Source organism: Mesorhizobium sp. M2A.F.Ca.ET.043.05.1.1, assembly GCF_003952445.1.
Lineage (GTDB): Bacteria > Pseudomonadota > Alphaproteobacteria > Rhizobiales > Rhizobiaceae > Mesorhizobium.
This window is the reverse complement of the sequence record NZ_CP034446.1, coordinates 620425-678095: the sequence shown is the minus strand read 5'-3', so window position 1 is coordinate 678095 and position 57671 is coordinate 620425. Positions and strand designations below refer to the sequence as shown.

Sequence of the window (57671 nt, the reverse complement as noted above, 5' to 3'; positions counted from 1 at the left end):
TGAGGCCGGAATATTTGACGTTCCAGCTGAGCTTCTTGCTTGTCGTGTCAAAGGTCAGTGTGGCAGTCCCCTTGCCCTTGGTGGTGACGGGCGGGCTCTGCTGGCCGCCATCGAGCGTCGCCTTGAACTTCATCGTCTCGGCCATGGCAGGCGATGCGATTAGGAAGGCGGTCGAAACGGCCAAGGCCGAAAGCATCGGCATGGATAGGATGCGCATGAAGAACCTCCGTTGATTGCAGCATCCTCCACGGCTCCCCGACGTGCGGATGCGCCACTCAACGGTTGGGTCGCCGGATGTATCCCGGCACACGATTATTTTACCGCGGGCAAGAAAAAGGGGCGGTCGCCCGCCCCTTTCAAAACCGGTGGTAGAGACGCGAGCTTATTTGATCGCCTTGTCGGTGATCGCGGTCGTGTAGGCGCCGCTCGCCTCCTTGCTGATGATCTTCTGGTCCAGCAGCGCCTTGGCGGTGCGCTCGTAAGCGGCCGGTATCAGCTTGCCGTCGGCATTGTCGACCAGCTTGGCCACTTCCTTCATCATGAACTTCTGGTGGTTCTCGTCCTGGCCGCCGGCGTCGACGACGATTTCGGCCGCCTCGTCGGTGTTCTCGGTGGCGTATTTCCAGCCCTTCATCGAGGCGCGCACGAAGCGAACCATCTTGTCCTCGAAGGCCGGGTCCTTGAGCTTGTCCTCGAGCGTGTAAAGCCCGTCTTCCAGAAGGTCGTTGCCCATGGCCGAGTAGTTGAAGACGATCAGGTCTTCCGGCTTGTAGCCGGCATCCAGCACCTGGCCATATTCGTTGTACGTCATGACCGAGATGCAGTCGGCCTGCTTCTGGATCAGCGGCTGCACGTCAAAGCTCTGCTTGAGCACGGTGACGCCGTCCGGGCCGCCGTCGGTCTTGAGACCGATCTTGTTCATCCAGGCGTAGAACGGATATTCGTTGCCGAAGAACCAGACGCCGAGCGTGTGGCCCTTGAAGTCGGCTTCCGTCTTGATCGGCCCGGCCTTCGGGCAGACCAGTTCCATGCCGGCCTTCTTGAACGGCTGGGCGATGTTGACGAGCCCCACGCCCTTGTCGCGGGCCGCGAGCGCGCCGCCCATCCAGTCGACGATGACATCGGCGCCGCCGCCGGCGATCACCTGCTCGGGCGCGATGTCCGGGCCGCCCGGCTTGATGTCGACGTCGAGGCCTTCGGCGTCATAGAAGCCCTTGGCCTTGGCGACATAATAGCCGGCGAACTGGGCCTGCGTGACCCATTTCAATTGCAGTGTCACCTTGTCGGCGGCCATCGCCTGGAACGCGGCCAGCGACATCGCGCCGGCCAACGCGGAAATCAGCAGTCTTTTCATGTTTTTACCCTCTGAAGTTAGTGCCCAAACCCACCGCCCCTATCCACCTCGGACAGAGGGATGCCAAAACGTGACGGCTCTCTCGATGAGAGCGACCACGCCATAAAAGACCGAACCCGCAAGTGCTGCAACTGCGATTTCGGCCCACACCATGTCGATGTTCATCCGCCCGACTTCCGTCGAGATGCGGAATCCCATGCCGACCACTGGCGTACCGAAGAACTCCGCGACGATTGCGCCAATCAGCGCCAGCGTCGAGTTGATCTTCAGCGCATTGAAGATGAACGGCATTGCCGCCGGCAGCCTGAGCTTGAGCAGCGTCGGCCAATAACCCGACGCATAAGTGCGCATCAGGTCGCGCTCCATATGCCCGGAAGCGGCCAGCCCCGCGACCGTGTTCACCAGCATCGGGAAGAAGGTCATGATGATGACGACCGCGGCCTTGGACGGCCAGTCGAAGCCGAACCACATGACCATGATCGGCGCCACGCCGATGATCGGCAGCGCCGACACCATATTGCCAATTGGCAAGAGCCCGCGCCGCAGGAACGGCACGCGGTCGGCGAGGATGGCGACGGCGAAGCCGGCGAGATTGCCGACGACATAGCCGATCAGCACCGCCTTGAAGATCGTCTGCCGCACATCCGAGCCCAGGATCGGCAGCGAGTTGGCGATGCGCGCGCCGATGGCGCTTGGCGGCGGCAAGAGGATGAAGGGGATGCCCGCGCCGCGCGTCACCGCTTCCCAGATAATCAGGATCCAGGCGCCGAAGATCGCCGGAATGATCAGGCGCAATGCGGTCGACATCAGGCGTGAATTTGCGCGCAGCTCCGACAAAATCGCAACACAGCGCCAGGCGAGCAACCAGGCCCCGGCGAGCACAAGGTAGTAAGCAGGCCCCGCCGTACCTTCGTGACCGCGAATGCTGCCCAGCAGCAGAACCGCAGCGCCGTGGGCGCAGATAAAAAGCATCGCTGCCTCCCACAGCTTAGGGAGGCGACCTGCGATCCAAACCGGAAGGGCAACCAATGCGATCGCAAATGCCCCTGAAGAGCTGCCATAAGGCCAGGCGAGGCCCGGTACGCCTATGTTGAAAACGAAAATCACAATCGGATAGAAAACCAGCACGAAGGCCAGGTTTGCCTGCCAACTGTACTTGACGGCGCTCATGCCGGCCTCCCGCCCATGGCGCGGTCGACCAGGCGCCCGGCGATGCCGACGACCATCACCAGCAGCGCCGCGACGATGGAGCCTGCAACCAGCGCCGACCAGATATCGATGGTCTGGCTGTAATAGGCGCCCGCCAGCAGCTTGGCGCCGATGCCGGCGACAGCGCCCGTCGGCAGCTCGCCGACGATGGCGCCGACCAGGCTTGCCGCCACAGCCACCTTCATCGAGGTGAACAGGAACGGCACCGAGGCCGGCACGCGCAGTTTCCAGAAGGTCTGCGAGGCGCTGGCATTGTAGGTATGCATCAGGTCGAGATGCATGAGCTCGGGCGAGCGCAGGCCCTTCACCATGCCCACCGCGACCGGGAAGAACGACAGATAGGTCGAGATCAGCGCCTTGGGGATCAGGCCGGTGATGCCGATCGCCGCCAGCACCACGATGATCATCGGCGCCACCGCCAGGATCGGTATGGTTTGCGAGGCGATAATCCACGGCATCAGGCTGCGGTCGAGCGTCGCCACATGCACGATGCCGACCGCAATCACGATGCCGAGCGCCGTGCCGAAGGCAAAGCCGAGCAGCGTCGAGGACAATGTCACCCAGGCGTTGTAGACCAGGCTGCGGTTCGAGGTGACGGACCGCAGAAACGTGTTCTCGAAGAAATTCACCGCCACCTGATGCGGCGCCGGCAGCGTCGGCTTCGGCTGCGACAGCGTCTTGCCGATGAACTCGACCGCGCCGGGCGTCTCATTGCCTCGTTGATCGAGATCGCGCTGGAACGGCGCGTTGAGAATCACGGCAAAGACGTACCAGAGCACCACCACGCCGGCGAGGATGGTGGTGACGGGGATGATTTTCGAGCGGAAGCTATCCATGGCGTTGCCCTCGCGGGCCGTGCGCCTTCGTCATCCTAGGGTCTGCGCTCCGCTTCGCGTCGCTCCGCCCTAGGATGACGAAGGCGCGGGGGGCTGTCCCCTCACCCGGCCGCTGCGCGGCCACCCTCTCCCCGTGGGGAGAGGAGGAAACTCATCCGCCTCAATCATCATAGCTGTGCCCAGCCCTCAGCCCATCGCGCACCCGCGCGGCGATCGCCAGAAACTCCGGCGTCTCGCGGATGTCGAGCGGGCGCTCTCTCGGCAGCGTCGATTCGATGATGTCGGTGACGCGGCCCGGCCGCGGCGACATCACCACGATGCGTGTCGACAGATATACCGCCTCGGGGATCGAGTGCGTGACGAAGCAGATCGTCTTGTTAGTCCGCGCCCAGAGGTCGAGCAGCTGCTCGTTCAGATGGTCGCGCACGATCTCGTCCAGCGCGCCGAACGGCTCGTCCATCAACAAAAGGTCCGCGTCGAAGGCGAGCGCGCGCGCGATCGAGGCGCGCTGCTGCATGCCGCCGGAAAGCTGCCAGGGATATTTCTTCTCGAAGCCAGAAAGATTGACCAGCGCCAGCGTACGCTTGATGCGCTCCGCTTGCTCGGCTTGGGAAAGGCCGATGATCTCCAGCGGCAATCCCACATTGCGCTCGATCGTGCGCCACGGGAACAGGGCCGCCGCCTGGAAGACATAGCCATAGGCGCGCTTCTCGCGCGCCTGCTCAGGCGTCATGCCGTTGACGGAGATCGTTCCGGAGGTCGCCCTTTCCAGGTCGGCGATGACGCGCAGCAAAGTCGTCTTGCCGCAACCTGACGGGCCGATGAAGGAGACGAACTCGCCCTTGCCGATGGTCAGATCGACATTGGACAGCGCCTGCACCGGACCGTCATTGGTCTGGAAGGTGAGGCCGAGCTTGCTTGCCGAAACGACGGTTGGCGGCTGTTCGCTCATTGGCTGCAGCCTGCCTTTCGCAGCCGCTGCCGCGCCGTCCGCAATCCGGTTGATTTTATGATAGCGTTGCTTTCCACTCGTCCTGTCCCGCCCGATCGACGCAGCCCGGAGCCTTGCCGATGTCGCCTAAACCCACCTGTCATCTCGTTCGCCCCGAAAGCACCTATCAGGGCAAGCAGGGGCTGAGCTATTTCGCCGGCATCGCCGCCGAGACCGTCGGCTCCTCCGGCATCTGCATGCATCTTCTCACCATGCCGCCCGGCGCCCGCGCCAAGGCGCATATGCATGAAAGCCACGAGACGGCCATCTACGTGCTCTCGGGCGAAGTCCACACCTGGTACGGCGACCGGCTCGAGCACCACATCGTCGTCAAGGCCGGCGACCTCTTCTACATTCCGGCCGGCGTGCCGCATCTGCCCGCCAATCTGAGCGGGGCGCCGTCCTCGGCGGTGATCGCCCGCACCGATCCCAACGAGCAGGAAAGCGTCGTCCTGCTGCCGGAACTGGATGGCCTGGTTGCCTGAAGCCGAAGGGACCACTCTCGCCGTCATTTGCACCGGGAGACATCGCCCATCACATTCCCGTCCTCGTCGGCCACAACCAGCTTCTTCGCATTCTTCGCGCTGCGCTTGATGGTGAACTTGGTCGGCGCCTGTCCTTCTTCGCCCTCCGCCTCGCATTTTGCCGTCACCACCAGCGATCCGTCGGCCTGGGGCTGCTTGTCGCTGAAGGTGCAGGCGCTGGCCGCCGTGATCAATTCCTTGTCGGTCAAAAGCAGCATCTTGTCGGCGGCGACCTCCTGACCGTTCCGGTTGATGCAGCCATATTTGTCGCCATAAGGTTTTGAGAGATCGATGCTGGCCGCCGACGCGTGGCCGGCCGAAAGCACAAAGGCTGCGCCTAAAAATAGTCCCCCGAACCGCATCTCACACCCCCGTGGCTGGAATGCCGGTGCGCTCCACCTTGCGTGGCGCGGAAATCTCCTTCCAGGTCGACAGCGCCCGGTTGACCGCAGCGTTCGGCTCACGCGCCACGAACTCGCCATGCCCGGCCTTGGCCTTCACGTCCGCTTCCTCGATCGAAAGCTCGCCGCGCGAGAAAACGAAGCGCGGCAGGCCGGTCACCTCAAAACCTTCGAAGACGTTGTAGTCGATCACCGACTGCTGCTTCTTGGCCGAGATCGTCTTCTTGCGCTTCGGGTCCCACACGACGATGTCGGCATCGGCACCTTCGACGATCGCGCCCTTCTTCGGATACATGTTGAGGATCTTGGCGATGTTGGTCGAGGTCACCGCGACGAATTCGTTCATCGTCAGGCGGCCGGTGTTGACGCCGGTCGTCCACAGCACCGGCAGCCGATCCTCGAGCCCGCCGGTGCCGTTCGGGATCTTGGTGAAGTCGCCGACGCCATTGCGCTTCTGCTTGGTGGTGAAGGAGCAGTGGTCGGTCGCAACCACCTGCAGCGAGCCGGCCTGCAGGCCCGCCCACAGCGAATCCTGGTGCCACTTGCTGCGGAAGGGCGGGCTCATCACGCGGCGCGCCGCATGGTCCCAGTCCTTGTTGAAATATTCGGTCTCGTCGAGCGTCAGGTGCTGGATCAGCGGTTCGCCGAACACCCGCATGCCCTTCTGTCGCGCGCGGCGGATCGCCTCGTGGCTCTGCTCGCACGAGACATGCACGACATAGAGCGGCACGCCGGCCATGTCGGCAATCATGATGGCGCGGTTTGTCGCCTCGCCTTCCACCTCAGGCGGACGCGAATAGGCATGCCCCTCAGGCCCGTTGTTGCCGGCGGCTAAAAGCTTTTGCGACAGTGCTGCGACCACGTCGCCATTCTCGGCATGGACGAGCGGCAGCGCACCGAGATCGGCGCAGCGCTGGAACGACGCATACATCTCGTCGTCATCCACCATCAGCGCGCCCTTGTAGGCCATGAAGTGCTTGAACGAGGTGATGCCCCGGTCGACAACGGTCGCCATCTCGTCGAACACCTGCCTGCCCCACCAGGTGATCGCCATGTGGAAGGAATAGTCGCAGGCCGCTTTCGAGGTCTTGTTGTCCCACATCTGCAGCGCCTCAAGCAGTGACTGCTGCGGCGCCGGCAGGCAGAAATCGACCACCATCGTCGTGCCGCCGGAGAGTGCCGCGCGCGTGCCGGATTCGAAATCGTCGGCTGAATAGGTGCCCATGAAGGGCATTTCGAGATGGGTGTGCGGATCGATGCCGCCCGGCATGACATAGCAGCCGGTGGCGTCGAACTCATGATCGCCATGCAGGTTGGAGCCGATGGCGACGATCTTGCCGTGCTGCATCAGCACGTCGGCCTTCCACGTGCGGTCGGCCGTCACGATGGTGCCGTTTCGGATGACTTTGGTCATATCTGTTCCCCTGTTCTTTCGCGCTTCTTTGCGAGCGGCGTTGCGAGGTGATTGGTCTAGTTGATCATTCGAAGATTCCCGCCGTCTCCACCACCGCGTGGAACAGCACGTCGGCGCCGGCCGCAGCCCATTCCTTGGAGATTTCCTCGGCCTCGTTGTGGCTGAGACCGCCCACGCAAGGGCACATGACCATGGTCGCGGGCGCGACCTTGGCCGCCCAGCAGGCGTCGTGGCCGGCGCCGGAAATGATGTTCATGTGGCTGTAGCCCAGCTTTTCGGCGGCGGTGCGCACGCGGCCGACCAGCGTCGGATCGAAGGTTATCGGATCGAAATGGCCGACAGCCTCGACCGAACATTTGACGCCGAGCGCCTCGCAGATCTTGGGCGCTTCCTTCTCGATGCGGGCGCGCATGCCATCGAGCTTCGCCTGGTCCGGCGAGCGGATATCGACGGTGAAGACGACGGTGCCCGGCAAAACGTTGCGCGAATTGGGTGTAAACTTGACCTGTCCGACGCCGCCGACGGCGCCCGGCTGGTTCTCAATGGCCACCGTCTGCACCATCTCCAGGATACGGGCCATGGCAAGGCCGGCATTGACGCGCATATTCATCGGCGTCGAGCCGGTATGCGCCTCCTTGCCGGTCAGCGTGAACTCCAGCCACCACAGGCCCTGGCAGTGGGTCACCACGCCGATCTGCTTGTTCTCGGCCTCCAGGATCGGTCCCTGCTCGATGTGGTACTCGAAATAGGCGTGCATCTTGCGCGCCCCGACCTTCTCGTCACCGACCCAGCCGATCCGCTTCAGCTCGTCGCCAAAGGTCAGGCCGTCGAGATCCTTGCGGGCATAGGCGTAGTCCTGTGTATGCACCCCGGCGAACACGCCAGAGGCAAGCATGGCCGGGGCGAAGCGCGCCCCTTCCTCATTCGTCCAGTTGGTGACGACGATCGGGTGCTTCGTCTTGATGCCGAGATCGTTGAGCGAACGCACGACCTCGAGGCCCGAGAGCACGCCGAGCACACCGTCATACTTGCCGCCGGTCGGCTGGGTGTCGAGATGGGAGCCGACATAGACCGGCAGCGCGTCCGGATCGGTGCCGGCCCGCGTCATGAACATGGTGCCCATCTGGTCGACGCCCATCGAAAGGCCGGCCTCGTCGCACCAGGACTTGAAAAGCGCGCGGCCCTCCTTGTCGGAATCGGTGAGCGTCTGGCGATTGTTGCCCCCGGCGATGCCGGGGCCAATCTTCGCCATCTCCATGAGGGAATCCCACAAACGGTCTGAATTGATTCGCAGATTTTCGCCGGGTGCGGCCATTTGCGGTTCCCATTTTCACCAGGGGTCTTGTCGCCCCTTGAGTGGTTTGCATCCTGACCGTATGGTCAGCTTTCAGACTACACAAGCTGACCAAGCGGTCAACGAGAATCTTGGGCCAGAATCTTGGAGAACACATGACCGAATCCACCCGTCCGATGCGGCGCCAGGACATAAGGCGGGAGAATGAAAAAGCCATTCTGATCGCCGCCGAAAAGGTGTTCGCGGAAGCCGGGTTCGGCGGCGCCACGATGCAGCTGATCGCCGATCTGGCCGGGCTGCCCAAGGCAAATCTCCACTATTATTTCGCCACCAAGGAAGAACTCTACCAGTCCGTCGTCCAGAACATCTTCGAGATCTGGCTGCAGGCGGCCAATTGCTTCGATGTCGCGCGCGGGCCGATAGACGGCATCAGCGCCTATATCGACGCCAAGATGGAAATATCGCGCCGCCACCCCGATGGCTCGAAGGTCTGGGCCTCGGAAGTTATGCACGGCGCGCCGGTGCTTCAGGACTATATGGAATCGACCTTGCGCGAATGGACCGACGGCCGTGTCGAGATCATCAAGCGCTGGATCGACGAGGGCAAGATGGACCCGGTCGACCCGCGCCATCTGCTCTACATGCTCTGGGCCACCACCCAGCATTACGCGGATTTCGGCCACCAGATCGAAACGCTGAACGGCGGCAAGCCGCTCTCCGACCGGCAATGGCGGGAAGCCAAGGAAAACATCAAGCGGGTGATCCTGACCGGCATCGGCGCGCAGCCTGCCTGAATCGCACCGCTGTCGAGGCCGGCGCATCTCCACCGACCTCGCCCAGCCCGCTTCACGGACACCCTCCCCTCGACGGGAAGGATGTCCGCGCCGGTTTATCAGTCGATCGACCTCAGCACATCACGGACATGGTCGATCAGCTCGTTGATCTGTCCCTTGGTGATGATCAGAGGCGGCGACAGCGCGATGATGTCGCCGGTGGTGCGGATCAGCGCGCCGCGCTCGAAGGCCTTGACGAAGGCCGAGAACGCACGCTTGGTCGGGCTGCCGGCGATCGGCGCCAGTTCGATCGCGCCAATCAGGCCGATATTGCGGATGTCGATGACATGCGGCTCGCCCTTGAGCGAATGCAGCGCGTCTTCCCAGTACGGCGCCAGTTCCTCGCCGCGCGTCAAAAGGCCCTCTTCCTTGTAGGTGTCCAGCGTGCCGAGCGCCGCGGCGCAGGCGATCGGATTGCCCGAATAGGTATAGCCGTGGAAGAACTCGATCATATGTTCCGGGCCGGTCATGAAGGCGTCGTGGATCTCCTTCTTGACGAACACCGCGCCCATCGGGATGACGCCGTTGGAAACGCCCTTGGCCGTCGTCATGATATCCGGCGTGACGCCGAAATAGTCGGCCGCGAACGGCGCGCCGAGGCGGCCGAAACCGGTGATCACTTCATCGAAAATCAACAATATGCCGTGCTTCGTGCAAATTTCCCGAAGCTTCTGCAGATAGCCCTTCGGCGGCAGGATGACGCCGGTGGAGCCGGCGACCGGCTCGACAATGACGGCCGCGATGGTCGAGGCGTCATGCAGCGCGATCAGCCGCTCGAGATCGTTCGCGAGCTCCGCGCCATGCTCCGGCACGCCCTTCGAGAAGGCGTTCTTCTCCGGCAGGTGCGTGTGCGGCAGATGGTCGACGCCGCCGAGCAGCGTGCCGAACATCTTGCGGTTCGAGACGATGCCGCCGACCGAGATGCCGCCGAAATTGACGCCGTGATAGCCGCGCTCGCGGCCGATCAGACGGGTGCGCGAGCCCTCGCCCCTGACACGGTGATAAGCGATCGCCATCTTCAGCGCGGTCTCGACCGATTCCGAACCGGAATTGGTGAAGAAGACATGGTCCATGCCCTTCGGCGCGATATCGACCAGCCGGTTCGCCAGCTCGAAGACAATGGGATGGCCCATCTGGAAGGCCGGCGCATAGTCGAGCTCGGCCGCCTGATGCTGGATCGCCTCGGTGATCTTCGGCCGGCAGTGGCCGGCGTTCACGCACCACAGGCCAGCGGTGCCGTCGAGCACCTTGCGGCCGTCGCTGGTCGTGTAGTGCATGTCCTTGGCGGACACGAACATGCGCGGCGCCTGCTTGAACTGCCGGTTTGCCGTGAACGGCATCCAGAATGCGCTGAGATCGTTCGGCGTGACTTTCAGCCGGTTGGACATGACCAGGACTTCCCCTTGTAACCTGTTTCGGTGCGGCCAACGCTTGGTCTTTGCTGCGTTTTCATGCTACGCAAATTTTTGACCGGTTGGACAAACGTTAGCGCCGCCTGTCGGCGGTCAAAGGATTACTAGCGGAAATGCCGCATAAAAAGCGCGCTCCACAGCCCAAGGAAAAACTGGTCCAGAGAATTGGTCCAGATGGTCGGCGCGGCACCGCGCAAGGATGACGGACACGATGGAAGGCTCCGCTCCCCGCCGCACCCGCATCCAGCAGGAAAAGCGCGAGCTCATCCTCGAAGCAGCGCTCGAAGTCTTCTCTGCGAACGGGTTTCGCGGTTCGACCATCGACCAGATCGCTGAAGCCGCCGGCATGTCGAAGCCGAACCTTCTCTATTACTTCCGCCGCAAGGAAGACATTCACGAGACATTGATGCAGCGCCTGCTCGACACCTGGCTGGCGCCTTTGCGCGAGCTGGACGACGTCGGCGACCCGCTGACGGAACTCAGGAGCTATATCCGCAGGAAGCTGGAGATGGCGCGCGACTTCCCGCGTGAAAGCCGGCTCTTCGCCAACGAGATCCTGCAGGGTGCGCCACGCATCAAGCCGATGCTGGAGGGCGAGTTGAAGACGCTGGTCGACGAGAAAGCCGCCGTCATCAAGGGCTGGATGCGCGCCGGCAAGATCGCCCGCACCGATCCCTGGCACCTGATCTTCTCGATCTGGGCGACGACGCAGCATTATGCCGATTTCGATGTCCAGGTCCGCGCCGTGCTCGGCGCCGACCGCGGCGGCGACGGCCGCTTCGAGGACGCGGCGCGGTTTCTGGAGCAGTTGTTCCTGGATGGGCTGAAGCCGAAGGGCTGACCCGGCGGTGATGGCTCACGCGCTGCGCCGCTCGGCCGTCTGTGCCTCCAGCAGCTTCTTCAACTTGGCGACCGAGTTCTGCTCCGCCAGCGGCGTGTAGACGATCAGCCTCATATCAGAGCCATCGTCGATCGACAGGCTCATATGCTCGAATGTCATCGCGCCGGCGATCGGGTGGCGCAGGTGCTTCAAGCCGGAAAGCCTGTGCACGACATCGCGTTGCGGCCACCATTCGCGGAATTCGGGACTTGAGCGCATCATCAGCGCGATCAGCCGCTCGAAATCCGGATCGCCGGTGTATTTCGCGCTCTCGGCGCGGAAGGCGGCGAGCGTTGCGCGCGCCAGCTGCTCCCAGTCCACCAAAAGGTGCCGCCGGTGCGGATCGGTGAAGACGCCGTGGAGGATGTTGCGGGCATCGCCCTCCAGCTGGCCGTAATCGCCGAAGATGGCGACCGCTGCGTCGTTCCAGGCCAGCACGTCCCAGCGCGGGCCGACGACATAGGCGGGTTGCAGCACCAGGCTCTGCAGCATGTGCAGCAAGGGTCCTTCGACCTTTGTCTGCACGATACGCCGCCGCTCCGGCTGTTGGCGGCCGGCGAGCGTGAACAGATGCCGCTGCTCGGCACCGTCGAGCCGCAGCGCCTGGCAAAGCGCTGACAGCACCTCGACCGAGGGCCGCACGTCCCTGCCCTGCTCCAGCCAGGTGTACCAGGTCGTGCCGACGCCGGCGATCATCGCCACTTCTTCGCGCCTTAAGCCCGGCGTGCGCCGCCGCGCGCCGCAAGCGATGCCGGCGGCATCCGGCGAAAGCCGTTCGCGCCGCGAACGCAGGAAAGCGCCGAGCTCGCGCCGGCGATGATCTTCGGGGGAATGGGTCGCGATATCCATCTGCCTATTATAGCAGTACTGATACCAGGATAAAGTTTGAACTGTTTGAGACGCGCGCCCTGTCCCATCTTTTCGTTCAGAGCAGCGCAAGGAGGCTCTGGACATGGAACTCAAGGACAAAACCATTCTCGTCACCGGCTCGACCGACGGCGTCGGCCGCGTGGTCGCCGAAAGGCTCGGCGCCGCGGGCGCACGCGTGCTGGTGCATGGCCGCGACGCAGGCCGCGGCAAGGCGACGGTCGCCGCGATCGAGGCCAAAGGCGGCAAGGCGGAATTCCTCGCCGCCGACCTCGCTTCGCTTGCCGAAGTACGCCGCCTCGCCGAAGCCGTGCGCGCCAGGACCGACCGGCTCGACATCCTGATCAACAATGCCGGCGTCGGCACCGGCGGCCAGGGCGCCAAGCGGCAGGTCAGCGCCGACGGCTACGAGCTGCGCTTCGCCGTCAACTATCTCGCCGGCTTCCTGCTGACGTCGGAGCTCTTACCGCTCATCAAGGCAAGCGCGCCGGCGCGCATCGTCAACGTCGCCTCGGCCGGCCAGCAGGCGATCGATTTCGACGACGTCATGCTGACGCATGGCTATAGCGGCGTGCGCGCCTACTGCCAGAGCAAGCTGGCGCAGATCCTATTCACCATCGATCTGGCTCAGCAGCTCGAGGGCACCGGCATCACCGTCAACGCCTTGCATCCGGCAAGCTACATGGACACCACGATGGTCCGGCAGGCGGGCGTCACGCCATGGAGCTCGGTCGAGACCGGCGCCGACGCCATCCTCAACCTTGCGACCTCGCCGGCGCTCGAAGGGCGCAGCGGCCGCTATTTCGACGGCCAGCGGGAATCGCGCGCCGATGCGCAGGCCTATGACGAAAAGGCCCGCCGCCAATTGCGGGCCTTGAGCCTCGAATTGACCGGACAATCTTCTGCAACATCCAAGGAACAACACCCATGAGCGAGACCATCGAACATTGCGTCATCATAGGCGGCTCATCCGGCATCGGCCTCGCGACGGCCAAAAAGCTGGTTAGCCCCGCCATGAAAGTCACGATCACCGGCCGCAACGAGGAAAAACTCAAGGCTGCGTGGAAGAGCCTGGGCGGCTCAGCCGACAAGGCTGCGTTCGATGCCGGCAATCCTGATGAGGCGCAGCGGTTTTTCAAGGACCTAGGGCCGTTCGATCACCTGGTTCTCGCCGCCAGCGGCGGCAAGGGACTGGGACCGTTCGCGACGCTCGACCTCGCCGATATCGCCAGCGGCGTCGACGAGAAGGTCCGGCCGCAACTGTCCTGTCTACAGGCAGCCCTGCCGACCCTGAACAAGACCGGATCGGTCACCTTCATCTCGGCTGTCTCGGCACAAATCGCGGCGCCCGGCGTCGCCGGCATCGGCGCCATCAACGGCATGCTCTTGACCGTCGCGCCGATCCTCGCCATCGAGCTGAAGCCGCTGCGCGTCAACGTCGTGGCCCCCGGCGTCATCGACACCCCCTGGTGGGATTTCCTGCCGGACGATCAGCGGCAGGCGGTGTTTGCCGAATATGCCGGCAAGACGCCGGTCGGCCGCATCGGCCGCGCCGAGGATGTCGCCGAGGCGATTGCCTTCCTGGTCTCCAACAGCTTCATGACCGGTCAGGTGCTGACCTGCGACGGCGGCTTGAGGTTCGCCGCCTAGAGGAGGCGCGCGGACTCCCATCCGCGCGCCCTAGGATCAGGCCGCCTTGGCGGCCGGCATCGGATGGATGGCGTGGAAGGGAATGCACAACCGGTTCCACGTGTTGATCATGCCGAGCGCCACCGAGAGCTTGACCATTTCCTCTTCCGAGAAATGCTCGAGCGTGCGGGCGTAGAGCTCGTCCGACACACCATTGTCGGCGATCAGCGTCACGGCCTCGGTCCATGCGAGAGCGGCACGCTCGCGTTCGGAAAACAGCGGCGATTCCTTCCAGGCGGCGACGAGATAGAGCCGGGTTTCGGTCTCCCCGTCGCGCCGCGCCTCGCGGCTGTGCATCTCGACGCAGTATGAGCAGCCATTGATCTGCGAAGCCCTGAGCTTGATCAGGTGCAGCAGGCTCACTTCCAGCCCGCATTCGTCGACGGCCTTGTTGAGCGCCGACACCGCCTTCATGATCTCGGGGGCCTTGGCAAAGAACTGCAATCTCTGTTTCATCGTCTTTCCTTCCAGTTTTTTGGGCGGGTTAGGGGTTTAAGTCTGCTTGGATGAAGCGGATTTCTGCGGCCGCTGGTGGCGCTCGACGAAAGCGCAGCTCGCGGCATAGGATCGCGGGTCGCCTTCGGCGGCGTACTCCGCCACGATGTCGGACAGCTTCACGTCGGCAAGCGCCGCCCGATAGGCGCGCTCGGCCCTGAGCATCGCGGCGTTGATGCCGCAGGGCTTCACATAGGCCGAGGCGTCGATCTTGACCGGGCCGCGCTGGCGAATTTCGCCGCAGCGGAACGCAGGCTCCCTGCCCTCGACCGCCAGCACGATATCGAGCAGCGTGATACGTTCCGCCGCCCGCGCCAGCCGGTAGCCGCCCGCCGGCCCGGGAACCGACTCAAGAATGCGCGCCGCCGTGAGCTGGTTGAGATGCTTCAGCAGATAGCTCGGCGACAGCCCAAAACACTCCGCCAGCGCCGCACCCGGCATGGTGCTGTTGCCGTCCACGCTGGCCAGCGTCGCCGCGCAGTGGATGGCCGCTTCGACGCCATCGCCCAGTTTCATGATACCGATCTCCAATTCATGGATATATTTTATCGTGGATAATTCTTATCTGCAATATGAAAATGCAAATTGCCCGCCCATTCGCAATAACAGAGTGAGAGGATGGGCGCTTCGCAGGACCTGGGTTCCTCGCACCCCGCAAGGCGGGGGAGAGGTGGCCCGGCGAAGCCGGGACGGAGAGGGGGACACCTTCTGCGAGGCCAAAACCGGACAAGGACGGGGCGCAGGAAAAAAGGCAATCAGGAGCCCGCGGCGGTGTCCAACCGCCGCAAGGCCCCTCTCCGTCCCGGCTTCGCCGGGCCACCTCTCCCCACTGGCGTGGGGCGAGGAACCCGAGCTTATTCCGCCGCTACCTTGGCCATCGGATTGTTCGGATGCGTCGTCCAGTTGGCGTAGATCGGCGACACCGGCTTGCCGGTGCGTTGGTCCACGACGCCGGCCGCCAGCGGCTCCATGGTGATGCAGCCCTCGACCGGGCAGACATTGACGCACAGATTGCAGCCGACGCATTCAGCCTCGATAACCTCGAAATGCCTCACGCCGTCCACCATGCTGGTGATCGCCTGGTGCGAGGTGTCCTCGCAGGCGATGTGGCAGCGGCCGCATTTGATGCAGGCGTCCTGGTCGATATGCGCCTTGGCGACATAGTTGAGGTTGAGATACTGCCAGTCGGTGACATTGGGCGTGGCGCGGCCGATGATGTCGGAGAGCGAGGCGTGGCCCTTCTCATCCATCCAGTTCTCCAGGCCGGCGATCATCTCCTGCACGATCTTGAAGCCGTAGGTCATCGCCGCCGTGCAGACCTGCACATTGCCGGCGCCGAGCGCCATGAACTCGGCGGCGTCGCGCCAGGTGGTGATGCCGCCGATGCCCGAGATCGGCAGGCCGCGGGTTTCGGGATCGCGCGCGATCTCGGCCACCATGTTCATGGCGATCGGCTTCACCGCCGGGCCGCAATAGCCGCCATGCGAGCCCTTGCCGTCGATGGTCGGCTGCGGCGCGAAACTGTCGAGATCGACGCCGGTGATCGAGTTGATCGTGTTGATCAGCGACACCGCGTCGGTGCCCCCGGCATGCGCCGCCCGAGCGGGCTTGCGGATGTCGGTGATGTTGGGCGTCAGCTTGGTGATGACGGGCATGCGCGTGTACTGCTTGCACCAGCGCACCACCATCTCGATATATTCCGGCACCTGGCCGACCGCCGAGCCCATGCCGCGCTCGCTCATGCCGTGCGGGCAGCCGAAATTGAGCTCGATGCCGTCGGCGCCGGTCTCCTCGACCAGCGGCAGGATCGCCTTCCAGCTTTCCTCGACGCAAGGCACCATGATCGAGGCGATCAGCGCCCGGTCCGGCCAATTCATCTTCACCTGCTTCATCTCGCGCAGATTGGTCTGCAGGTCGCGGTCGGTGATCAGCTCGATATTGTTTAAGCCCAGCAGCCGGCGGTCGGCGCCCCAGATCGCGCCGTAGCGCGGACCGTTGACATTGACGACCGGCGGACCCTCTTCGCCCAGCGTCTTCCACACCACGCCGCCCCAGCCCGCCTTGAAGGCGCGCTCGACATTATAGGCCTTGTCGGTCGGCGGCGCCGAGGCCAGCCAGAACGGATTGGGCGACTTGATGCCGATGAAATTGTTGCGGATGTCTGCCATGCTCATGCCCTCCCATTAGAGGTCAGTGCCCGGTGGATGCTCTCGGCCGCGTCGCGCCCTTGCGCCACGGCCGAGACGGTCAAATCGTCGCCGCCGAAGATGCAATCGCCGCCCGCCCAGACTTTCGCCAGCGAGGTGCGGCCTTCGGCATCGACCTTGATGCGGCCGCCTTCGAGCTCGATCGCCTCTGCGCTGCCGTTGAGATGCGCCGGCACAAAACTCTGGCCGATCGCCTTGAACACCTGGTCGGCGACGAGCGTGAGCCGTTCACCGGTGCCGGCGAGCTTGTCGCCGCTCATAGCGGTGTATTCGAGCTCGATCGCCGACACTTTGCCGTTCTCGGCAATGACGCGCTTGGGCTGCAGCCAGTGGCGGATGGTGACGCCGTTGGCGGCGGCCAGATCCTGCTCGAACTCCGAAGCGTTCATATGCTCCTGGCCGCGCCGGTAGCAGATCGTCACCTCTTCGGCGCCGAGCAGCTTCGACTGCACCGCGGCATCGACCGCCGTCATGCCGCCGCCGATGACGACGACGCGCCGGCCGACCGGCAGGCTGGAGAGGTCGCTTGCCTGGCGCAGTTCGGCGATGAACTCGACCGCATTGGTAACGCCGTCGGCGTCTTCGCCCTCGGCACGTAGCGCATTGACGCCGCCGAGCCCCATGCCGAGGAACACCGCATCATAGTTGCGCATCAGGTCGGCCAGTTGGAAGTCGCGGCCGAGCGCCTTGCCGTTCTGGATGTCGATGCCGCCGATCGCGGTGACATAGTCGACCTCGGCCTGGGCGAAATCGTCGACGCTCTTATAGGCGGCGATGCCATATTCGTTGAGGCCGCCGGCCTTCGGCCGCGCCTCCAGGATCGTCACCTCATGGCCATGGCGGGCAAGCCGATGCGCCGCCGCTAGCCCGGCCGGACCGGCGCCGACCACGGCGATGCTTTTCCCGGTCGGCTCGGCGCGCTTGTAGAACTGCTTGCCCTCGCTCATCGCGACATCGGTGGCGTAACGCTGCAGCCGGCCGATCTGCACCGGCTTGCCTTCGGCCACCTCGCGCACGCAGACCTCTTCGCACAGCGTCTCGGTCGGGCAGACGCGGGCGCACATGCCGCCAAGGATGTTCTGGTCGAAAATGGTCTTGGCCGAGCCCAGCGGATTGCCGGTCGCGATCTGGCGAATGAACAGCGGGATGTCGATCGACGTCGGGCATGCATTCATGCAGGGCGCGTCGTAGCAGAAATAGCAGCGGTCGGATTCGACCAGCGCTTCGTGGTGATCGAGCGGCGGGTGCAGGTCGGAAAAATTGTCGGCATATTGCTCGGAAGACAGCCGGCCGCCGGCAATGCCTTCGATGAAATGACCAGTCGCCATTCCAGTTCCCCTTGTTGTCGTTTTGGGGAAGGCTAGCACGTTTTATTTTTTTATCAATTGGTCAATTTTCGGCCAAGCCGCTGAAATGGTTGAGTAAAAACATGATAAATGAAGTCATGTTATAGCCGCCTCAGTGATCTCTGCCGCGTCAGGATTTATCACCCTGTGGCCATGGATCGACCGGATTTCCTCGGCCACCAATTCCTGCAGCCGCCACAGATTGCGGTCATGGATGCCGAAGGTCTCGAGATGGCTGACGGTGTTGTAGAGATATTCAGCACCCGAGCCGACATGGCCGCACGCCCGCGCCAGCACCCAGGCCACCTTCTCCAGCGGCTGCCCGAGCGACGTCCCCCTGCCCGCCACGCCGACCCAGAAGCCCAGCGCCCGCACCCGACCTTGCGCCGTCCGCACCGGGACCCATCTGACGGAGGCGACGCTCTCGTGGTCGTCGATCTCGCGTCGCAGCAGCCTCTCGATCTGGGCAGGCTTTTCGCCATCCGGCAGGCGGTAGATGACGCCGTCGCAGCGCCCACCGCGTTCAAGCGCCATCATCAGCCCCGGCTGCTCGGCGCTGCCTCGCCAGCGCACGAGATCCAGGCAGAAGGAGCGATGCCAGCCATGCGCCGAGGCGCGCTGCTGCTCGATCGACTCGAAGGCTGGTTTCCAGATCAGCGACCCATAGGCGAACACCCAAAGCGGACCCTCATCGGCTTCGCCGGCAAGACGCCTGCCAAGCGCGCCGAAATCGTCGTCGCTGAGCTGCGTCCACTCCCCGCTCGGACCGGGATCGATCTCCTCGCGATGGCAAAGAGCCACAAGCTCGGGCGTGAGCGACATCTGGCGCATGGAGAACGCGAACCCCTCTTTGACGGCAGCAAAGTCGAAAAGCGCTGGCTATGCAAGATCAGGGAGCAGAGCGCCTTGCCGTCCGGGATTTTCGGCCCATGTCGGATTTCTGTCGCCAGGATCGTCCTAAGGTGTGTTGAGATTCAGGTCAGGCCGCGACGAAAACGGCGGTTTTCGAGAACCGGAGCGGAGCGTACTTAAGTACGTGAGCACCGGAAGCGCAGGAAACCGCCGTTTGCAGGCCGGCATCACCTGAATCTCAACACACCTTAGGATGGATCGAACAACGATCGCTGCCTGAACCGGTGAGGAGACCGACCATGCCGAAATCCCCGCAACCTTTCTTCTGGTACGAACTGATGACCACCGACCTCGACGCCGCCGAGGCCTTTTACACCGCCGTTGTCGGCTGGAAGGCCGAGCCCTTCGACAACGCCCCCGGCATGCCCCGCTACATCGTGGTGAATTCCGCCGAGCGCGGCGTCGGCGGATTGATGACCATGCCGGAAGAACCCGCCAAGAGAGGCATGCCGCCAACCTGGCTGGGCTACATCTACACCAAGGATGTCGACGCCTCCACCCAGGCGCTCAAGGACGCCGGCGGCGCCGTCCACCGCGCGCCCGACGACATTCCGGGCGTCGGCCGCTTCGCCGTCGTCGCCGACCCGCAAGGCGCGGCCTTCATGTTCCTGCAGCCCAATCAGCCTGACCAGCCGCCGGTGCCGGCAACCACGCTTGGCCATGTAGGCTGGCATGAGCTCTACACCTCGGACTGGAAAGCCGCCTTCGATTTCTATTCCAGCCAGTTCGGTTGGACGAGCGCCGGCGAGTTCGACATGGGCGAGATGGGCATCTACAAAACCTTCGGCGCCGGCCCAGAATCCGGCGGCGGCATGATGAACAAGCCGCCGCAGATCCCGGTCTCCGTCTGGCAGTTCTATTTCAACGTCGACGCCATCGACGACGCCGCCAAGCGCGTCACCGACAATGGCGGCAAGGTCATCATGGGGCCGATGGACGTGCCGAGCGGCCAATGGATCATCCAGTGCCAGGACCCGCAAGGCGCGCATTTCGCCTTGCTGGCTCCGGTGAGGTAGAATTTTCTCTCCCTCGGAGCGGGCAATCGCATAAGGCGCTCCCCCTCTCCGTCTCGGCTTCGCCGAGCCACCTCTCCCCCATTTCGTGGGGGCGAGGAACCCCAGCTTTCAAGGCCGCGACATCCGCGGTTAGCGTTTCCTCGCCCCATGAAATGGGGGAGCGGTGTCCGCGCAGCGGACGGAGAGGGGGGCAGCGCTGCCGTCTGCGATTGCGCTTCCCTCTTGGGAGAGGTGCGATCAACCCTCCGCAATTGCTGCGAAGGACAGGCAAGACTTATCCGGCTGGCGCCACTCTCTTAAATTAGTCACTCCGGCGTCAGCACCGCCAGCTTCAGATCGGCCTTCTTCGCGCCGCTGAGCTGGATGATCGCTGCGCCGCCGGCGAGCTTGAAGCGAATGCTCTTGCGGATGCCGGGGCAGGTCTTCACGCCGCTGAAGGCTGCCGATTTCACGGTCTTGCCATCCTGCACCACATCGATCCAGGCCTCGTCGGACAGGCTGAGCTGCAGCTCGCCATCAGGCGGCACCGTCACATTTGCTGTCGCGCCGAACGTGCCGGCTTTCGGTGCCCGCTCCGGCGGCACTTCGAAGCTGACGGTATCCACAGCCTCAAGCGAGAAATCCGCCGCTTGCCCGACCGTGAGGGTAGCGCCGGACTGCGCGGCGCGCGCCTCCGGAAACAGCGCCTGCTCCCGCTCGACCGGCCATTTGAAGGTCTCGCAGCCGGTATCGGCGGCCATGGCGAAGCTGGTGCCTGCAAGGATTGCGAAGAGGCCGATGATGACTTTTCTCATGATCAAGGAGACTCGCTTGGTTTGATCCACCACCCCTCTAATACAACCATAGAGATATTTATGCAACCATCGCGAGAAGAAATATGGGACTGAAACCATTTCGCCTCACCGATTGTTGATGGTTGGCCATGGGAAGTGAGTGGTCCACTGCCGGGCGATAATCTAAGGCCCGAGCGGGGGTAAATGGAGTTTCGGATGAAGCTTTTCGAAAGCCTTGCTCACTACCGCCCGCAAGCGCTGGGCGTGTTGCGCATCATGAGCGCCTTGCAGTTCATCGAACATGGCTCGCAAAAACTGTTCAACTTCCCGGTAAGCGCCGAGCCGCACGCCCTCACCGGCCTGACGACGGCTGCAGGTATCCTCGAATTCGCCGGCGGCATCCTTTTGGCGCTCGGTCTCTTCACCCGCCCGGTGGCGTTCCTCCTGGCCGGCGAAATGGCCATCGCCTATTTCATGGCGCACTTCCCGCGTGACTTCTTCCCGGCCAACAATGGCGGCGACGCAGCCATACTGTTCTGCTTCGTCTTCCTCTATCTGTTCTTTGCCGGTTCGGGCGCCTTCGCGCTGGACAATCGCGACAGCGCCAGAGCCTGATGGCAGGATGCGCGCCAGGAGGCTTTTTGTTTTGACGCAATTCCGGACGGAAAACCGCTTCGCACTTTTCCTGGAGTCGCTCTAGCCGCGCATCCGCTCGAAATTGGCGTCGAACAGCGGCGCCACCTGGATGCGCGCCGCGTGACGCTGGCCGAGGATCTCGATCTCGAAGCCGTCAGGTCTGTCGGCAATTTCCTTCGGCACATAACCCATGGCGACCGATTTCTTCGAATTATGCGCATAGCCGCCCGACGTGACCCAGCCGCGCACGACACCGTCATGCCAGATCGCCTCGTCGCCGATCACATCGGCATCGACGGCATCAACGATGAAGGCGCGCAGCCGAAGCGTACCGCCCTCTCGGCGCTCGGCGAGCGCCGCTTCCTTGCCGATGAAATCGGCGTCCTTGCCATAGGCGACGAAGCGGTCGAGCCCGGCTTCCAGCGGCCCGTAAATCGGCCGATATTCGCGCGCCCATGAGCCATAGTTCTTTTCCAGCCTCAGCGCATTCAGCGCGCGCGAGCCGAACAGGCCGATGCCGAACTCCTCTCCCGCAGCGAGCAGGGCCTGGTAGGCGGCGCGCTGGTATTCCGGCGCCACCCAGATCTCGTAGCCGAGATCGCCGGTGTAGCTGACGCGACCGACGAGGCACGGCGCCATGCCGATATCCATTCCAGCCACCGCCATGAAGGGGAAGCCCGCGTTGCAAACATCGGCGCGGGTGACCTTGGCGAGCACTTCCCTCGCCTTCGGACCGGCAATCGCAAGGCCGGTGAGTTTCTGGCCCAGCGCCTCGATCCGCACCGAGCCATCCTTGGGCAGATGGGCCTCGAACCAGCGCATGTGATACTGCTCGGCGATGCCTGAGCCGGCGACGAACCACTCTGCGTCGTCGACATTGGCCAAAGTGAAATCGCCGATCAGTCTGCCGTCGTCCTTCAGCATCGGCGCCAGCGTCATGCGGCCGCGCTTGGGCAGCTTGCAAGCGAAGATGCGGTCGAGCCATCCAGCCGCGCCCTCGCCCGTCACCTTGTATTTGGCGAAGTTCGAGATCTCCGACAGGCCGACGCCGTGGCGCACCGCCGCGGCTTCCTTGGCGACATGCTCGAAGTCGGTCGAGCGCCGCCACGAAAACTCGTCCCTGACGCCGTCCGGCGCATACCAGAGCGGCACTTCGAGCCCATAGGACACGCCCCATTGCGCGCCCTTGGCGGCTAGCGTGTCGTAGAGAGGCGTCGTCTTCAGCGGACGCCCGGCCGGCAGTTCCTCATTGGGGAAGCGGATCGAGAAGCGGCGCGAATAATTCTCGCGCACCTTTGCGTTCGTATAGGCCATCGTCGCCCAGTCGCCGTAGCGCGCCACGTCCATCGCCCAGATGTCGGCGCCCGGATCGCCCTCGATCATCCAGTTGGAGAGCGCGAGGCCAACGCCGCCGCCCTGGCTGAAGCCGGCCATGACGCCGCAGGCGACCCAGAAGCCCGGCAGGCCGCGCACCGGACCGACCAGCGGATTGCCGTCCGGCGCGAAGGTGAAGGGGCCGTTGATGATCTGCTTGATGCCGGTCTTCTGGAAGGCGGGGAAATGGCGGAAGCCGACTTCCAGCGACGGTGCGATGCGGTCGATGTCCGGCTCCAGCAGCTCGTGGCCGAAATTCCAAGGCGTGGAGAACTCGGACCAGACCTTGTTGGCCTTCTCGTAGGTGCCCATCAGCATGCCGCCGCGTTCTTGGCGAAGATATAGCTCGCCGTCGAAATCGACCGCGTGGATGATCTCGGTGCCGGTCTTCTTGTTCCAGTCGGCGACCTCCGGCATGTCCTCGGTGATCAGGTACATGTGCTCCATCGCCAGCACCGGCAGCTCCAACCCCACCATGCGGCCGACCTCGCGCGCCCAGAGCCCGCCGGCATTGACGACATGCTCGGCAATGACATCGCCCTTGTTGGTGATGACGCGCCACGACCCGTCGGGACGGCGCACGATGTCCTCGACCTTGGTGAAGCGCTCGACCTCCGCGCCCAGTTTCCGCGCCGCCTTGGCATAGGCATGCGTCACGCCGGACGGGTCGAGATGGCCGTCCTCCTTGTTACGCACCGCCCCCACGAATTGCTTCGGATCGATCAGCGGCATCAATTCCGCCGCTTCCTTGGCCGAGATCACCTCGAGGTCGATGCCGAGATAACGGCCCTTCGACACCACGCCGCGCAGCCAGTCGAGCCGCGCCTCGGTCGCGGCCAGCAGCACGCCGCCGGTCAGGTGCACGCCGGTCGCCTGTCCCGAAAGCTCTTCGATCTCCTTGTAGAGCGAGATCGTGTATTTCTGCAGCTTGGCGACGTTGGGATCGCCATTGATGGTGTGCATGCCGCCGGCCGCATGCCATGTCGAGCCGGAAGTCAGCTCGTCGCGCTCCAGAAGCACGACATCGGTCCAGCCATGGCGCGCGAGATGGAACAGCACCGAGCATCCGACGACACCGCCGCCGATGACCACGACCTTTGCATGCGACTTCATGGGTTTTTCTCGTTGGTTCAGTGAGTTGAGAGATTGAAATGAATCACGATGGGAAGCCGTTCCCTCACGGCTCGCCTTGCCCGATCGCTTCCTTGCGGCGGGCCATATAGGCCTCGAGCGCCTCGCGCACGGCAGGGTCCATGGCCGGCTGAACATACTCCCCAAGCGCCTTCTTCCACAGCCTGGTCGCGCGCGCCGTCGTGTCGAGCGCGCCGGCTTCCTGCCAGGCCTCGTAATTCTGCCAATTGGAAAGCATCGGCTGGTAGAAGGCGGTGGCGTAGCGCTCCAGCGTGTGCGGTTCGCCGAAGAAATGGCCGCCGGTCGGCACCGCGCCCAGCGCCTCGACGGCGAGCTCCGCCTCGTCGACAACGATCGGCCGCAGGAATTCCATCATGTGCTGGATCATCTCGACGTCGATGATGAGCTTTTCGAACGAAGCCGTCAGTCCACCCTCCTGCCAGCCGGCCGCATGATAGACGAGATTGCCGTGGCCGAGCACCGCACCCCACAGCGCCATCATCGTCTCATAGGCGCCCTGCGCATCGGCGGCGTTGGAGGCCGAGCCCGGCGTGGTGCGATAGGGTAAGTTGTAGCGCCGCGCCAACTGCCCGGAAGCGATGTTGGCCTTGGTGTTCTCCGGCGTGCCGAAGGCCGGCGCGCCCGACTTCATGTCGACATTGGAGGTGAAGGCGCCATACATCACCGGCGCGCCGGGACGCACCAGTTGCGTCAGCACGATGCCGAACAGCGCCTCGGCGTTCTGCTGCGCCAGCGCGCCGGCCAGCGTCACCGGGCTCATCGCGCCCATCAGCGTGAACGGGGTGACGGCAACCGACTGGCCGTATTCGGCCATCGTCATCAGCCCTTCCGCCATCATCTCGTCGAAGCGGCGCGGCGAGTTGACCGAAATGATGGTGGTGACGCCGGGGTCATGCGCCATCTCATCTAGCGTCAGCCCGCGCGCGATCGCCATCATCTCGATACCGTCCAGCGCCCTGCCCCGCCCGATCGCCGAGACATGAAAACATTTGTCGGTCAGCGTCAGATTGGCGAAATAGGTGTCCATATGCCTTGTATTCGCCGGCAGCTCGATCGGCGCGCAGACCTGGTTGCCGAGCATATGGATGCAATTGAAATGCTGCGCCAAGCGGACAAGGTCCTGATAGTCCTGCATGTTGCCGGCGCGGCGGCCGCGCTCCATGTCATGCACATTGGGCGGTCCGGCCACCAGCGTGAAGTTGATGGTGCTGCCGCCGAGATGGATGGCTCGAGCCGGATTGCGCGGCGTAAGCGTGTAGCTGCTGCGCGTCGACCGCAGCGCTTCCTCGACCATGCCGCGGTCGATGCGCACATTCGCCGACCCGTGATCGACCTTGGCGCCGGCGCGCTCGAACAGCGACAGCGCCCGTGGGCTCATCACCTCGATGCCGAAATTCTCCAGGATGTCCATCGACGCCTGGTGGATCGCCTCGATCTGGTCGGCCGACAGCAGCGCCATCGGCGGATAGGGATTCTCCACTCGCCGCAGCGGCAGTTGCGGAATGGCGGCTGGCCCGCGGTGGCTGGTGCGCTCGGCGCCGCGCTTGCGTCTTGGTTCGCTCATGCGCGCATCAGAGCGCCGGCATCACAGGCGAGCTGTCAGGAATTCGCCATTTGCCGGCGTGATTTTAGCTAAGGCGGCATTTTTGGAAATCGACTAAGAGAATAGCGACGCAGATGGTCGGAATATCGATACTGGATTTTTCGCGCCTCCTGCGTCAGCGTTAAGGAACCGCGCAAGACTCCTTTTATGATTTCGGCCTATTCGTCTTCCAATGCGTAGGTCGAGTTTTAGTAAAATTGTCGCTGTTTGCGTGCTGCTGGCGCTATCGGCCTGCGCGACCGCGCCCAGCCACATCAACAATGTCTGCGCCGTCTTCGACCAGAATGACGGCTGGTTCGATAACTGGCAGTCCGCCGCCGAGCGCACCGAGCAGAAATACGGCATTCCCGTTCCCGTGCTGATGGCGACGGTGCGCAAGGAATCCGGCTTCAAGAGCAATGCCCGCCCGCCGCGCACAAAGCTGCTCGGCTTCATCCCGTGGACTCATGTCTCGAGCGCCACGGGCTATTCGCAGGCGCTCGACGGCACCTGGTCGCAATATCAAAGCGAGACCGGCAACTGGGCGGCGCGCCGCACACGCTTCGCCGACGCCATCGATTTCGTCGGCTGGTACCACTCCAAGACCGTCGACACGTTCGGCGTCGCCCGCAACGACACCTACAATCTCTATCTGGCCTATTATCTCGGCTGGACCGCCTATGGCCGCGGCAATCGCGGCGACGCCGGCGTTCAAAGCTACGCGCGCGCCACCGACCAGATGGCGCGCGATTATCAGGCGCAGCTACGCCAATGCGGCAGCTGACATCCGTATCGGATTAGTGCCGCCTCGTCGTATCCTTCGGCCTTGGGACACCGGTTTCCGAATCCTCGTCGCGCACTTCATGGCGACGGGCTTTACGCACCGCGTCGTTCTCCTCGACGCCCTCTCCGATCGCGTCGGCTTCCGCGCTGGCGTTTTTGCCATCCGGTCGCTGCGGTGGCGAACCGGCAAAGCCCGGCCCCACGCCATGCGGCGCATCATCCGGCACGCCTTCATGCGCGGCATGCTCCTTGTCGAACTTGATGACCGGCTCCATCTTGGCGAGCACGTCATCCGAAAGCCAGCATAGGCTCGTATGGCCGCCGCCGAGATTTTTCACCGGCGGCACCTTCGTCTCGCACAGATTGTCCGGCACCAGCTTCTTGTAGCCGCAGCGCGTCTGGAACGGGCAGCCGGTCGGCGGGTTCATGGCCGACGGGATGTCGCCTTCGAGCACGATGTGCTTCTTGACGACGCTGGTGTCGGCGATCGGAATCGCGGACAGCAGCGCCTCGGTATAGGGATGGTAGGGCGGCGAGAAGATCTGGTCGGTCGTGCCCTGCTCGACGATGTAGCCCAGATACATGACCACGACGCGGTCGGCGATGTAGCGCACCACCGACAGATCGTGGCTGATGAACAGCATCGTCGTCTTGTTCTTGCGCTGGATGTCCATCAACAGCTCGGTCACCGCTGCCTGCACGGAGACGTCGAGCGCCGAGACCGGCTCGTCGGCCACCACCACCTTGGCGTCGCCGGCAAAGGCGCGCGCGACGCCGATGCGCTGCTTCTGGCCGCCCGACAGCTGGCGCGGCTTGCGGGTCTCGAAGGCCCTGGGCAGCTTCACCAGGTCGAGCAGTTCCAGCATGCGCTGGCGTCGCTCGGCGACATTCTTGCCGACATTGAACTTCTCCAGCGTGCGGATGATCTGTGAGCCGACCGTGTGGCTGGGGTTCAGCGTGTCGAAGGGGTTCTGGAACACCATCTGGATCGACGAGACCGTATCGACGCCGCGGCTCTCGATGCCCGTCGACTGGATCTCCTTGTTGGCCAAGGTCACCGTGCCGGAGCTTGCGGTCTCGAGGCCGAGCAGCACCTTGGCCAAGGTCGACTTTCCGCAGCCGGACTCGCCGACGATCGCCACCGTCTCGGATTCGCGCGCGGTGAACGAGATCGTCTCGTTGGCCTTGACGACGCGGCCTTCGCTGGAGCCGAACACCTCGCTGCCGCCGACCTTGTAGTATTTCTTGAGGTCCTGGATCTTCAGCACCGGCGCGCCGGGCTCGACCTTCTCGTTGACCTTCTTGGCGCCGGGCGGCAGCGCCTCCCAGTCGATCTCGTTGAAGCGCACGCAGCGCGAGAAATGCCCCTCATGGCCCTCGACCGGGACCATCGGGATTTCCGCGGCGTTGCAGACGCCCTCGACAAAATGGTGGCAGCGCGGCCCGAAATTGCAGCCCTTCGGCCGCTCATGCGGCAGCGGCAACTGTCCGGGAATGGAGATCAACGGCCGCGAGTTCTTGTCGGCGCCAGGCAGCGGGATCGAGCGGAACAGCCCTTGCGTATAGGGATGGCGCATCCGGTCGAACACGTCCTCGATCTTGCCGGTCTCGACGGCCTCGCCGGAATACATCACCGTGATCCTGTCGCAGGTCTCGAGGATCAGGCCGAGATTGTGCGACACGAAGATCATCGAGGTGCCGAACTTCTCGCCCAGCCCTTTGACCAGCTCGACGATGCCGGCCTCCACGGTGACGTCGAGCGCGGTGGTCGGCTCGTCGAGCAGAAGCAGCGCAGGTTTCGAAAGCAGCGCCATGGCGATCACGATGCGCTGCTGCTGGCCGCCCGACAGCTGGTGCGGATAGGAGCGCATCATGCGCTCCGGATCGGGCAGCTTCACCGCCCGCACCATCTCCAGCGCGCGGTTATAAGCCTCCTCCTTCGATACTTTGTCGTGGATCAGCGGCACTTCCATCAGCTGTTGGCCGATCTTCATTGCCGGATTGAGGCTCGCCATCGGCTCCTGGTAGATCATGGCGATCTTGTTGCCGCGGATGGCGCGCAGCTCCTCGTCGGACATCTCGCCCATGTCCCTGCCCTGGAACTTGATGCGCCCGCCGACGATCTTCCCGATGTTGGAGAGGTCGCGCATGATGCCGAGCGACACCGTCGACTTGCCGCAGCCGGATTCGCCGACGATGCCCATCGCCTCGCCGGGCATCACCGTGCATGAGAAATCCATCACGGCCGGGATCTCGCCCTTGCGGGTGAAGAAGGAGATCGAGAGGTTCTCGATCTCGATGATCGGCTGACCGGTCGCCTTGGCTGGATCTCGAACTGCCTCGTTCATGGGTCGCTCCAATCCTAAATTGTTCCAGCAGGTAGGGCCTGAGCCCTCGCCATCAATCCTTCATCGACTGTTCGCGCAGCGAGTCCGCCAGGAGGTTCAGCCCCAGCACGAACGACATCAGGGCGATCGTCGGCGGCAGCGCCGGGTGGATGAAGGAACGCAGCAGGCGGCTGGCGTCCTTGATCGCGGTGCCCCAGTCGGGGCTTTCCGGCGCCAGGCCGAGGCCGAAATAGCCGAGCGTTCCGAGCAGGATCGTCGTGTAGCCGATGCGCAGGCACGCATCGACGATCAGCGGACCGCGCGCATTGGGCAGGATCTCCCACAGCATGATGTACCAGGGCGATTCACCGCGCGTCTGCGCCGCCGCCACATAGTCGCGCGTCTTGATGTCCATGGTCAGCCCGCGCACGATGCGGAACACGCCGGGGCTGGAGGCGAACACCACCGCCACGAAGATGTTGAGCTGGTTGGGATCGATATGCACGATGTGCAGCGGATCCTTGTCGAAGACCAGGCCCGCATAAATCCAGCCGCCGACCACCAGCGTGATGCCGAGCAGGATATAGAGCCGGTCCGGCCGGTTCTTGTAGCGGGTCCAGAACAGCACGCAGAAGAAGATGATCGGGAACAGAAAGAACAATCCCGCCATCGCGTAGGGGATCGGCGTATCCATGATGCCCGGCGTCACCAGCAGGTAGAACAAAAGGATCACCGGGAAGGCCAGCACCAGATTGGCGAGGAAGGACAACAGCGTGTCGATCTTGCCGCCATAGTAACCGGCCGGCAGGCCGAGCGTGATGCCGACCATCAGCGCGAAGCCGGTGGCGGCCGGCGCGATGATCAGCACGATCTGGCTGCCATAGACCATGCGCGAAAACACGTCGCGGGCGAGCTTGTCGCCGCCGAAATAATAGACCAGCTTCGATGCCGGCTCGATCGCGCCGGGCAGCGTGTCCTTCATCACCGAAACCTGGGCCAGCGGGTCGAAGGGCGAGATGGTGGAGGCGAAGATCGCCGTGAACAGCCAGAACAGGCAGATGAACACGCCGGCAATGCCGACGCCGCTGTCGAAGAGTTGGCCATAGAGGCCGAGCCGCTTCTTGTAGGTAAAGCTGGCGCCCATCACCAGGATGAGCGCCACCCACACCGGCCAGAACCGCCAGAGCACGCCGATGACGACATTGAAGGCGCTGATATATTCCGTTTGCATCGGCCCTGCCCCTACTGAACCCTGATACGCGGATTGAGAAACGCGTAGCCGACATCGGAAATGAGCTGGGTGATCAGCACGATGAACACCGAGACCAGCGAGCAGCCAAGCAACAGATCGATGTCGTTGTTGCCGGCGGCTTCGACCAGCGTGTAGCCAAAGCCCTGGTAGCGGAACATCACCTCGACGATGACGACGCCGGTGAGCAACCACGGGAACTGCAGCATGATGACGGTGAAGGGCGCGATCAGCGCGTTGCGCAAGGCATGCTTGATGACCACGCTGCTGAAGGACAGGCCCTTCAGCCGGGCGGTGCGGATATATTGTTGCGTCATCACCTCGACCATCGAGGCGCGTGTCATGCGCGCGATATAGCCTATGCCGTAGATCGCCAGCGTGATCACCGGCAGCGTGAAATTGTAGAAGGTGATGCCCTGGCTGGCGGACGCTGCCGAGCCGTTCAGCCAGCCGAGCCAGGATGCGAAGATGACGGTGAAGATGACGCCCGACACATATTCGGGTGTCGCCGTCGAAGCGATCGAGGCGACGGACAATGTCCGGTCCGTGCGCGACCCTTCGCGCATGCCGGCAAGAATGCCGATGAGCAGCGAGATCGGCACCATCACCGCCAGAACCCAGAACATCAGCAAGCCTGTGGCGCCGAGCGCCGGAAAGAGCTTCGCCGCGACGGTCGTCTTGAACTTGGTCGAGCAGCCGAAGTCGCCCTGCAGCACGCCTGAGAATTTCGGCTCCGTCGGATCGTTGCAGAAGGAAAAGCGCTGCGTGGTCTTGCCGGTCGCCGGATCGGTGATCGGATGCTTGGGCAGGACGCCCAGCCACTGGCCGTAGCGCAGGAAGAAATTCTGCCGGTAGCCATGATTGACCAGCCAGCTTTCGAGTTGGTCGGCGGGCGTGTGCATCTCGGTCTGGCTGATCGCCAGCTTCTTCAGATTGGGCTCGAGATTGACGAGGAAGAAGACGACCAGCGTCAGGCACAGCATCGTGAGCAGTATCGTGCCGATGCGTCTGGCGATGAATGAGAACATTTATGCCCCCCTGCCGGCCGGGTTGGGGTCAGATACGTTCAACCCTGTTTCGTAATGCGGATGGCGCCCCGCCACCGCTGCAGGTCATGCAACGGCGACGAAGCTGCAAATACGAGGGGCTGTCGCCCCTCGTATTCATCGCGCCATGGATCACGCCTGATCGAGCCAGACCTTGCCGAAGTCGTGCTCGTAGGTGGGGTGCATCGAGTGGTTCTTCACCTCGGGCTTGATGTTGATGTAGAGCTTGCGCCAGTAAGGCTGGATGATGATGCCGGAATCCTGCAGCGTCTGCTCGATATCCTTCATCACGACCTTGCGCTTCTCCGCATCGGCGATGCCGAGCGCCTCGTTCACCTTCTTGTCGAAGTCCGGGTTGGAGTAGGCCGTCTCGTTCCAGGCTTCGCCGGTGCGGTATGCGATGGCGATGACCTGGATGCCCAGCGGACGCATGTTCCAGTTGGTTTCCGAGAACGGATACTTCGTCCAGTCGTTCCAGAAGGTCGAGCTCGGCAGCACGGTGCGCTTCACCTTGATGCCGGCTTCGCGCAGCTGGGCGGCGATCGCGTCAGTGGTGTTCTTGTGGTAGTCCTCGTCGTTGCTGATCAGCTCGTGCTCGAAATCGATCTTGCCGGCTTCCGTCAGCATCTGCTTGGCCTTGGCGACGTCGCGCTTGACCTCGGGCAGCTTGACGTATTCCGGATGGATCGGCGCGACATGGTGGTTTTCGGCCGGCGTGCCGGCATTGCCGTAGCCGAGCTGCAGCACGGTGGCGTTGTCGACGGCAAGCAGCATCGCCTGACGGACCTTCTGGTCGTCATAGGGCTTCTTGGTGACGTTGAAGCGCGACACCACGGTGGCCGCCGTCACGACTTCCGAAGCCGGAGCGCCGACATCGGCGATGATCTTGATGTAGTCGGCGGTCGTTTCGTGATTGGTATGGACTTCGCCGGACTCGAAAGCCGAGACGGTCGCCGCCGGATCGGTGCCGTAGTCGATGAACTCGACGCCGTCGAGGAAAGCCTCGCCCTGCCACCACTTGCCGGTCTCGCGGCGCTTGTAGACCACCTTCTGGCCGACGTCGTAGGACACCAGCTCGAACGGGCCGGTGCCGATCGGGCAGCTCTTGAAGTTGGCGCCCTTCTCGTCGAAGGTCTTGTGGACGACCAGCGCCGGATAGTCGCACAGGTTCGGTATGATGGCGATGTCGGGCTTGGTCAGCTTGAGCTTGACCGTCATGTCGTCGACCTTGACGACGGAGCCTTCGCGCAGCTTCTTGGTCGTGTCGTCGACGAGGCTACCGAGGCGGCCAGGCATCGAGTTGCCTTCCACCGACTTGTCGGCCCAGCGGGTGAAATTGTTGATCACATCGTCGGCGGTGAACTTGTCGCCATTGTTCCATTCGACGCCCGGCCGCACATGCAGCGTGTATTCTGTGGCGTCGTCATTGATGTCCCAGCTTGCCAGCAGATAAGGCGCGAAGGTGTATTCCTTGGTGTATTTCACCAGCGGCTCGAGCGCCTGGCGCTCGGCGTTGGAGATTTCGGACCAGTCGGCCGTGCGCGGATCCTTCGGATCCTTGATTGACATCGCGACCTTCAGGACGCCGCCCTTCTTGCCCTGCACGTCCTCCGCCCTGGCCGGGGTCGGATCGGCGAGGCCGAGCATGCCGTAGGCCATTGCCGTCGATGCGCCGAAGACGCTGGCCAAGGCCAGAAATTCGCGGCGGTCGACGCCGCCCTTTTTGGCCTCTTCGGCCATTTTCCGGATGTGATCCGGAACCTGATCACCATTGCTCTTATAGATTGCCATGACTTGCTCCCATTGTTGGCTTTCCGCCTTTTAACATTCCGCATCCAGACCGCGTTGTCAAAAGACGGTGTGGAGCAGGAACATGCCAGGGAATGTGCATCTTTGGCTGCAACCCGGTTCGCGCGATAGCGACAGTCTTGACGCAAATTTGTTATCGCGACGCGGATTCGCTAAAAAATCCCCGCGGGCGATTAAATCAATACATTTATAAGGATAGGAGCCCCGTACCGGCGGTCGCCCCTGGTTCGCTTGGCCAATGCGGCGCGGCGCAACTTCAATATTCGCGTTCGTAAAAGACGCCGCCCTTGGCCTCGCCGGCGTCATTGGCTTCCCCGCGCAGCTTCACCCCGCGACCGACATTGAGGTCGATCGTGGCCTTGCCGGAACCCGGTTTGTCGCCCTTCTGGATGGTCACATAGGTACGGTCGTTGAGGTATTTGCCGGCCGAAACCGCGGTACCGCCCTTCTCGTCCGTCGTCACGTCGAGATCGTCGACGCCGATGGCGCTTTGCAGGTTCTCGAGCAGCGAGGTCGAACCGCCGACGCCGGCCAGTTGCGCGGCGGCGCTGGCAAGTTGCGCGATCTGCAGCGGTGACAGCTTGGACATGGATTGACCGAAGATGAGCTGTGCCAGGATCTCGTCCTGGGGCAGCGCCGGCACGGAGGAGAACGTGAACTTCGGATTGGTCGCCTCGCCTGAGACGACGACCGTGACTGTGGCGGAGCTCGTCGTCGTGGTCGCCGTCAAGTTGAGATAGGGCACCAGCGACCCCTGGAACCCGATCGTGCCATCGGTGAAGGTCAGTCGCTTGGAAAGGATGATCAGTCGTCCGCGCTGCAGGGTGAAGGTGCCGATCGCCCTCGGCGCCGAAGCGGGGCCTGTCAGCTTCAGCGAGCCGCCCAGTTCGGCGTCGACACCCCTGCCCTGGATGAATATCTGGTTCGGCGCGTTGACCGTAACGTCGAGTGTCAGGCCGCTGCCGCTGTTGCTGCTGCCGCCGGACGTCGCCGGGCGCAGCGCCTTGTCCTGCGCCCGCACGGACGCCGGCGCGTTCTTGTGCTTCACATCCAGGGCCGAGAGCGACCCCGGCAGCTTTTCCGGGACGGTGATGACCGTCCTCGCCAGGTTGATCGTGCCGGCAACCACCGGCGCCGAGACGAGCGGCCCCTTGACGGTCAGGTCGCCGCCGAGATTGGCGGTCACCACCCGGCCGTCAGTGTAGCGGCCGTCGGTGAGCTTGATCGACAGGTCGGCCGGGAAGCCCTGCGCCGGATTGATGCCCACGGTGCCGCTCGCCGACAGGCTGCCGCGCGTCGACAGCGTGCCGGTCAGGCGGTTGATCCTGGCCACCCCGCCGCCGATCGAGACGTCGGCGGCGATGTCGTTCACCGCCAGGCCGGAACGCGCATCGATAAGGCGCGCGCCGGATGTCGTGACTTTGCCGCTGATAACCGGCGCGGATGCAGGACCACGCACCTGCACATCGACATTGGCGGTGCCGTTGAGCGCCAGCCCTTGCGCGGCGAGCTTTGCGGCCAGGAACGAGAACGGCACCTTGCCGTTGAAGTCGAGCGCCAAGGTTGGCGTGCCTGCCGTCGTCACCGAGCCGCCGCCCTTGAGGCCGAGGCCGGCGCCGTCGCTGATGTTGGCGTCGAAGGCGAGCTTGTTGCCGGCAAAAGTGCCGGATGACGACACATTCATGCCGCCAAGGCCGGCGCCACGCGTCTGCGAGGTCTGCACGCCGGCGGCATCGATCTTGAAGGCGACCGAGGGGGTCGAAGGCTGGCCGGTCACCTTGACCGTGCCCGAGATCGAACCGGCCGCGTCGAGACCCGGCGAGAAACTGTTGGCGAGCGAGATTGGCACCCGAGCCAGGTTGGCGTTGATGTCGAGCCCCTGCGCGACCTTGCCAGTCACCGTTGTCGTGCCGCCGCCGAGGTTGAGCACCAGCCGGTCGAGCGTGGTCACGCCATTGGCGATGGTCACCGTCGAGGCCTGCGCGATCGCGGCCTTGATGCCCTGCACGGTCGCCTGGCCGGAGGCGAGCTCGATGGTCGTGGTTCCGTTCGCCACTTTCACGCGTCCGGCGGCTTTGGCCGGGATGTTCTTGACGGTGGCCCCGCCGGAAAAACCGGTCCAGTCGCCGTCGCGCTTGAGATCGACATCGATGCCTGTGATGGCGGTGCCGCCGGAAGTCACGCTCTCCGCCCGCACCGTGCCGGCGATCACCGGTGCTGCCATATAGTTCGCGATCTGCGCGTCGATGGCGACATTCCTGGCGGAAAGATTGCCGCGCTTGATCTCCGAGGTGTTCGCCTTGACCGCGACATTCGGCCCGTTGGCCGCCTTGGTAAAGGCGATCGTGCCGCGCACATTGCCTTCGGCCTTTTCCAAGGCCAGCGCAGCGAGCGGTCCGATATCTGGCAGGTCGAGCGAAACGGTGCCCACCGGCACGAAAGCATCGTCGAGCGCGAGATCGCCGGAAATCTTGTTCGGCCCGAGCGACAGCAGAAGCCCGTTGATCGCGCGGCTGCCATTGGTCGTGGCGAGCACCGCGCTGCCTTGTAAATTCTGCCCGGCGACAGTGCCGGTGAGCTGCACATTGGCTGCCGGATTGGCGGCATCGGCCTTGCCGGTGGCTGTCAGCTTCAACCCGGTGATCTCGCGCGCCGCCACGAGGAGCCGGTCGCTGTCCACCGTCATCGACAGGTCGGGCGCGGTGACCGGGCCTTGCGCGTTGAGGGCGAAAGTGATGACGCCCTTTGCGTCTTTCGAGAGCCCTGAAACGTCGCTCAACGCGCCCCTGATGCCGGCGGCCAGCTTGCCGTCGGCAAGGCTCGCCTGGCCGTCGGCGCTGAGTGCGCCTGAATTGAGCTTGAGGCCGTCTATATTGACATTGCCATTGGCATCGCGCTTCAGCGCACCGCTCAACTGCACCGTCTCGCCAAGCATGCCGCGCGCCGCAGCCGGCAAGGCGGAAGACGCGACCTCGGCCCTCATATTGAGGTCGACGGCGCCGTCGCCCAGCGATACCCGGCCGGCGACCTGGCTGTTGAGCGCATCGCTGGTCAGCGAGCCGCTGTCGAGGGCGACGGAATCGGGAGCCAGGCGCCCATTGACCTTGGCGACCACCTTGCCGGCGATCAGCGGTGCGATCAACGGATTGTCGAGGCCGATCCTGTCCAACGAGACCGTGCCGGAGACCGGGCCTGCCCGTCCCTTGAGGTCGAAAGCATCCGAATGCAGCGCGAGCGTCAGGCCATCCACTTTCGCCTGACTGGCGACGATGGACGGCAGGATGGCGGACACATCGAGCCGCGCTCGCGTGCTTTCGCCCGCCATCTTCGTCGACAGGGACTGGACTTCAACCTTGACCGGGCTGTCGGCGCGGCCGAGCGTCAGCGGCAGGCTGGGCCCCGATGACAAAAGATCGAGGGAGAAGTCGCTGGCGCCGTTGGGATTGAGGGTGCCGGCGGCCTTGCCTGAAATCCCTTCGCCCGACAGCGTGGCGTGATCCAGGGCGACGCCGCCCGCCAGCGTGTAGCTGCCGGCAGCGTCCAGATCCAGCGGCCCGAGCCCCGCCTGCCGGGTCTGGCTGGTCTCGGCGCCCGCCACCTTGGCGTTGAACTGGATGTCAGGGTTGGACGATGGGCCCGTGACGTGCGCGGTGCCCTCAAGCGTTCCGGCCCCGTCGAGGCCCGGCACGAAATCATTGCCGAGTGCCAGCGGCAGGTTGGCGAGATTGGCCGTCACGTCCAGGGTCTCACCGGCGCTGCCGGAAACCGTCGCCGAGCCGCCGCCGAGGTTGAGCGCGAGCTTCTCGATTATCGTCACGCCATTGGCGATCGAAAGGCGGGATGGCTCGGCGATAGCCGCCTTGATCCCGCGCACTGTCGCCTCGCCGGACGTGATTTCCACGCTTGTCGTGCCATCGGCGATCTTAACCCGCCCGGTGGCGGTGGCCGGAATGCCGGACGCCGTGGCGCCGCCGGTAAAGTTGGTCCAGTCGCCATCGCGCTTCAAATCGATGCCGATGTCGCTGATGACCGTGCTGCCGGAGGTCACATCGTCGGCCTTGATCGTGCCCGAGATCGCCGGCCCCTTAAGATAGTTGGCGATCAGCGCGTTGACGGTGATGGCTTTCGCCGCCAGGGCGCCACGCGCGATCGAGGTGCTCGCCGCATTGATGGTGACGGTCGGCGCCTCGCCCTCCTTGGCGAAGGCGATCGTGCCGTTGATGTCGCCGGTGGCGGTCTGGTTTGCCAGCGCGGCGAGCGGCCCAATATCGGGCACGGCAAGCGTCAGCGTGCCGAGCGGCAGGAACTTGTCGTCGAGCGCGAGATCGCCCGAAACCTTGTTGTCGCCGAGCGCCAGACTGAGCCCTTTGATCGATCGCTTGCCATCGGCGGTCACCAGCGAAGCCTCGACGTCGAGCGCCTGCCCCTCGGCATTGCCGGTCAACGAGAGGTCGGCGGTCGGATTGGCGACATCGGCCTTGCCCTTGGCCGAGAGCTTGATGTCCTTCACGGTGCGGCCCGCCGCCGTCAGGCTGGCGCTGTCGGCCGACACCGTGAAATCCGGCGCCAGACGCGGACCGCTTGCCGTCAGCGCGAAATTGACTCCGCCCGCAAGCGGCGTGCCGGCAAGCGACGACAGCGGCGAGACGTCACCCAACGTGCCCTTGACGCTGGCCTGGAGGTCCGATCTCTGCATGCTGCCGGTGCCGCTGGCGCTGAGCGAGCCGGAGCTGATCTCCAGCGAGTTGGCGGCGAACGCGCCTTGCGGATCGCGCGTGGCGCTGGCCGAGAATTGCACCCGCTCGCCGAGCAGCGAGCTGATCTGCGGCGGCAATGCCTTGGAGTCGGCGTCGGCATTCATTTTCAGCGTCATCGACAGGTCTGCCAGCGCCACATTTGCCGTCAGCCCGGCATTGAGCGCATCGCTGCGCAAGGTGCCTTTGTCGATGGCCACGGTTTCGCGGCTGATCGTGCCGGAAAGATCGGCCGCGAGCTTGCCGGTCACCAGCGGCGCCAGCGTGGCGACGTCGGTCTTCAGCCCGGCGGCGGCAAGCTTGATGCTGAGCGGTCCGCTGCGGTTTTCGATGTCGAAGCCGTCGGAATGGATCGCACCGGTAATATTGTTGAGCTGGGTGCCGCCGACGGCGACGGAGGTGAGCGACGTGCCGATATCGACCATCGGCGCCTTGCCGTCGCCGAAGGCGCGCACCGTGGCCTTCTCGACGGCGACCAGGATCGGCACGGCGCTGTTGCCGACATCGATGGTGACGGGCTTGTCCTTGGCGGCAAGCTCGACGGCCAGGTCGCTGGCGCCCTTCGGATCGACATTGCCGGTCGCGGTGCCGTGCACGGACTCGCTCTCGATGATGGCCTGCTCGATATCGACCCCGCCCGCCGTGGTCGCCGTGCCGGCGAGGTCGAAGCTCGTCTTGCCGGCGAACAGCGATTTTATCTTCTCCGGCAGGAACGCTTCGAACTCGCCATCGCCCTTGGCCTCGATGCGGTGGCCCTTGTCGGTCAGCTGGTGCCGGCCGGTCAGCTGGCTGACGATCCGGCCATCGACCATGAAGGTGCCGACGCCGCTCCAATTGGCCAACGGCCCGCTGCCGGTGACGACGATGTTGACGGGCGGCGCATCCGGCAGCTTGAGCAGATTGGCGATGATGCCGCCGGCCGGCTCCGACGCCTTGAGATCGAGGTCGAGCTTGTTGTCGGCCGGCGCGAAGTGGATCTTGGTGTCGACATTGCCTTGCTTGCCGTCGTGGCGGGAGACATTGAGCACGCTTTCGATCGCCAGCGGCGACGGATCGGCCTTGAGCGAGCCTTTGGCTGCCAGCTCGGCGATGCCGCTGCCGGCAAGCTCTTGCCCAAGCGCGATCTCCGGCAGGTCGATCTGCTTCACGTCGATAGACACTGGCAGGCTGGACGAGGCGCCCTGCGATGGCTGCTGGCTCGGCTGCGGCAGCCGCGCCAGCTCGATCCGCTCGGCGGCGAAGCGGTCGGCATTGAAATTCCGGGAGAGCAGCGCCGTCGGCGACCAGTCGAGCGCCACCTTGCGCGCCACCATCCAGGGCCCGGCGCGGTCTTCCAGCACGACATGGTCGACCCTGAGCGCGCCCGACCATATGCCTTCGATACCGGCGACCGTAACCTTCCGGTCCTCGCTCGAGGCCAGCTTCGAGATCAGGCCGGCGAGGTTCTGGCGGCCGCCTTCGGTGCCGGTCAGGACGACGAGAGCGCCGATCGCCACTACCAGCAACACGAGCAGCGTGTAGATAACAATGCGGAGGATGCGCCAGAAAATCTTCATCGTCAGAACGCCTGGCCGATGCCGGCATAGATGCCGAAATGCGGATCGCCCGGATCGCGGTTGAGCGGCACCGCCGCGTCGATGCGCAGCGGCCCGAACGGGGTGATATAGCGCAGGCCAACGCCGGCGCCGACCTTTACATTCGAGAAATCGGGGAAGGATTTGGTCGAGACCGTGCCCGCATCGACGAACGGCACGATGCCGATCGTGTCGGTGACGCCGATGCGCATCTCGACCGAGGTTTCGAAGAAGGAGAGGCCGCCGATCGGCTGCCCGTCGATGTCCTTCGGACCGATGCCCTGGTAGGAATAGCCGCGCACCGAGCCGCCGCCGCCGGAATAGAAGCGCCGGTCGGCCGGCACGTTCTGCAACCCGGTGCCGACGATTGAGCCCAGCGTCGCCCGTTCGGCGAGCACGAACCGGCTTGCCGTGTCCAGCGACTGATAGGTGTAGCCCTCGCCCTTCAGCTTCAGGAAGGTCGCGCCGTTCAATATGTCGTAGCTCGGCTCGGCATAGGCGAGGAAGCGGAAGCCTCTGGTCGGGTTCAGCTTGTTGTCGCGGTTGTCATAGACATATTGCAGCGGCACGCTGGCGATCAGATAGGTATGCTTGCCGAAAGTGTCGGTGATCCTCGAATAATCGAGGTCGAATTCGGCCGAGACCCTCTGCTGCTTGTCGAGGTCGTAGGAAACGCCGACGTCGCCCTTCACGGAGAAATGGTCATAGGCGTCGGGATGTTCGAACACCGTCTTTACGCCGGCGAAGAATTTCGACGTCGGCCCGAGCACGCCCGGCTTCTCGAACATGACGCCGGCATTATAGTTGAGCGCTGAAAGGCTGTTGCTGCCGATGCCGCTGATCGAACCGTCGATGCGCAGCTTTTCGGCCTGGCCGAACAGGTTGCGGTGTCCCCAATAGCCTTCTAGCCCCAGCCCTTCCGTATTCGAAAACGTGCCGCCGAGGCCGAAAAAGCGTGGCTTGCGCTCGCTGACCTGGACGTCGATCGGGATGTTGCCGTTGGCGTCGAGGCTGTCGCCTTCCTTGATGGTCACGCTGTTGAAGACCTCGAGGCCGAGCAGCCGGTCGCGGGCATCATCGATTTCCTGCGGCGAATATTGCTGGCCGCGCTTCAGCCCGGTCATGTATTCGGTGAAGTCGCGATCGACCTTTTCCGTGCCATCGACCGTGGTGTCGCCATAGCCGGCGACCGGGCCGGCGGCCACCGTCAGCGTCACGTCCAGCGTCGAGCTGGAGTGCTCGGCCACGATCTCGCGGTCTGTGATCTTTGCAAGCGGCCTGCCCTCTTCTTTCAGCGCCCGCACGATCAGGGCCTCAGCCTTGAGCACGGCGCCGGAGCTGGCATCGCCGCCGGCGATCAGCCCGAAATCGGCGCTTGCCAACCCGGCGGCATCGCCCTTCAGCCGGATATTGCCCAGCGTGAATTTCGCCCCCGGCGCGACGCTGACGACGACCGGAATGGGCTGCGGCCCCTTGAATTCGGCGTCCGGCGGCAACTCGTCAATCGACTTGCCGTCGATCGTGATCGTGACCACACCCTCGTAGCGGGCATCGGCGTAGAGCGCGGCGACCAGTTGTTCGCGGTCGCCGCGCGCCTTGGCCATCAGGCCGAGCGATCCCGACACCGGATGATCCTCGTCGTTCTTTAGCGCCGAGGCGTTTTCGAGCTTTTTCATCAGATCCTTGTCGGCATCCGGCGCGTCGATGGTCACCGAATAGCGCAGCGGGTCGACGATATCGGCGTCCTCGTCCTTTGACGAGCCCCAGAGCTTGATGCCGAAAATCTCGAAAGCCGCCGCCGGACGCGCCTCGCCGGCCAGCATTGCGGCGCAAAACAGCACGAAAAGCAGGGCGCGCGGAAGCCCGCGCCCTGGCGCGACCCCTCCTGACATCTGCGTTTCATGCGCCGGCATTAAGACAACCTAGTCGACAAAACTAAAATTGGAATGAAGTTCCGAAATGTTCGTAAAGGGGCCACAATCCAATTGTCTGAAATAGACCGGGCTTGGAATTCACACCTTTTGCGATTCCGCAAGAAAGTGTGATCCGTCTCATAGAGGTTCTGTCGAAATACCGGCCTTTGGCCGGTTTGGAAACCGTTCGCGGGTGATAAACCCGCGGCGCTCCCGGGCGTTGACAAGCCTGCACGAAGCTTGATCATGCCCGGACGCTGGCAATGTCTGGAGGGTGATATGGCAATGCGCGCGGCTCGTGGTCTCTTTTACCTTCTTCTCATCTTTTTCGCCCTGGGCGGGGCGGCGCTTGCGGCCGAAGCCCGGCGAATCGTGACGACCGACAATTCCGACTATTTCGGTTTCGACCTGAGGTCGGAGCAGAATGTCAGCCTCGACCAGTGCAAGACCACGTGCCTGGGCGATACCGCCTGCCGCGCCTTCACCTACAACACCAAGGCCAAATGGTGCTTTCTCAAATCCGACTATAACCAGTTGAAATCCTTCACCGGCGCCGTTGCCGGCAAGGTCGCGAATGTCGACGGCGACCCCGATATCGGCGCCCCGCCGGCGCTGGCCTTTTTCCCGAACTGGATGGCCGACCAGGCCCAGCAGTTCCGCAACAAGCTGACCGATCCAGCCTATGACAAGCCGACCGAAGGCCTTGCTGCCCTGCAGGCCGCCGCCGAGCAGGCCTCGCTCACCGGCGACCATCGCCTTGCCATGCAGAAATACCAAGCCGCGATCTCCGTTCTGCCCGATGACGGCGCGCTCTGGCTGGCGCTGGCGCGCGAGATACTCGCCGTGGAGCCGGCGTCGAACACCACTGAACCCGCGACCTTCCCGATGAACGCCACGTCGGCGGCCTTCAACGGCTACAAGCTGGTGCGCACGGCAAAGACCCGCGCCGAGGCGCTGGCGCTGCTTGGCGCCGGCCTCGACAAGCGCGATCTCTACCGGCCGTCGCTGCAGGCCTATGAGGCGAGCCTTGCGCTGGTGAGTTCGCCGGCCGTCCAGGCCGACTATGCCGACCTCAAGGCGCGCAAGGGTTTCCGCGTCGTCGAGCATACCGTCGATGCCGACTCCTCCTCGCCGCGCATCTGCGCCCAGTTTTCCGAGGAACTGGTCAAGACCGGCGTCGACTATGCGCAATTCGTGACCGTCGACAACGCCGCGCCAAAAGCCGTCGAGGCCAAGGACAAGCAGATCTGCGTCGAGGGTCTGGAACACGGCCAGCATTATGACGTGACCTTCCGCGCCGGCCTGCCGGCCGCGATCGGTGAAACGATCGCCGCGCCCGTCGTGCTGTCGATCTACGTCCAGGACCGCGCTCCGTCCGCCCGCTTCACCGGCGACAGCTTCGTGCTGCCGGCGGGCGCCCGTCGCGGCATTCCGGTCGTCACGGTCAACATGAATGCCGCCAAGATGACGCTCTACCGCATCGGTGATCGTTCCCTGGCGCAGCTTCTGTCCGGCTATCAGTTCCTGCATCAGCTCGATGGCTACGATATTTCCACCATTTCCGACCAGATGGGCGAGCCCGTCTGGTCGGGCACGCTCGACATCGCCAACGATCTCAACAAGGAGGTGACCACCTCTTTCCCGGTTGATGAGGCGATCCCGCAGCGCAAGCCCGGCGTCTACGTCCTGACCGCGCAGCCTGTCGACGACAAGAGTGACGATTACGGCTCACGCGCCACGCAGTGGTTCGTGGTCTCCGACATCGGCCTTTCCACCTATACCGGCCAGGACGGTCTCAACGTCTTTGCCCGTTCGCTGGGCTCGGCCAAGCCGATTCCCGGCGCCGAACTGACGCTGCTTGCCAGGAACAACGAGATCCTTGGCACCGCGACCACCGACGCCGAAGGCCACGCCGTCTTCAATCCAGGCCTCACCCGCGGCGAAAACGGCATGGTGCCGGCCGTGCTGATGGCCAAGCAGGGCGACAACGACTTCGTCTTCCTCGACATGGGCAAGGCCGGTTTCGACCTGTCCGATCGCGGCGTCGAGGGGCGCGCCTCGCCCGGCGCGCTCGACGTCTATGCCTGGACGGAGCGCGGCATCTACCGCGCAGGCGAGGATGTTCACGTCGCGGCGCTTGCCCGCGACGGCGCGGCAAAGGCGGTCGAGAACCTGCCGCTGACCTTCATCTTCACCCGTCCCGACGGCGTCGAGAACCGGCGCATCGTCAGCAATGGCGAGTCCGCCGGCGGCCATGCCGTCGACCTGCCGCTCGAGGCCAACGCCATGCGCGGCACCTGGACGGTGTCGATCTACACCGATCCCAAGCAGTCGCCGGTCGCCAGCCAGATGTTCCTGGTCGAGGACTTCGTGCCGGATCGCATCGAATTCGACCTGACCGCCGACAAGAAGGAGATCGCCCAGGGCGAGACCGCCAACGCCACCGTCGACGGCCGCTTCCTCTATGGCGCGCCGGCCGCGGGCCTGGCGCTGGAAGGCGAGATGACGCTGTCGACCACGAGCAGCTGGGACAGCTTCAAGGACTTCACCTTCGGCCTCGCCGACGAGCAGTCGAGCGAGCCGACCGTGACGCCCCTCGCCAATCTTCCCGTCGTCGGCGACGACGGCAAGGCGACCTTCCCGATCACCGTCGACCAGTTGCCGTCGACCACCAAGCTAGTCAACGCCAAGGTCACAGTGCGCATGCGCGAAGCCGGCGGCCGCGCCGTCGAGCGCTCGCTCGACATCGGCGTTCGCCCGCAGCGCGACGTCATCGGCATCCGCCCGGATTTCGAAGGCGACGAGGTGCCGCAAGGCGGAACAGCCAAGTTCAGCATCATCGCCGTCGATCCGAACGGCAAGCGCGAGGACCTGAAAGGCGCCCAGTGGTCGCTGGTCAAGGTCGAGCGGAACTATCAGTGGTACCGCTCCAACAATTCCTGGAATTACGAGGCGGTCAACCTCACCAAGGCCGTCGCCAATGGTGCGGTCGATCTCAAGGCCGATGGCGAGGCGACCGTGTCGCTGCCCGTCGACTGGGGCCGCTACCGGCTCGAGGTCGAGACGGCTGACCCGGATGGTCCGGCGACCAGCTATGAGTTCGACGCCGGCTGGTATGTCGCCTCGACCACCACCGAGACGCCCGACGGCCTGGAGATCGCCCTCGACAAGGACAGCTACGCCGCCGGCGAAGTCGCCAAGCTGAAGGTCTCGCCGCATTTTGCCGGCGAACTTCTGGTCACCATCGGCGCCGAGAAGCTGTTGAAGACCGTCACCGCTTCGGTGCCGGTCGGCGGCAGCACCGTCGACATCCCGGTCGGCGAAGACTGGGGCGCCGGCGCCTATGTCACGGCCACCTTGTTCCGGCCGGGCGACGCGCAGGAATCGCGCATGCCGGCCCGAGCCATCGGCATCCAGTGGCTGGCGGTCGACCCGGGTTCGAAGAAGCTCGCAGTCTCGCTGACGCCGCCGGAAAAGACCCTGCCGCGCCAGCAGCTATCGATCCCCGTTGCGGTCAACGGCGCTCAGCCGGGCACCAACGCCTATGTGATGGTGGCTGCCGTCGATGTCGGCATCCTCAACCTCACCAACTACAAGGCGCCCGATCCTGAGGACTGGTTCTTCGGCCAGCGCATGCTGGGCTTGGAGATCCGCGACCTCTATGGCCGCCTGATCGACGGCTCGCTCGGCACGATGGGCAAGATACGCACCGGCGGCGACGGCGCCAACATGCAGGCGCAAGGCAGCCCGCCGACCGAAAAGCTGGTCGCCTTCTTCTCCGGCCCGGTCGAGCTCGACGCCAACGGCAGCGCGCGGATCGACTTCGACATCCCGCAATTCAACGGCACCGTTCGCGTCATGGCGGTCGCCTGGACCAAGGAGGCCGTCGGCCATGCCCAGACCGACGTCATCGTGCGCGATCCGGTGGTGATCACCGCCGGCCTGCCGCGATTCCTGGCGCCGGGCGACGCGGCGACCATGCGCCTCGACATAGCCGACACCGATGGCCCGGCCGGCGACTACGCGCTGTCCATCACCACCACCGGCGACCTTTCGACCGGCGACAAGCCGTTGCCGGAAAAACTGACGCTCGCCCAGGGCAAGCGCCAGTCGCTCACCTTCCCGCTGGTCGCCAGGACCGCGGGCGACGCCTCCGTCACCGTCAAGCTCGCCCATGCCGACGGCACCCAGGTCGAGCAGACGCTCTATCTGCCGGTGCGGCCGGCGCAGCTTCCGGTCACCAACCGCATGGTTGTCGACCTGAAGCCGCATGGCGGCTCGCTGCGGGTCGACAAGGAGCTGCTTGCCGCCAGCGTGCTCGACGGCGCTTCGGTCAGCATCGGCGTCTCTCAGTCATCCGCGCTCGACGTGCCGTCGCTGCTGATGAGCCTCGACCGCTACCCCTATGGCTGCGCCGAGCAGACCACCAGCCGCGCCATGCCGCTGCTCTATGTCAACGACATGGCCAAGAGCATCGGCATGGAGAGCGATCCGGACCTGCATCAACGCATCCAGGACGCCATCTACAAGGTGCTGTCCTACCAGTCGGCAAGCGGCAGCTTCGGCCTCTGGGGGCCGGGCTCCGGCGATCTGTGGCTCGATGCCTATGTCAGCGAGTTCCTGACCCGCGCGCGCGAGGAAAAGTACGATGTGCCGGCGCTGGCGATGAACCAGGCGCTGAGCAACCTGCAGAACTCGCTCGGCTACGACCAGGACGTCCAGGACAAGGGCAGCGATATCGCTTACGCGCTCTATGTGCTCGCCCGCAACAAGAAGGCCTCGATAGGCGACCTGCGCTACTACGCCGACACGCAACTCGAAGCTTTCTCCAGCCCGATGGCGGTCGCGCAACTGGCGGCGAGCCTGGCGCTCTACGGCGACACGCAGCGTTCGGAATCGACCTTCCAGACGGCGCTCAGGCTGGCGCAGGCTGAAACCGACTACGACTGGTACCGCTCCGACTATGGCTCGCGGCTGCGTGACGGCGCGGCGATACTGGCGCTGGCGGCGGAATCGAAGCCGGTGCCGAGCATCATGCCGCAGCTGATCAAGCTGGTCGGCGTGGCACGCGCCGATGCCCGCTGGACGAGCACCCAGGACGAATCCTGGATGCTGCTTGCCGCGCGGGCGCTGAAGCAAGGCAATGATTCCATAACGCTTTCCGTCAATGGCGCGCCGCATTCGGGCGGCTATTCCGACCAGGTCGCCGGCAGTGACCTCGTCGACAGCCCGCTTACCATCGCCAACACCGGCGCGACGCCGCTGCAGGCGGTGGTGACCGCAGTCGCCGCCCCGGTCGATCCGCTGCCCGCCGGCGGCGACGGCTTCACCATCGACCGCACCTATTACAAGCTCGACGGCACCGAGGCCAATGTCACCGAAGCAAGGCAGAACGAGCGCTATGTGGTCGTGCTCAAGGTCTATGAGCAAAACAAGTGGCCGTCGCGGCTGCTGATCACCGATCTGTTGCCGGCCGGCTTCGAGATCGACAATCCGAGCCTGGTTTCCAGCGCGCAATTGTCGAACTTCTCCTGGCTGGCGCAGACTGACGCCGCGCATCTGGAGTTCCGCGACGACCGCTTTGTCGCCGCCTTCAATCCCAATGAAGGGGACGGCGACCGCAACATCACGTTGGCCTATGTCGTGCGCGCGGTGACCCCGGGCACCTACGCCCATCCGGCGGCGACGGTGGAGGATATGTACCGGCCGCAATATTCGGCCCGCACCGCCACCGGCGTGATGGAGGTGAAGGCGGAATAGCGAGGTCGCCGGCCTATCCTTCTCCCCGTCACCATACGGGGAGAAGGTGCCGGCAGGCGGGTGAGGGGCAGCACCATGCTCTCCAGAAAAGTCATCAGACGCACCGCGATCGCAGGCATCTCGCTTGCTTGCGTTGCGGCACTTTCCCTCGTCGCGCTCTGGGAACTCGACCGCGCCTTCCCGCCGCCGCTGCCGGCAAAGCTGACGGTCTCGACCGAGGTGCAGGACCGCGACGGCCAGTTGCTGCGCGCCTTCGCGACGCCCGACGGCTACTGGCGGCTCGAGACCCGCCTCGACCAGGTGGACAAGCAATTCGTCGACATGCTGGTCACCTATGAAGACAAGCGCTTCTGGGACCACCGCGGCGTGGACCTGTTGGCGCTGTGCCGCGCCGCCGGACAGCTCCTCACCAGCGGCCACATCGTGTCGGGCGGCTCGACGCTCTCGATGCAGCTTGCCCGGCTGATCGAGCCGCGCGACAGCCGCAGCCTCGGCTCCAAGCTCAAGCAGATGCTGCGCGCCATCCAGATCGAGCGGCGGCTCACCAAGCAGGAAATCCTCGAACGCTATCTGACGCTGGCGCCCTATGGCGGTAATCTCGAGGGCGTTCGCGCCGCCTCGCTCGCCTATTTCGGCAAGGAGCCGAAGCGGCTGACCGTTTCGGAAGCCGCCCTTCTCGTCGCGCTGCCGCAATTGCCGGAAAAGCGCCGGCCCGACCGCAATCTCGGCATCGCGCACGCCGCGCGCGACCGCGTGCTGACCCGCATGGTCTCGGCCGGCCTGCTCGGCGAGCGCGAGGCGCAGCGCGCGGCGCTCGACGACGTCTCCGGCCTGCGCAGAAAACTGCCGGCGCTGGCCGCGCACGCCTCCTACGCCATGCTGCCAAAGGCCGTGCCCGGCAAACCGCTGCAGCTCACCATCCGTCGGAGTGTGCAGCAAGGGCTGGAACAGGTGGCGAGGGATGCCGCCAGGAAGCTCGGCCCGAAACTTTCCATCGCCATGGTGCTGGCCGACGCCCGCACCGGCGACATCCTCGGCGAAGTCGGCTCGGCCGATTTCTTCGACGCCAGCCGCTCCGGCTGGATCGACATGACCAGGGTGGTGCGCTCACCCGGTTCGACGCTGAAGCCTTTCATCTACGGCTTGGCCTTCGAGCAGGGGCTGGTGGCGCAGGAGATGATCATCGAGGACAGCCCGGCCGATTTCGGCGGCTACCGGCCGAAGAATTTCGACATGGGCTACCAGGGCGACGTCTCTATCCGCCAGGCGCTGCAATTGTCGCTCAACGTGCCGGCGATCCGGGTGCTCGACGCCGTCGGCCCGGCGCGGCTGACGGCGCGCTTCCGCCAGGCCGGCGTCAACCCGACCCTGCCGCCCAACGAAGCGCCCGGCCTGGCGATCGGGCTTGGCGGCGTCGGCGTGACCTTGCGCGACCTGGTACAGCTGTATACCGGGCTCGCCAATGGCGGCAAGATGCACACGCTGCATGACGGCACCGAGCCGGCCAATGCCGAGCGCACCACTGCCACCATCCTCGACGACCAGGCTGCCTGGCAGATCAACGATATCCTGTCCGGCGTGAAACCGCCGGAAGGCGCCATGCAGCGCGGCATCGCCTACAAGACCGGCACCTCCTATGGCTACCGCGATGCCTGGTCCGTAGGCTTCGACGGCCGCTACGTGCTGGGCGTGTGGGTCGGCCGCGCCGATGCCAGCCCCGTCCCCGGCCTGTCCGGCTATGTCTCCGCCGCGCCGATCCTGTTCGAAGGCTTCGTCCGTTCCGGTCTCGCCAGCGTGCCGCTGCCCGGCCGGCCGCCGGGTGTCTTCAATCCCAAGCGCGAGGAATTGCCGGTGACGCTCGCCCGCTTCGGCGCCGGCGCCGACGGTTTGGTGCAGGCCACCGCCACCGAGCCGGCGCCTACCATCATCTTCCCGCCCAATGGCGCGCGCGTCGACCTCGGCACCAACTCCGCCGACGCCACGCCGCTGGTGCTGAAGCTGCAGGGCGGCCGCGCGCCGTTCCGCTGGCTCGCCAACGGCAAGCCGCTCGCCGGCATCGACCGCCGCCGCACCGCGACCTGGCAGCCCGACGGCACCGGCTATTCGACGCTGACGGTAATCGACGCCGCCGGCCGCGCTGCCAGCGTGAAGGTTTTCGTTGAGTAGGATGCGGCAAGCGATTCAGGGGATTGCGCTTCTCGAGGCTTGGTCGCGCGTAGTTTCTCCGCTGAGGTCCGGTGCGAGGCCCCCCTCTCTGGCCTGCCGGCCATCTCCCCCTCAAGGGGGGAGATTATTCGCTTCGCGGCTTTCGCTAGTCTTCAACGCAGGAAGCACGAGCGCGGCGCCCAAACTGCCAATCTCCCCCCTTGAGGGGGAGATGCCCGGCAGGGCAGAGAGGGGGGCCTCGCGCCATACCTTTCCATTAGGAGTTGCTCTGGCCGCAGCGCTAGCCCTCCTATCCGCAACTCCCACCCCAGCCCTTGCCGATCCTCTGCCCCCTGGCTTCGTCAGGCTGGCCGATATCGATCCGACCATCCGCCAGGACATCCGCTACGCCGGCCGCCAAAATTTCCTGCACCGCGAGGTCAACGGTTATGACGCGTCCGTCTGCATCCTGACCACGCAAGCGGCGAAGGCGCTGTCCAGCGTCCAGAAAACCATGACCGCCAAAGGCTTGACGCTGATCGTCTTCGACTGCTACCGGTCCGCCCGCGCCGTTGCCGACATGGGCAAATGGACGCGAGAAGCCGGCCCGCCGGATCCGCAGTGGTATCCGACCGTCCGGCGTGGCGATCTTATCGCCAAGGGCTATGTCGGCGAATTGTCCAGCCATTCGCGCGGCTCGACCGTCGACCTCGCTATCGCTGAGCCCGGCAAGAAAGGCACCACTCATCCCGCCTGCGGCGCGCCTGACGGCGACACGCTCGACTTCGGCACCGGTTTCGACTGCTTCGATCCGATGAGCGAGACGTCGCACCGCCCGCTCTCCGCCAAGGCGGCGGCGAACCGAAAGATGCTGCTTGCCGCCATGCACGCCGCCGGCTTCCGCAATTACGCGCGCGAATGGTGGCACTTCACCCTCGCCAAAGAGCCTTTTCCAAAACAGCGCTTCGATTTCCCGGTCACCGCGCCTTAACCGGGAACGATCCAGCCTTGCCCAAACCGTCGCCGGTTCTAATTAGGCGGGCTGGCAGGGATTCCTGATGTCGCCGGCTTGAGGAAGATATTTCTTCGATCGACGGACATACGGCGAAAAATTGCTTCTAGGAGGCGAAAAAGGCAACATTCAATGCATCTAAATTCTATAAACTCGCTAGAGTTCGCAGCAGTTCAACGGAGGCGGGAATGACCAAACCTCATTTCAGGAAACTGCTCGGCGCGCTGGTCGCCACATCTGTCCAGTTCGGCACGCTCGGCTTCGCGTTTGCCGATACGACCATTTTGAACGTGTCCTACGATCCGACACGGGAGCTTTACAAGGCCTATGACGAGGCTTTCGCCGCGCACTGGAAAGCCGAGACCGGCGAGACGGTCACCATCCAGCAGTCGCATGGCGGGTCGGGCGCCCAGGCCCGCGCGGTGATCGACGGCCTCAACGCTGATGTGGTGACGCTGGCGCTCGAAGGCGACATCAACGCCATCGTTTCCAAGTCGAAGAAGATCAATCCCGACTGGCGCAAGAAATTCGAAAACAATTCAGCACCTTACACCTCGACCATCATCTTCCTGGTGCGCAAGGGCAACCCCAAGGGCATCCACGACTGGAGCGATCTGGTGAAGGACGGCGTCCAGGTGATCACGCCGAACCCGAAAACCTCCGGCGGCGCGCGCTGGAACTATCTCGCGGCCTGGGCGTACGCCAACGCGCATGACGGTAATGACGAGGCTAAGACCAAGGAATTCATCGGCAAGCTGTATGCCAATGCCCCGGTGCTCGACAGCGGCGCACGCGGTTCGACCGTCACCTTTGCTCAGAAGGGCCTGGGCGACGTGCTGATCGGCTGGGAGAACGACGCCTATCTGGCCCTCGACGAATTCGGCGCCGACAATTTCGACATCGTCTACCCGCCGACCTCGATCCTGGCCGAACCGCCTGTCGCCGTGGTCGACGCCAATGTCGACGCCAAAGGCACGCGCAAGGTGGCCGAGGCCTATCTTTCCTGGCTCTATTCGAAGGAAGGCCAGACCATCATCGCCAAGAACCACTATCGCCCGGCCAAGCCCGAACTGGTTCCGGCCGAGGACCTCGCCAAACTGCCTGCGATCAAGCTCGTCACCATCGACGACCCGCAATTCGGCGGCTGGAAGAAGGCGCAGCCTTACCATTTCGGCGACGGTGGTATATTCGACCAGATCTATAAGCCGGCCCAGTGAGAGCCTAGCCTCGAAACTGGCGACTGCAATCTGGTTGAGTAAGAAGGGACGATCCAGAACAGCATGACCACAGCACCCGCTCACGCGGGGTGGCGATTCAGACAGCCGAGTGTCATTCCGGGTTTCGGACTGACGCTCGGCTTCTCGCTTGCCTACCTCACGCTCATCATCCTCATCCCGCTGTCGGGGCTGATCTGGCGTTCGGCCGCGCTAGGCTGGACCGATTTCTGGGCTTTGGCCACCGACCGGCGCACCCTCAAGGCGCTCGAAATCAGCTTCGGCACGGCCTTCATCGCCGCTGCCGTCAACGTCGTGTTCGGCACGCTCGTGGCCTGGGTGCTGGTCCGCTACCGTTTCCCCGGCCGCCGCGTCGTCGACGCCATGGTCGACCTGCCCTTCGCGCTGCCCACCGCGGTCGCCGGCATCGCGCTGACCACGCTCTATGCCCCGACCGGCTGGCTCGGCAAATTGCTGATGCCGCTCGGCCTCAAGGTCGCCTACACCCCGCTCGGCATCATCGTGGCGCTGGTCTTCATCGGCCTGCCTTTCGTCGTGCGCACTGTCCAGCCGATCATGGAAGAGCTCGACAAGGAGGTCGAGGAGGCCGCCGCCACGCTCGGCGCCAGCCGCTTCCAGATCATCAGCCGTGTGCTTCTGCCCAGCCTTGCGCCGGCCATCATCACCGGCTTCTCGCTCGCCTTCGCGCGCGGTGTCGGCGAATACGGCTCGGTCATCTTCATCGCCGGCAACCTGCCCTACAAATCCGAGATCGCGCCGCTTCTGATCGTCATCCGGCTGGAGGAGTACAACTATCCCGCCGCCACCGCGATCGCCGCGATCATGCTGGCGCTGTCCTTCGTGATGCTGCTCGTCATCAACCTCGTGCAGACATGGAGTCGCAAGCGCTATGGCTGATCCCGAGATCAAGTCCTACGAGCCGCACCACGAGAGCCGCTCGGCCGCGGTCACCGAAAGCCGTCCCGTCCGCATCACGCTGACGACCGTCACGCTGGTCTTTCTCGGCATCTTCCTCCTGTTGCCGCTGATCATCGTGTTCAAGGAGGCTTTCGCCAAGGGCGTCGGCGCCTATTTCCAATCCTTGGGCGATGCCGACACGCGTTCCGCCATCCGCCTGACATTGCTGGTGGCGGCGATCTCGGTGCCGCTCAATCTCGTCTTCGGCCTTTCGGCCGCCTGGGCCATCGCCAAGTTCGAGTTCAAGGGCAAGGCGTTCCTGACCACGCTGATCGACCTGCCCTTCTCGGTCTCGCCGGTCATTTCCGGCTTGGTCTATGTGCTTCTGTTCGGCGCTCAAGGACTGCTCGGCGAATGGCTGAAGGTGCATGGCATCCAGATCCTGTTCGCCGTGCCAGGCATCGTTCTGGCGACCGTCTTCGTCACCTTCCCCTTCGTTGCGCGCGAGTTGATCCCGCTAATGCAGGAACAAGGCAATGGCGACGAGGAGGCGGCGCTCTCGCTCGGGGCAAGCGGCTGGCAGGCCTTCTGGTATGTGACGCTGCCCAACGTCAAATGGGGGTTGCTCTATGGCGTTCTGCTCTGCAATGCGCGCGCCATGGGCGAGTTCGGCGCGGTCTCGGTGGTGTCCGGCCACATACGCGGCCTCACCAACACCATGCCGCTGCATGTCGAGATCCTCTATAACGAGTACAATGCCGTCGGCGCCTTTGCGGTCGCTTCGCTGCTCGCCGGCCTGGCTCTGGTGACGCTGGTCTTGAAAACACTTCTCGAGATGCGCTACGGCGCCGAGATCGCCGCGACACGCGGGCACTAGATGCATGTCACCCAAAACTGCGTAGCGGTTTTGGGATAATGATATGCGTCAAAGAACTGAGGGATTTGCATGGAAGTTCGCGTCGTCAACGTGCGCAAGGAGTTTGAGCGGTTTCCGGCGCTCCACGACGTGTCTCTCGACATCAAGTCCGGCGAGCTCATCGCGCTGCTGGGCCCATCGGGCTCCGGCAAGACGACGCTGCTGCGCCTGATCGCCGGGCTGGAGCGGCCGACCAAGGGGGCGATCTTCTTCGGCGAGGAAGACGCTTCGCAGAAGTCGATCCAGGAGCGCAACGTCGGCTTCGTCTTCCAGCATTACGCGCTGTTCCGTCACATGACGGTTGCCGACAATATCGGCTTCGGCCTGAAGGTCCGGCACGGCGCCGCAAGGCCCTCGGGCCAGGAAATCCGGCGCCGGGCGCTGGAACTGCTCGACCTCGTCCAGTTGTCGGGCCTGGAAAAGCGCTATCCGGCGCAGCTTTCCGGCGGCCAGCGCCAGCGCGTGGCTCTGGCGCGCGCCATGGCGATCGAGCCCAAGGTGCTTCTGCTCGACGAACCCTTCGGCGCGCTCGACGCGCAGGTTCGCCGCGAGCTGCGCCGCTGGCTGCGCGAGATCCACGACCGCACCGGCCACACCACCGTCTTCGTCACGCACGACCAGGAAGAGGCGCTGGAACTCGCCGACCGCGTTGTCGTCATGAGCCAGGGACGCATCGAGCAGGTCGGCACCGCCGACGACATCTATGACACGCCGAACTCGCCCTTCGTCTACTCCTTCATCGGCGAATCCAGCTCGCTGCCGGTCAAAGTCGAGAACGGCGAGGTCTGGATCGCCGACCGGCCGATCGGACTTGAGGCGCCGCATGCACCGCCCGGAGAGGCGGTTCTCTACTTCCGCCCGCACGACGTCGACCTGCTCGACGGCTGCAGCGGCTGCATCGCCGGCACGGTCGCCGCCAGCCGCCGCGTCGCAGGCACAAGGCGCGTCGAGCTGGAGATCGGCGGCGAGCGCCAGCGCGTCGAGATCGAGCTTCCGGTCGACCATCCCGCCGCGCAGAAGAGCCGCGTCGCCTTCAGGCCGCGGCGCTGGAAGCTTTTCCCGGGTGCTTGATCGCCGCGCCGGGCGTTATTCCAGCCAGTTCTCGACCTTCAGCTTCCCGATGCGGGCGAACTCCGCCGTGTTGGCCGTCACCAGTGTGGTACCTAACGCGCAGGCGTGGGCGGCGATGAAGAGGTCGTTGTGGCCGATGGTCTCGCCTCTGCCTTCCAGCTCGGCACGGAGCACGCCGTACTCGGCATCAACCGGCACATCGAGCGGCAGGACGGGAAGCTCGGCCAGCAATTCCTCGACCTTCTTGAGCAGGTTGGCCGATCCCTTCCTGGCGCAGCCATAACGCAATTCGGAAGCAACCACGATGCTGGTGCAGACGGCGGCGTCGCCCGCGCGCGCCATAGCGCCAGCAGCCTTGCCGGCCGGGTTTCGGATCATGTCGCTTATGATGTTCGTGTCGAGCATGAACCGCATCAAAAAATGTCCTCGGATTCGACGGGTCTATCCGTGATCTCGGGGAAGTCGTCCTCAGGACCGAGCGGAGGTTCTTTCGCCCATTGGGCAAGCAACGCCGTGAGACCTGATTTACGGACCGGCTCGATGACGAGGCGGTCGCCCTCGCGGCTGATCAGCACCTTATCCCCAGGGAGTTCAAACTCGACCGGGATTCGCACCGCCTGACTGCGGTTGTTGCGGAATAGTTTTGCTTCCTTCGGCGGCGTTGCGCGGTGGTGTCGTGCCATGGGTCATTTCCTTGTATATGCCACATGTATATGCTGCGGCGTCAAAAGGCAATCTTTCACCTCCGAACGGGCCCAATCCGCGTCTTCTCTGGAAAGAAATCCTAACAACCGACTCTTCCGGCGATATCTTTTCTCGCTGCGGTACTATCGCGCCTCGCGCATGTCTGGCCGCACATCAGGGTCACGGTTATTCTCCCGCAATTCGTGGATTTTCCTTGGAGCCTGCTTTCATGAAGCGTCTATTGCTCGGCATCGCAGCTGTTGCCGGTCTCGTCCTCGCGTCCTCCCAAGCCTGGTCGGCCGACAAACTTTTGAATGCATCCTATGATGTCGGCCGCGAGTTGTTCGTCGACATCAACAAGGCCTTCGTCGCCAAGCATCCCGGCGTTACCATCGATCAGTCGCATGCCGGCACCTCCGCGCAGGCGCGCGCTATCGCCGAAGGCCTTGCCGCCGATGTCGTCACCTTCAACCAGGTCACCGACGTCGACTTCCTGGTCAAGAAGGGCCTCGTCTCGGCCGATTGGCAGAAGGATTTTCCGGACAACGCGTCGCCCTTCTATTCCCTGCCCTCCTTTCTGGTGCGCGCCGGCAACCCGAAGCACATCAAGGACTGGAACGATCTGGTGCGTGACGACGTGCAGGTGATCTTCCCGAACCCGAAGACTTCGGGCAATGCGCGCTACACCTATCTCGCCGCCACCGCCTACGCCAAGGAGGCCTTCAAGGGCGACGATGCCAAGGTGAAGGAGTTCATCACCAAGCTCTTCAACAACGTTCCGATCTTCGACACCGGCGGCCGCGCCGCCACCACCACCTTCGTCCAGCGTGAGATCGGCGACGTGCTAATCACCTTCGAGTCCGAGACGCGCGGCATCCGCAAGGAATATGGCGACGACAAGTTCGAGCAGGTCACCCCTTCGGTCAGCCTGCTGGCCGAGTTCCCGGTGGCGATCGTCGACAAGGTCGCCGACGAGCATGGCAGCCGCGATCTCGCCAAGTCCTATCTCGACTTCCTCTACACGTCGGACGGCCAGGAGATCGCCGCCGAGAACGGCTTGCGGGTCCGCGACGCGACGGTCGCCGCCAAACACAAGGCCGACTTCCCGGACGTTCGCCTGCTGACGGTGGAGGAGGTGTTCGGTGGTTGGGACAAGATTCAGAAAGAGCATTTCGCCGCAGGCGGGCTGCTCGATAAGGCCTATGGCACCCGCTGAAAGGGTTCCACAATCAGGAAGCGCAAGGAGGCCGGTTTTGCCGGCTTTCTTCTTGTAAGCGGGGCCGCCCGAGTTCGCAGGGGAAATCTCGGTCCCAACGTGAAAAACGTTACGAAGAATCAACGCGTTTGTGCCTAAGCTGCACCGGCAAATTGTTGGGCCAGAGGGCGTTCGACGGTCAAACTGTCATGATTTGCACACAAACAACCGCCAGATGCAGGCGATTGGGGTTTGATGAATTGAATCGGGCATGCTGACCAAAAAAGGCAAATACGGCCTCAAGGCCCTTGTGCATCTTGCCAGCCTGCCGGCTGGCCAGCTTGCATTCGTCAACGACATCGCGGTCGCCAACAACATCCCGAAGAAATTCCTGGATGCGATCCTGGGCGAACTGCGCAATGCCGGCTTCGTCCAGAGCCGCAAGGGCAAGGAAGGCGGCTATCGCCTCGCCCGGCCCGCTTCCGAGATCAAGATCGGCCACGTCGTGCGCGTGCTCGACGGACCGCTGGCGCCGATCCCTTGCGCCAGCCGCACGCAATATCAGCGTTGCGAGGATTGCGACGAGGCAACTTGCCAGGTCCGCCACATGATGCTGGAAGTTCGCCAGGCGATCGCCGAGGTGCTGGACAACCGCAGCCTCGCCGCCATGCGCGACGCCGACAACGACGATTTCCCGGCAGAGCTCACTTCGCAGATCTGAAACGGCTCGCCCTCGACAGAGGCCCCTTGGTTGCTTGTCTGCTTTCGACGCAGTAAAGCGGCAGAGCATGATCCCGAACCGAAGGTCAGCGAACGCAAAAAGTGGGTACCGGTTTTCGGACAAGATCATGCTCCATCTAAAAAGTGGAACGGGGCTCTGACGCATGAGGCTGCCTTGGCTTGGCAATTCCCGCAGGGCCAGCCGGCAGCCAACGTCGAACGATATCTATCATACCGAGATCACCGCCGACGTGCCGGTCCCGGAGCGCAACGAAACCGTTCGCTTCTTCAGCCGCAAGGTAATCCGCCCCGGAAAACTGCGCCGCTTCGTCAATCGGGACCTGCGCGAGAGCCTGCTGTCCTGTTTCTATCTTGGCGTCGCGGCGCTGCTGCCGGTCTCGTCGTGGGAACCCATCTGCGGCCGGGTGTCGGGGCTCCGGCGCAAGCGGCATTTCCGCAAGCAGTTCGCCCGCTACGACATCGCGGTGAAGGCGGTGCTCGGCGACACTGTCGACACGCGAAGAATGTTCGAAGCACAGCTTGCCGCCGTTCACCGCCGGCGGCTGACGCTTGCTGCGCATCTCGTTGCCGGCTGGCGTTGGTCGCCGGCGATCCGCCTCGAAGGCCTCGAGGCTCTGCACCAAGCCCTGCGCAACGGGCGCGGCGTCATCATATGGTGCGACCAGTTCACGGCGCAGACGATCATGGGCAAGCGCGCCTTGCATGAGGCCGGCGTCGAGGCCCATCAGGTAAGCGCGCGGTATCACGGCCTTTCGCCAAGCGAATTCGGCTTGCGCGTCATCAATCCGCCGCTGGTCAAGGTCGAGAACCGTTTCCTGAAAAGCCGGATCGTCTTCGAGCGCACCGACGCCTATCAGGTCACCACGCGCGTCCAGAAGGTCCTGAAAGCAAATGGCGTGGTGCTGATGACCAACACCATCTATGCCGGCTCCGCCTTCGCCGAGGCCGCCATGGGCGAACGTGGCTGGACCCACCTCGCCTCGGCGCCGGCAAACTTCGCCGCACGCGCGGGTGCTGCGCTGTTTCATATGGCGACGATCGAGACGATCCCTTTCCGCCAGTACCGGGCTATCGTCAGCGAGTTGAGCGCAGGCACGCAAGCGCCCGCATTGCCGGCGGGGGACAAAGCGGCGAAGAACCTTGCGGTCCAGGCGGGATACATCCTCTCGAAACGCGACCATATGCTGGAAACGCTCAAACTCTGTCCGGAGCAGATGATGGCCTGGTCGAGCGCCACGCGGCTGACCGAGCGGCCAACCGAGGCCGCAATCGGCAATGACGGCGCCTGAATCCCCCGAACTGTTCTAACCAGCAATCTCTTTCAAGATATCGCCAACACTTCGCGTCCCGTCGGCCGTCACCG

Annotated in this window: 45 protein-coding genes (2 of these 45 only partly in view); 18 read left to right on the top strand and 27 right to left on the bottom strand. The window is 64.1% G+C overall.

The features are described from left to right. The 5 genes from EJ069_RS03185 to EJ069_RS03165 all read right to left on the bottom strand — a co-directional run. Positions 1 to 217, bottom strand: partial view of a CHRD domain-containing protein gene (locus tag EJ069_RS03185; RefSeq protein WP_126060045.1) — the 5' end (the start) only. Its footprint begins 221 nt before the window's first position; the window shows 217 of its 438 coding nt (coding positions 1–217); it begins with the start codon at positions 215 to 217; the stop codon falls past the left edge of the window. 165 nt (positions 218 to 382) lie between these two features. Then, positions 383 to 1354 (bottom strand): ABC transporter substrate-binding protein, encoded by a 972-nt coding sequence (locus tag EJ069_RS03180; RefSeq protein WP_042637338.1) that lies wholly within the window; start codon positions 1352 to 1354, stop codon positions 383 to 385. Between the two features lie 39 nt (positions 1355 to 1393). After that, a complete protein-coding gene (locus EJ069_RS03175; protein WP_126060044.1) occupies positions 1394 to 2524 on the bottom strand; it encodes an ABC transporter permease in 1131 nt (376 codons plus the stop codon). Beyond that, the gene (locus EJ069_RS03170) at positions 2521 to 3399 is read right to left on the bottom strand and encodes an ABC transporter permease (RefSeq protein WP_126060043.1); all 879 of its coding nucleotides are present in this window, start codon (positions 3397 to 3399) and stop codon (positions 2521 to 2523) included. The genes EJ069_RS03175 and EJ069_RS03170 overlap by 4 nt, the downstream gene beginning before the upstream one ends. 160 nt (positions 3400 to 3559) lie before the next feature. After that, the gene (locus tag EJ069_RS03165; protein WP_126060042.1) at positions 3560 to 4351 is read right to left on the bottom strand and encodes an ABC transporter ATP-binding protein; all 792 of its coding nucleotides are present in this window, start codon (positions 4349 to 4351) and stop codon (positions 3560 to 3562) included. A gap of 113 nt (positions 4352 to 4464) precedes the next feature. On the opposite strand from EJ069_RS03165, the gene EJ069_RS03160 reads away from it, so the two are divergent. Next, complete coding sequence (locus EJ069_RS03160) at positions 4465 to 4875, top strand: cupin domain-containing protein (protein ID WP_176479989.1); 411 nt, start codon at positions 4465 to 4467, stop codon at positions 4873 to 4875. Between the two features lie 23 nt (positions 4876 to 4898). Here the strand turns inward: EJ069_RS03160 and EJ069_RS03155 are convergent, their stop codons facing one another. From EJ069_RS03155 to EJ069_RS03145, 3 genes are all read right to left on the bottom strand, one after another. After that, a complete protein-coding gene (locus tag EJ069_RS03155; RefSeq protein ID WP_126060041.1) occupies positions 4899 to 5276 on the bottom strand; it encodes a hypothetical protein in 378 nt (125 codons plus the stop codon). A 1-nt stretch (position 5277) separates the two neighbouring features. Continuing rightward, positions 5278 to 6729, bottom strand: a complete 1452-nt coding sequence (hydA, locus tag EJ069_RS03150; protein WP_126060040.1) for a dihydropyrimidinase — start codon at positions 6727 to 6729, stop codon at positions 5278 to 5280. A gap of 64 nt (positions 6730 to 6793) precedes the next feature. Then, positions 6794 to 8044 (bottom strand): Zn-dependent hydrolase, encoded by a 1251-nt coding sequence (locus EJ069_RS03145; RefSeq protein ID WP_126060039.1) that lies wholly within the window; start codon positions 8042 to 8044, stop codon positions 6794 to 6796. Positions 8045 to 8178: 134 nt separating this feature from the next. Between EJ069_RS03145 and EJ069_RS03140 the strand changes: the two genes are divergently transcribed. Continuing rightward, a complete protein-coding gene (locus EJ069_RS03140; protein ID WP_126060038.1) occupies positions 8179 to 8817 on the top strand; it encodes a TetR/AcrR family transcriptional regulator in 639 nt (212 codons plus the stop codon). Between the two features lie 98 nt (positions 8818 to 8915). Here EJ069_RS03140 and EJ069_RS03135 read toward each other — a convergent pair whose 3' ends face one another. Beyond that, on the bottom strand, positions 8916 to 10244 hold the full coding sequence (locus tag EJ069_RS03135; protein ID WP_126060037.1) for an aspartate aminotransferase family protein: 1329 nt from the start codon (positions 10242 to 10244) through the stop codon (positions 8916 to 8918). A 235-nt stretch (positions 10245 to 10479) separates the two neighbouring features. Here EJ069_RS03135 and EJ069_RS03130 point away from each other — a divergent pair, with 235 nt between their 5' ends. Beyond that, complete coding sequence (locus tag EJ069_RS03130; RefSeq protein ID WP_042637345.1) at positions 10480 to 11109, top strand: TetR family transcriptional regulator C-terminal domain-containing protein; 630 nt, start codon at positions 10480 to 10482, stop codon at positions 11107 to 11109. Between the two features lie 15 nt (positions 11110 to 11124). Here the strand turns inward: EJ069_RS03130 and EJ069_RS03125 are convergent, their stop codons facing one another. Further along, positions 11125 to 11997, bottom strand: a complete 873-nt coding sequence (locus EJ069_RS03125; RefSeq protein ID WP_126060036.1) for a helix-turn-helix transcriptional regulator — start codon at positions 11995 to 11997, stop codon at positions 11125 to 11127. Between the two features lie 103 nt (positions 11998 to 12100). Here EJ069_RS03125 and EJ069_RS03120 point away from each other — a divergent pair, with 103 nt between their 5' ends. Then, entirely contained in the window at positions 12101 to 12946 is an 846-nt protein-coding gene (locus EJ069_RS03120; RefSeq protein ID WP_126060035.1) for an SDR family oxidoreductase, read from the top strand. Further along, positions 12943 to 13665, top strand: coding sequence for an SDR family oxidoreductase (locus EJ069_RS03115; RefSeq protein ID WP_126060034.1), 723 nt, complete (start codon positions 12943 to 12945; stop codon positions 13663 to 13665). Before EJ069_RS03120 ends, EJ069_RS03115 begins: the two co-directional genes overlap by 4 nt. Positions 13666 to 13701: 36 nt before the next feature. On the opposite strand, the gene EJ069_RS03110 is transcribed toward EJ069_RS03115, so the two are convergent. The 5 genes from EJ069_RS03110 to EJ069_RS03090 all read right to left on the bottom strand — a co-directional run bounded on the left by EJ069_RS03110 (position 13702) and on the right by EJ069_RS03090 (position 18583). Continuing rightward, a complete protein-coding gene (locus tag EJ069_RS03110; RefSeq protein ID WP_126060033.1) occupies positions 13702 to 14160 on the bottom strand; it encodes a carboxymuconolactone decarboxylase family protein in 459 nt (152 codons plus the stop codon). Between the two features lie 36 nt (positions 14161 to 14196). Further along, positions 14197 to 14715 carry an Rrf2 family transcriptional regulator gene (locus tag EJ069_RS03105; RefSeq protein ID WP_126060032.1) on the bottom strand — a complete coding sequence of 173 codons (519 nt, stop codon included), beginning with the start codon at positions 14713 to 14715 and terminating at the stop codon, positions 14197 to 14199. A gap of 338 nt (positions 14716 to 15053) precedes the next feature. Further along, positions 15054 to 16367: an NAD-dependent dihydropyrimidine dehydrogenase subunit PreA gene (preA, locus tag EJ069_RS03100; protein ID WP_042637264.1), complete on the bottom strand. Its 1314-nt coding sequence runs from the start codon at positions 16365 to 16367 to the stop codon at positions 15054 to 15056. A 2-nt stretch (positions 16368 to 16369) separates the two neighbouring features. Beyond that, positions 16370 to 17734 carry an NAD(P)-dependent oxidoreductase gene (locus EJ069_RS03095; protein ID WP_126060031.1) on the bottom strand — a complete coding sequence of 455 codons (1365 nt, stop codon included), beginning with the start codon at positions 17732 to 17734 and terminating at the stop codon, positions 16370 to 16372. Positions 17735 to 17848: 114 nt separating this feature from the next. Continuing rightward, positions 17849 to 18583 carry a gamma-glutamylcyclotransferase gene (locus tag EJ069_RS03090; protein ID WP_126060030.1) on the bottom strand — a complete coding sequence of 245 codons (735 nt, stop codon included), beginning with the start codon at positions 18581 to 18583 and terminating at the stop codon, positions 17849 to 17851. Positions 18584 to 18903: 320 nt separating this feature from the next. Between EJ069_RS03090 and EJ069_RS03085 the strand changes: the two genes are divergently transcribed. Next, positions 18904 to 19680, top strand: a complete 777-nt coding sequence (locus tag EJ069_RS03085) for a VOC family protein (protein WP_126060029.1) — start codon at positions 18904 to 18906, stop codon at positions 19678 to 19680. Positions 19681 to 19985: 305 nt separating this feature from the next. Here the strand turns inward: EJ069_RS03085 and EJ069_RS03080 are convergent, their stop codons facing one another. After that, on the bottom strand, positions 19986 to 20474 hold the full coding sequence (locus tag EJ069_RS03080) for a hypothetical protein (RefSeq protein ID WP_126060028.1): 489 nt from the start codon (positions 20472 to 20474) through the stop codon (positions 19986 to 19988). Between the two features lie 195 nt (positions 20475 to 20669). On the opposite strand from EJ069_RS03080, the gene EJ069_RS03075 reads away from it, so the two are divergent. Further along, positions 20670 to 21068 carry a DoxX family protein gene (locus tag EJ069_RS03075; RefSeq protein WP_126060027.1) on the top strand — a complete coding sequence of 133 codons (399 nt, stop codon included), beginning with the start codon at positions 20670 to 20672 and terminating at the stop codon, positions 21066 to 21068. An 81-nt stretch (positions 21069 to 21149) separates the two neighbouring features. On the opposite strand, the gene EJ069_RS03070 is transcribed toward EJ069_RS03075, so the two are convergent. Both EJ069_RS03070 and EJ069_RS03065 read right to left on the bottom strand, forming a co-directional pair. Next, positions 21150 to 23576: an FAD-dependent oxidoreductase gene (locus tag EJ069_RS03070; protein ID WP_126060026.1), complete on the bottom strand. Its 2427-nt coding sequence runs from the start codon at positions 23574 to 23576 to the stop codon at positions 21150 to 21152. A 64-nt stretch (positions 23577 to 23640) separates the two neighbouring features. Then, complete coding sequence (locus tag EJ069_RS03065) at positions 23641 to 25179, bottom strand: trimethylamine methyltransferase family protein (RefSeq protein WP_126060025.1); 1539 nt, start codon at positions 25177 to 25179, stop codon at positions 23641 to 23643. A 211-nt stretch (positions 25180 to 25390) separates the two neighbouring features. Here EJ069_RS03065 and EJ069_RS03060 point away from each other — a divergent pair, with 211 nt between their 5' ends. Further along, positions 25391 to 25981, top strand: coding sequence for a transglycosylase SLT domain-containing protein (locus EJ069_RS03060; protein WP_126060024.1), 591 nt, complete (start codon positions 25391 to 25393; stop codon positions 25979 to 25981). 13 nt (positions 25982 to 25994) lie between these two features. On the opposite strand, the gene EJ069_RS03055 is transcribed toward EJ069_RS03060, so the two are convergent. From EJ069_RS03055 to EJ069_RS03030, 6 genes are all read right to left on the bottom strand, one after another. Further along, positions 25995 to 28328, bottom strand: coding sequence for an ABC transporter ATP-binding protein (locus EJ069_RS03055; RefSeq protein WP_126060023.1), 2334 nt, complete (start codon positions 28326 to 28328; stop codon positions 25995 to 25997). A 52-nt stretch (positions 28329 to 28380) separates the two neighbouring features. After that, positions 28381 to 29538 (bottom strand): ABC transporter permease, encoded by a 1158-nt coding sequence (locus tag EJ069_RS03050; RefSeq protein WP_126060022.1) that lies wholly within the window; start codon positions 29536 to 29538, stop codon positions 28381 to 28383. Positions 29539 to 29549: 11 nt separating this feature from the next. Then, positions 29550 to 30584, bottom strand: coding sequence for an ABC transporter permease (locus tag EJ069_RS03045; RefSeq protein ID WP_042637250.1), 1035 nt, complete (start codon positions 30582 to 30584; stop codon positions 29550 to 29552). Positions 30585 to 30734: 150 nt separating this feature from the next. Then, positions 30735 to 32393, bottom strand: a complete 1659-nt coding sequence (locus EJ069_RS03040) for an ABC transporter substrate-binding protein (protein ID WP_126060021.1) — start codon at positions 32391 to 32393, stop codon at positions 30735 to 30737. 274 nt (positions 32394 to 32667) lie between these two features. Then, positions 32668 to 38721 (bottom strand): translocation/assembly module TamB domain-containing protein, encoded by a 6054-nt coding sequence (locus tag EJ069_RS03035; protein ID WP_126060020.1) that lies wholly within the window; start codon positions 38719 to 38721, stop codon positions 32668 to 32670. A 2-nt stretch (positions 38722 to 38723) separates the two neighbouring features. Beyond that, entirely contained in the window at positions 38724 to 40652 is a 1929-nt protein-coding gene (locus tag EJ069_RS03030; RefSeq protein ID WP_126060019.1) for an autotransporter assembly complex family protein, read from the bottom strand. A 279-nt stretch (positions 40653 to 40931) separates the two neighbouring features. Here EJ069_RS03030 and EJ069_RS03025 point away from each other — a divergent pair, with 279 nt between their 5' ends. The 7 genes from EJ069_RS03025 to EJ069_RS02995 all read left to right on the top strand — a co-directional run bounded on the left by EJ069_RS03025 (position 40932) and on the right by EJ069_RS02995 (position 53688). Next, the gene (locus EJ069_RS03025) at positions 40932 to 46412 is read left to right on the top strand and encodes an alpha-2-macroglobulin family protein (protein ID WP_126060018.1); all 5481 of its coding nucleotides are present in this window, start codon (positions 40932 to 40934) and stop codon (positions 46410 to 46412) included. A gap of 75 nt (positions 46413 to 46487) precedes the next feature. Then, entirely contained in the window at positions 46488 to 48578 is a 2091-nt protein-coding gene (gene pbpC / locus EJ069_RS03020; RefSeq protein WP_189476145.1) for a penicillin-binding protein 1C, read from the top strand. Between the two features lie 211 nt (positions 48579 to 48789). Then, the gene (locus tag EJ069_RS03015) at positions 48790 to 49548 is read left to right on the top strand and encodes a M15 family metallopeptidase (protein WP_245456426.1); all 759 of its coding nucleotides are present in this window, start codon (positions 48790 to 48792) and stop codon (positions 49546 to 49548) included. Between the two features lie 209 nt (positions 49549 to 49757). Continuing rightward, complete coding sequence (locus EJ069_RS03010; RefSeq protein WP_126060015.1) at positions 49758 to 50786, top strand: sulfate ABC transporter substrate-binding protein; 1029 nt, start codon at positions 49758 to 49760, stop codon at positions 50784 to 50786. Between the two features lie 63 nt (positions 50787 to 50849). Next, positions 50850 to 51701 (top strand): sulfate ABC transporter permease subunit CysT, encoded by an 852-nt coding sequence (gene cysT / locus EJ069_RS03005; protein WP_126060014.1) that lies wholly within the window; start codon positions 50850 to 50852, stop codon positions 51699 to 51701. Then, on the top strand, positions 51694 to 52578 hold the full coding sequence (gene cysW, locus EJ069_RS03000) for a sulfate ABC transporter permease subunit CysW (protein WP_126060013.1): 885 nt from the start codon (positions 51694 to 51696) through the stop codon (positions 52576 to 52578). The genes cysT and cysW overlap by 8 nt, the downstream gene beginning before the upstream one ends. 69 nt (positions 52579 to 52647) lie before the next feature. Next, complete coding sequence (locus tag EJ069_RS02995) at positions 52648 to 53688, top strand: sulfate/molybdate ABC transporter ATP-binding protein (RefSeq protein ID WP_126060012.1); 1041 nt, start codon at positions 52648 to 52650, stop codon at positions 53686 to 53688. Between the two features lie 15 nt (positions 53689 to 53703). Here EJ069_RS02995 and EJ069_RS02990 read toward each other — a convergent pair whose 3' ends face one another. Together EJ069_RS02990 and EJ069_RS02985 are read right to left on the bottom strand one after the other, a co-directional pair. Continuing rightward, entirely contained in the window at positions 53704 to 54102 is a 399-nt protein-coding gene (locus tag EJ069_RS02990) for a type II toxin-antitoxin system VapC family toxin (protein ID WP_126060011.1), read from the bottom strand. Then, positions 54102 to 54371, bottom strand: coding sequence for an antitoxin (locus tag EJ069_RS02985; RefSeq protein ID WP_126060010.1), 270 nt, complete (start codon positions 54369 to 54371; stop codon positions 54102 to 54104). The genes EJ069_RS02990 and EJ069_RS02985 overlap by 1 nt, the downstream gene beginning before the upstream one ends. A 230-nt stretch (positions 54372 to 54601) precedes the next feature. Here EJ069_RS02985 and EJ069_RS02980 point away from each other — a divergent pair, with 230 nt between their 5' ends. From EJ069_RS02980 to EJ069_RS02970, 3 genes are all read left to right on the top strand, one after another. Then, the gene (locus tag EJ069_RS02980; protein WP_126060009.1) at positions 54602 to 55588 is read left to right on the top strand and encodes a sulfate ABC transporter substrate-binding protein; all 987 of its coding nucleotides are present in this window, start codon (positions 54602 to 54604) and stop codon (positions 55586 to 55588) included. Between the two features lie 250 nt (positions 55589 to 55838). Then, on the top strand, positions 55839 to 56288 hold the full coding sequence (locus EJ069_RS02975) for an Rrf2 family transcriptional regulator (protein WP_040970141.1): 450 nt from the start codon (positions 55839 to 55841) through the stop codon (positions 56286 to 56288). A 163-nt stretch (positions 56289 to 56451) separates the two neighbouring features. Next, positions 56452 to 57597 (top strand): hypothetical protein, encoded by a 1146-nt coding sequence (locus EJ069_RS02970; protein WP_126060008.1) that lies wholly within the window; start codon positions 56452 to 56454, stop codon positions 57595 to 57597. A 15-nt stretch (positions 57598 to 57612) separates the two neighbouring features. On the opposite strand, the gene EJ069_RS02965 is transcribed toward EJ069_RS02970, so the two are convergent. After that, positions 57613 to 57671, bottom strand: the end of a protein-coding gene (locus EJ069_RS02965; protein ID WP_245456425.1) for a gluconokinase. The gene runs 445 nt beyond the window's last position; only the last 59 of its 504 coding nucleotides appear in the window; its start codon lies beyond the right edge, outside the window; it ends in the stop codon at positions 57613 to 57615.

Excerpts from the sequence above, each read along its gene's own strand:
- EJ069_RS03180 (WP_042637338.1), bottom strand. The coding sequence starts at position 1,354 with ATGAAAAGACTGCTGATTTCCGCGTTGGCCGGCGCGATGTCGCTGGCC.
- EJ069_RS03175 (WP_126060044.1), bottom strand. The coding sequence starts at position 2,524 with ATGAGCGCCGTCAAGTACAGTTGGCAGGCAAACCTGGCCTTCGTGCTG.
- EJ069_RS03170 (WP_126060043.1), bottom strand. The coding sequence starts at position 3,399 with ATGGATAGCTTCCGCTCGAAAATCATCCCCGTCACCACCATCCTCGCC.
- EJ069_RS03165 (WP_126060042.1), bottom strand. The coding sequence starts at position 4,351 with ATGAGCGAACAGCCGCCAACCGTCGTTTCGGCAAGCAAGCTCGGCCTC.
- EJ069_RS03155 (WP_126060041.1), bottom strand. The coding sequence starts at position 5,276 with ATGCGGTTCGGGGGACTATTTTTAGGCGCAGCCTTTGTGCTTTCGGCC.
- hydA (WP_126060040.1), bottom strand. The coding sequence starts at position 6,729 with ATGACCAAAGTCATCCGAAACGGCACCATCGTGACGGCCGACCGCACG.
- EJ069_RS03145 (WP_126060039.1), bottom strand. The coding sequence starts at position 8,044 with ATGGCCGCACCCGGCGAAAATCTGCGAATCAATTCAGACCGTTTGTGG.
- EJ069_RS03140 (WP_126060038.1), top strand. The coding sequence starts at position 8,179 with ATGACCGAATCCACCCGTCCGATGCGGCGCCAGGACATAAGGCGGGAG.
- EJ069_RS03135 (WP_126060037.1), bottom strand. The coding sequence starts at position 10,244 with ATGTCCAACCGGCTGAAAGTCACGCCGAACGATCTCAGCGCATTCTGG.
- EJ069_RS03130 (WP_042637345.1), top strand. The coding sequence starts at position 10,480 with ATGGAAGGCTCCGCTCCCCGCCGCACCCGCATCCAGCAGGAAAAGCGC.
- EJ069_RS03125 (WP_126060036.1), bottom strand. The coding sequence starts at position 11,997 with ATGGATATCGCGACCCATTCCCCCGAAGATCATCGCCGGCGCGAGCTC.
- EJ069_RS03120 (WP_126060035.1), top strand. The coding sequence starts at position 12,101 with ATGGAACTCAAGGACAAAACCATTCTCGTCACCGGCTCGACCGACGGC.
- EJ069_RS03115 (WP_126060034.1), top strand. The coding sequence starts at position 12,943 with ATGAGCGAGACCATCGAACATTGCGTCATCATAGGCGGCTCATCCGGC.
- EJ069_RS03110 (WP_126060033.1), bottom strand. The coding sequence starts at position 14,160 with ATGAAACAGAGATTGCAGTTCTTTGCCAAGGCCCCCGAGATCATGAAG.
- EJ069_RS03105 (WP_126060032.1), bottom strand. The coding sequence starts at position 14,715 with ATGAAACTGGGCGATGGCGTCGAAGCGGCCATCCACTGCGCGGCGACG.
- preA (WP_042637264.1), bottom strand. The coding sequence starts at position 16,367 with ATGGCAGACATCCGCAACAATTTCATCGGCATCAAGTCGCCCAATCCG.
- EJ069_RS03095 (WP_126060031.1), bottom strand. The coding sequence starts at position 17,734 with ATGGCGACTGGTCATTTCATCGAAGGCATTGCCGGCGGCCGGCTGTCT.
- EJ069_RS03090 (WP_126060030.1), bottom strand. The coding sequence starts at position 18,583 with ATGCGCCAGATGTCGCTCACGCCCGAGCTTGTGGCTCTTTGCCATCGC.
- EJ069_RS03085 (WP_126060029.1), top strand. The coding sequence starts at position 18,904 with ATGCCGAAATCCCCGCAACCTTTCTTCTGGTACGAACTGATGACCACC.
- EJ069_RS03080 (WP_126060028.1), bottom strand. The coding sequence starts at position 20,474 with ATGAGAAAAGTCATCATCGGCCTCTTCGCAATCCTTGCAGGCACCAGC.
- EJ069_RS03075 (WP_126060027.1), top strand. The coding sequence starts at position 20,670 with ATGAAGCTTTTCGAAAGCCTTGCTCACTACCGCCCGCAAGCGCTGGGC.
- EJ069_RS03070 (WP_126060026.1), bottom strand. The coding sequence starts at position 23,576 with ATGAAGTCGCATGCAAAGGTCGTGGTCATCGGCGGCGGTGTCGTCGGA.
- EJ069_RS03065 (WP_126060025.1), bottom strand. The coding sequence starts at position 25,179 with ATGAGCGAACCAAGACGCAAGCGCGGCGCCGAGCGCACCAGCCACCGC.
- EJ069_RS03060 (WP_126060024.1), top strand. The coding sequence starts at position 25,391 with ATGCGTAGGTCGAGTTTTAGTAAAATTGTCGCTGTTTGCGTGCTGCTG.
- EJ069_RS03055 (WP_126060023.1), bottom strand. The coding sequence starts at position 28,328 with ATGAACGAGGCAGTTCGAGATCCAGCCAAGGCGACCGGTCAGCCGATC.
- EJ069_RS03050 (WP_126060022.1), bottom strand. The coding sequence starts at position 29,538 with ATGCAAACGGAATATATCAGCGCCTTCAATGTCGTCATCGGCGTGCTC.
- EJ069_RS03045 (WP_042637250.1), bottom strand. The coding sequence starts at position 30,584 with ATGTTCTCATTCATCGCCAGACGCATCGGCACGATACTGCTCACGATG.
- EJ069_RS03040 (WP_126060021.1), bottom strand. The coding sequence starts at position 32,393 with ATGGCAATCTATAAGAGCAATGGTGATCAGGTTCCGGATCACATCCGG.
- EJ069_RS03035 (WP_126060020.1), bottom strand. The coding sequence starts at position 38,721 with ATGAAGATTTTCTGGCGCATCCTCCGCATTGTTATCTACACGCTGCTC.
- EJ069_RS03030 (WP_126060019.1), bottom strand. The coding sequence starts at position 40,652 with ATGCCGGCGCATGAAACGCAGATGTCAGGAGGGGTCGCGCCAGGGCGC.
- EJ069_RS03025 (WP_126060018.1), top strand. The coding sequence starts at position 40,932 with ATGGCAATGCGCGCGGCTCGTGGTCTCTTTTACCTTCTTCTCATCTTT.
- pbpC (WP_189476145.1), top strand. The coding sequence starts at position 46,488 with ATGCTCTCCAGAAAAGTCATCAGACGCACCGCGATCGCAGGCATCTCG.
- EJ069_RS03015 (WP_245456426.1), top strand. The coding sequence starts at position 48,790 with ATGCCCGGCAGGGCAGAGAGGGGGGCCTCGCGCCATACCTTTCCATTA.
- EJ069_RS03010 (WP_126060015.1), top strand. The coding sequence starts at position 49,758 with ATGACCAAACCTCATTTCAGGAAACTGCTCGGCGCGCTGGTCGCCACA.
- cysT (WP_126060014.1), top strand. The coding sequence starts at position 50,850 with ATGACCACAGCACCCGCTCACGCGGGGTGGCGATTCAGACAGCCGAGT.
- cysW (WP_126060013.1), top strand. The coding sequence starts at position 51,694 with ATGGCTGATCCCGAGATCAAGTCCTACGAGCCGCACCACGAGAGCCGC.
- EJ069_RS02995 (WP_126060012.1), top strand. The coding sequence starts at position 52,648 with ATGGAAGTTCGCGTCGTCAACGTGCGCAAGGAGTTTGAGCGGTTTCCG.
- EJ069_RS02990 (WP_126060011.1), bottom strand. The coding sequence starts at position 54,102 with ATGCGGTTCATGCTCGACACGAACATCATAAGCGACATGATCCGAAAC.
- EJ069_RS02985 (WP_126060010.1), bottom strand. The coding sequence starts at position 54,371 with ATGGCACGACACCACCGCGCAACGCCGCCGAAGGAAGCAAAACTATTC.
- EJ069_RS02980 (WP_126060009.1), top strand. The coding sequence starts at position 54,602 with ATGAAGCGTCTATTGCTCGGCATCGCAGCTGTTGCCGGTCTCGTCCTC.
- EJ069_RS02975 (WP_040970141.1), top strand. The coding sequence starts at position 55,839 with ATGCTGACCAAAAAAGGCAAATACGGCCTCAAGGCCCTTGTGCATCTT.
- EJ069_RS02970 (WP_126060008.1), top strand. The coding sequence starts at position 56,452 with ATGAGGCTGCCTTGGCTTGGCAATTCCCGCAGGGCCAGCCGGCAGCCA.